Annotated in this window: 59 protein-coding genes; 54 read left to right on the forward strand and 5 right to left on the reverse strand. The window is 56.2% G+C overall.

Annotated elements, in window-relative coordinates; genetic code table 11:
* Positions 1-240 precede the first annotated feature (240 nt).
* The 28 genes from rpsJ (at position 241) to rplQ (ending at position 13870) form a co-directional block, all read left to right on the forward strand.
* Positions 241-552, forward strand: coding sequence for a 30S ribosomal protein S10 (gene rpsJ / locus IBX51_RS05490; RefSeq protein ID WP_007350503.1), 312 nt, complete (start codon positions 241-243; stop codon positions 550-552).
* A gap of 76 nt (positions 553-628) precedes the next feature.
* Positions 629-1267 carry a 50S ribosomal protein L3 gene (gene rplC, locus IBX51_RS05495; RefSeq protein WP_291829515.1) on the forward strand — a complete coding sequence of 213 codons (639 nt, stop codon included), beginning with the start codon at positions 629-631 and terminating at the stop codon, positions 1265-1267.
* 11 nt (positions 1268-1278) lie between these two features.
* Positions 1279-1884, forward strand: coding sequence for a 50S ribosomal protein L4 (gene rplD / locus IBX51_RS05500; RefSeq protein WP_291829516.1), 606 nt, complete (start codon positions 1279-1281; stop codon positions 1882-1884).
* Positions 1881-2174, forward strand: a complete 294-nt coding sequence (rplW, locus tag IBX51_RS05505; RefSeq protein WP_044387664.1) for a 50S ribosomal protein L23 — start codon at positions 1881-1883, stop codon at positions 2172-2174. Before rplD ends, rplW begins: the two co-directional genes overlap by 4 nt.
* 17 nt (positions 2175-2191) lie before the next feature.
* Positions 2192-3019, forward strand: coding sequence for a 50S ribosomal protein L2 (rplB, locus tag IBX51_RS05510; protein ID WP_291829520.1), 828 nt, complete (start codon positions 2192-2194; stop codon positions 3017-3019).
* Between the two features lie 23 nt (positions 3020-3042).
* Positions 3043-3318 carry a 30S ribosomal protein S19 gene (rpsS, locus tag IBX51_RS05515; RefSeq protein WP_291829522.1) on the forward strand — a complete coding sequence of 92 codons (276 nt, stop codon included), beginning with the start codon at positions 3043-3045 and terminating at the stop codon, positions 3316-3318.
* A 16-nt stretch (positions 3319-3334) separates the two neighbouring features.
* The gene (gene rplV / locus IBX51_RS05520) at positions 3335-3667 is read left to right on the forward strand and encodes a 50S ribosomal protein L22 (protein ID WP_092016112.1); all 333 of its coding nucleotides are present in this window, start codon (positions 3335-3337) and stop codon (positions 3665-3667) included.
* Between the two features lie 11 nt (positions 3668-3678).
* Positions 3679-4362 (forward strand): 30S ribosomal protein S3, encoded by a 684-nt coding sequence (gene rpsC, locus IBX51_RS05525; protein WP_291829527.1) that lies wholly within the window; start codon positions 3679-3681, stop codon positions 4360-4362.
* 12 nt (positions 4363-4374) lie between these two features.
* A complete protein-coding gene (rplP, locus tag IBX51_RS05530) occupies positions 4375-4788 on the forward strand; it encodes a 50S ribosomal protein L16 (RefSeq protein WP_044387654.1) in 414 nt (137 codons plus the stop codon).
* Positions 4788-4979, forward strand: coding sequence for a 50S ribosomal protein L29 (gene rpmC / locus IBX51_RS05535; RefSeq protein WP_044387652.1), 192 nt, complete (start codon positions 4788-4790; stop codon positions 4977-4979). Before rplP ends, rpmC begins: the two co-directional genes overlap by 1 nt.
* Position 4980: 1 nt before the next feature.
* Entirely contained in the window at positions 4981-5247 is a 267-nt protein-coding gene (gene rpsQ, locus IBX51_RS05540; RefSeq protein ID WP_044387650.1) for a 30S ribosomal protein S17, read from the forward strand.
* Between the two features lie 18 nt (positions 5248-5265).
* Entirely contained in the window at positions 5266-5634 is a 369-nt protein-coding gene (gene rplN / locus IBX51_RS05545; protein ID WP_007154005.1) for a 50S ribosomal protein L14, read from the forward strand.
* 17 nt (positions 5635-5651) lie between these two features.
* Entirely contained in the window at positions 5652-5972 is a 321-nt protein-coding gene (gene rplX, locus IBX51_RS05550; protein ID WP_044387647.1) for a 50S ribosomal protein L24, read from the forward strand.
* A gap of 15 nt (positions 5973-5987) precedes the next feature.
* Positions 5988-6527: a 50S ribosomal protein L5 gene (gene rplE, locus IBX51_RS05555; protein WP_044387645.1), complete on the forward strand. Its 540-nt coding sequence runs from the start codon at positions 5988-5990 to the stop codon at positions 6525-6527.
* 12 nt (positions 6528-6539) lie between these two features.
* Positions 6540-6845, forward strand: coding sequence for a 30S ribosomal protein S14 (gene rpsN / locus IBX51_RS05560; RefSeq protein ID WP_291829539.1), 306 nt, complete (start codon positions 6540-6542; stop codon positions 6843-6845).
* Positions 6846-6933: 88 nt separating this feature from the next.
* Entirely contained in the window at positions 6934-7326 is a 393-nt protein-coding gene (gene rpsH / locus IBX51_RS05565) for a 30S ribosomal protein S8 (RefSeq protein ID WP_044387641.1), read from the forward strand.
* A gap of 9 nt (positions 7327-7335) precedes the next feature.
* Positions 7336-7869, forward strand: a complete 534-nt coding sequence (gene rplF / locus IBX51_RS05570) for a 50S ribosomal protein L6 (protein ID WP_044387638.1) — start codon at positions 7336-7338, stop codon at positions 7867-7869.
* Positions 7870-7878: 9 nt separating this feature from the next.
* Positions 7879-8226: a 50S ribosomal protein L18 gene (gene rplR, locus IBX51_RS05575; protein ID WP_106670755.1), complete on the forward strand. Its 348-nt coding sequence runs from the start codon at positions 7879-7881 to the stop codon at positions 8224-8226.
* A gap of 12 nt (positions 8227-8238) precedes the next feature.
* Positions 8239-8739 (forward strand): 30S ribosomal protein S5, encoded by a 501-nt coding sequence (rpsE, locus tag IBX51_RS05580; protein ID WP_044387634.1) that lies wholly within the window; start codon positions 8239-8241, stop codon positions 8737-8739.
* A gap of 4 nt (positions 8740-8743) precedes the next feature.
* Positions 8744-8932 carry a 50S ribosomal protein L30 gene (gene rpmD / locus IBX51_RS05585; RefSeq protein WP_007153997.1) on the forward strand — a complete coding sequence of 63 codons (189 nt, stop codon included), beginning with the start codon at positions 8744-8746 and terminating at the stop codon, positions 8930-8932.
* A gap of 1 nt (position 8933) precedes the next feature.
* On the forward strand, positions 8934-9368 hold the full coding sequence (gene rplO, locus IBX51_RS05590; RefSeq protein WP_106670756.1) for a 50S ribosomal protein L15: 435 nt from the start codon (positions 8934-8936) through the stop codon (positions 9366-9368).
* A 17-nt stretch (positions 9369-9385) separates the two neighbouring features.
* A complete protein-coding gene (secY, locus tag IBX51_RS05595; RefSeq protein WP_291829551.1) occupies positions 9386-10708 on the forward strand; it encodes a preprotein translocase subunit SecY in 1323 nt (440 codons plus the stop codon).
* Positions 10709-10741: 33 nt separating this feature from the next.
* Positions 10742-10855: a 50S ribosomal protein L36 gene (gene rpmJ, locus IBX51_RS05600; protein ID WP_004580765.1), complete on the forward strand. Its 114-nt coding sequence runs from the start codon at positions 10742-10744 to the stop codon at positions 10853-10855.
* A gap of 144 nt (positions 10856-10999) precedes the next feature.
* Positions 11000-11356, forward strand: a complete 357-nt coding sequence (gene rpsM / locus IBX51_RS05605) for a 30S ribosomal protein S13 (RefSeq protein WP_044387625.1) — start codon at positions 11000-11002, stop codon at positions 11354-11356.
* Between the two features lie 13 nt (positions 11357-11369).
* Positions 11370-11759, forward strand: a complete 390-nt coding sequence (gene rpsK / locus IBX51_RS05610; RefSeq protein WP_044387623.1) for a 30S ribosomal protein S11 — start codon at positions 11370-11372, stop codon at positions 11757-11759.
* An 18-nt stretch (positions 11760-11777) separates the two neighbouring features.
* Positions 11778-12398 (forward strand): 30S ribosomal protein S4, encoded by a 621-nt coding sequence (gene rpsD / locus IBX51_RS05615; protein ID WP_291829560.1) that lies wholly within the window; start codon positions 11778-11780, stop codon positions 12396-12398.
* A gap of 35 nt (positions 12399-12433) precedes the next feature.
* Positions 12434-13438, forward strand: coding sequence for a DNA-directed RNA polymerase subunit alpha (rpoA, locus tag IBX51_RS05620; RefSeq protein WP_291829562.1), 1005 nt, complete (start codon positions 12434-12436; stop codon positions 13436-13438).
* A gap of 33 nt (positions 13439-13471) precedes the next feature.
* Positions 13472-13870 carry a 50S ribosomal protein L17 gene (rplQ, locus tag IBX51_RS05625; RefSeq protein WP_291829563.1) on the forward strand — a complete coding sequence of 133 codons (399 nt, stop codon included), beginning with the start codon at positions 13472-13474 and terminating at the stop codon, positions 13868-13870.
* 83 nt (positions 13871-13953) lie between these two features.
* On the opposite strand, the gene uvrA is transcribed toward rplQ, so the two are convergent.
* The gene (uvrA, locus tag IBX51_RS05630) at positions 13954-16785 is read right to left on the reverse strand and encodes an excinuclease ABC subunit UvrA (RefSeq protein WP_291829565.1); all 2832 of its coding nucleotides are present in this window, start codon (positions 16783-16785) and stop codon (positions 13954-13956) included.
* Positions 16786-16965: 180 nt separating this feature from the next.
* Between uvrA and IBX51_RS05635 the strand changes: the two genes are divergently transcribed.
* From IBX51_RS05635 to IBX51_RS05755, 25 genes are all read left to right on the forward strand, one after another.
* Positions 16966-18336, forward strand: a complete 1371-nt coding sequence (locus tag IBX51_RS05635; protein WP_291829566.1) for an MFS transporter — start codon at positions 16966-16968, stop codon at positions 18334-18336.
* 56 nt (positions 18337-18392) lie between these two features.
* Positions 18393-18941, forward strand: coding sequence for a single-stranded DNA-binding protein (gene ssb / locus IBX51_RS05640; RefSeq protein ID WP_291829568.1), 549 nt, complete (start codon positions 18393-18395; stop codon positions 18939-18941).
* Positions 18942-19152: 211 nt separating this feature from the next.
* Entirely contained in the window at positions 19153-20079 is a 927-nt protein-coding gene (locus IBX51_RS05645) for a biogenesis protein MshI (RefSeq protein WP_291829569.1), read from the forward strand.
* Positions 20079-20696, forward strand: coding sequence for a PilN domain-containing protein (locus IBX51_RS05650; RefSeq protein ID WP_291829619.1), 618 nt, complete (start codon positions 20079-20081; stop codon positions 20694-20696). The genes IBX51_RS05645 and IBX51_RS05650 overlap by 1 nt, the downstream gene beginning before the upstream one ends.
* Entirely contained in the window at positions 20693-21367 is a 675-nt protein-coding gene (locus tag IBX51_RS05655) for an MSHA biogenesis protein MshJ (RefSeq protein ID WP_291829571.1), read from the forward strand. The genes IBX51_RS05650 and IBX51_RS05655 overlap by 4 nt, the downstream gene beginning before the upstream one ends.
* A gap of 1 nt (position 21368) precedes the next feature.
* Positions 21369-21698, forward strand: a complete 330-nt coding sequence (locus tag IBX51_RS05660; protein WP_291829572.1) for a hypothetical protein — start codon at positions 21369-21371, stop codon at positions 21696-21698.
* Positions 21699-21715: 17 nt separating this feature from the next.
* Complete coding sequence (gene mshL / locus IBX51_RS05665) at positions 21716-23389, forward strand: pilus (MSHA type) biogenesis protein MshL (protein ID WP_291829573.1); 1674 nt, start codon at positions 21716-21718, stop codon at positions 23387-23389.
* On the forward strand, positions 23389-24228 hold the full coding sequence (locus tag IBX51_RS05670; protein WP_291829575.1) for an AAA family ATPase: 840 nt from the start codon (positions 23389-23391) through the stop codon (positions 24226-24228). The genes mshL and IBX51_RS05670 overlap by 1 nt, the downstream gene beginning before the upstream one ends.
* Complete coding sequence (locus IBX51_RS05675; protein WP_291829576.1) at positions 24225-25277, forward strand: tetratricopeptide repeat protein; 1053 nt, start codon at positions 24225-24227, stop codon at positions 25275-25277. The genes IBX51_RS05670 and IBX51_RS05675 overlap by 4 nt, the downstream gene beginning before the upstream one ends.
* Entirely contained in the window at positions 25274-27043 is a 1770-nt protein-coding gene (locus IBX51_RS05680) for a GspE/PulE family protein (protein ID WP_291829578.1), read from the forward strand. The genes IBX51_RS05675 and IBX51_RS05680 overlap by 4 nt, the downstream gene beginning before the upstream one ends.
* Positions 27043-28272, forward strand: coding sequence for a type II secretion system F family protein (locus IBX51_RS05685; RefSeq protein ID WP_291829580.1), 1230 nt, complete (start codon positions 27043-27045; stop codon positions 28270-28272). Before IBX51_RS05680 ends, IBX51_RS05685 begins: the two co-directional genes overlap by 1 nt.
* On the forward strand, positions 28272-28853 hold the full coding sequence (locus tag IBX51_RS05690) for a hypothetical protein (protein ID WP_291829581.1): 582 nt from the start codon (positions 28272-28274) through the stop codon (positions 28851-28853). Before IBX51_RS05685 ends, IBX51_RS05690 begins: the two co-directional genes overlap by 1 nt.
* A gap of 45 nt (positions 28854-28898) precedes the next feature.
* On the forward strand, positions 28899-29399 hold the full coding sequence (locus tag IBX51_RS05695) for a type II secretion system protein (RefSeq protein WP_291829583.1): 501 nt from the start codon (positions 28899-28901) through the stop codon (positions 29397-29399).
* 27 nt (positions 29400-29426) lie between these two features.
* Complete coding sequence (locus tag IBX51_RS05700) at positions 29427-29879, forward strand: type II secretion system protein (protein WP_291829585.1); 453 nt, start codon at positions 29427-29429, stop codon at positions 29877-29879.
* Positions 29880-29933: 54 nt separating this feature from the next.
* Positions 29934-30416 (forward strand): Tfp pilus assembly protein FimT/FimU, encoded by a 483-nt coding sequence (locus IBX51_RS05705; RefSeq protein ID WP_291829587.1) that lies wholly within the window; start codon positions 29934-29936, stop codon positions 30414-30416.
* Positions 30416-30931: a type II secretion system protein gene (locus IBX51_RS05710; RefSeq protein ID WP_291829622.1), complete on the forward strand. Its 516-nt coding sequence runs from the start codon at positions 30416-30418 to the stop codon at positions 30929-30931. The genes IBX51_RS05705 and IBX51_RS05710 overlap by 1 nt, the downstream gene beginning before the upstream one ends.
* Positions 30931-31716, forward strand: a complete 786-nt coding sequence (locus IBX51_RS05715) for a type II secretion system protein (protein WP_291829589.1) — start codon at positions 30931-30933, stop codon at positions 31714-31716. The genes IBX51_RS05710 and IBX51_RS05715 overlap by 1 nt, the downstream gene beginning before the upstream one ends.
* An 865-nt stretch (positions 31717-32581) precedes the next feature.
* Positions 32582-32791: a hypothetical protein gene (locus tag IBX51_RS05720; protein WP_291829591.1), complete on the forward strand. Its 210-nt coding sequence runs from the start codon at positions 32582-32584 to the stop codon at positions 32789-32791.
* A 173-nt stretch (positions 32792-32964) separates the two neighbouring features.
* Positions 32965-35628, forward strand: a complete 2664-nt coding sequence (locus IBX51_RS05725; RefSeq protein WP_291829594.1) for a DUF6701 domain-containing protein — start codon at positions 32965-32967, stop codon at positions 35626-35628.
* Positions 35629-35844: 216 nt separating this feature from the next.
* A complete protein-coding gene (locus IBX51_RS05730) occupies positions 35845-36591 on the forward strand; it encodes a MotA/TolQ/ExbB proton channel family protein (protein WP_291829596.1) in 747 nt (248 codons plus the stop codon).
* Positions 36581-36979, forward strand: coding sequence for a biopolymer transporter ExbD (locus IBX51_RS05735; protein WP_291829597.1), 399 nt, complete (start codon positions 36581-36583; stop codon positions 36977-36979). Before IBX51_RS05730 ends, IBX51_RS05735 begins: the two co-directional genes overlap by 11 nt.
* Positions 36976-37398 carry a biopolymer transporter ExbD gene (locus tag IBX51_RS05740; RefSeq protein WP_291829600.1) on the forward strand — a complete coding sequence of 141 codons (423 nt, stop codon included), beginning with the start codon at positions 36976-36978 and terminating at the stop codon, positions 37396-37398. The genes IBX51_RS05735 and IBX51_RS05740 overlap by 4 nt, the downstream gene beginning before the upstream one ends.
* The gene (locus tag IBX51_RS05745) at positions 37395-38189 is read left to right on the forward strand and encodes an energy transducer TonB (protein ID WP_291829602.1); all 795 of its coding nucleotides are present in this window, start codon (positions 37395-37397) and stop codon (positions 38187-38189) included. Before IBX51_RS05740 ends, IBX51_RS05745 begins: the two co-directional genes overlap by 4 nt.
* 131 nt (positions 38190-38320) lie before the next feature.
* Complete coding sequence (locus tag IBX51_RS05750; RefSeq protein ID WP_291829604.1) at positions 38321-40444, forward strand: TonB-dependent receptor plug domain-containing protein; 2124 nt, start codon at positions 38321-38323, stop codon at positions 40442-40444.
* A 184-nt stretch (positions 40445-40628) separates the two neighbouring features.
* Positions 40629-41270, forward strand: a complete 642-nt coding sequence (locus tag IBX51_RS05755) for a response regulator transcription factor (protein WP_291829606.1) — start codon at positions 40629-40631, stop codon at positions 41268-41270.
* Positions 41271-41288: 18 nt separating this feature from the next.
* Here the strand turns inward: IBX51_RS05755 and ntrC are convergent, their stop codons facing one another.
* The 4 genes from ntrC to glnA all read right to left on the reverse strand — a co-directional run bounded on the left by ntrC (position 41289) and on the right by glnA (position 46196).
* Positions 41289-42722 (reverse strand): nitrogen regulation protein NR(I), encoded by a 1434-nt coding sequence (gene ntrC / locus IBX51_RS05760; protein ID WP_291829608.1) that lies wholly within the window; start codon positions 42720-42722, stop codon positions 41289-41291.
* On the reverse strand, positions 42719-43819 hold the full coding sequence (glnL, locus tag IBX51_RS05765; RefSeq protein WP_291829610.1) for a nitrogen regulation protein NR(II): 1101 nt from the start codon (positions 43817-43819) through the stop codon (positions 42719-42721). Before glnL ends, ntrC begins: the two co-directional genes overlap by 4 nt.
* Before the next feature lie 251 nt (positions 43820-44070).
* Positions 44071-44595 (reverse strand): DUF4124 domain-containing protein, encoded by a 525-nt coding sequence (locus IBX51_RS05770; protein ID WP_291829613.1) that lies wholly within the window; start codon positions 44593-44595, stop codon positions 44071-44073.
* 197 nt (positions 44596-44792) lie between these two features.
* Positions 44793-46196 (reverse strand): glutamate--ammonia ligase, encoded by a 1404-nt coding sequence (gene glnA, locus IBX51_RS05775; protein WP_291829615.1) that lies wholly within the window; start codon positions 46194-46196, stop codon positions 44793-44795.
* A 393-nt stretch (positions 46197-46589) separates the two neighbouring features.
* On the opposite strand from glnA, the gene typA reads away from it, so the two are divergent.
* Positions 46590-48401 (forward strand): translational GTPase TypA, encoded by a 1812-nt coding sequence (gene typA, locus IBX51_RS05780; RefSeq protein ID WP_291829617.1) that lies wholly within the window; start codon positions 46590-46592, stop codon positions 48399-48401.
* Positions 48402-48422 lie beyond the last annotated feature (21 nt).

Here is a 48422-nt window from a genome sequence, read left to right on the forward strand (position 1 = left end):
TCGCGAAGGCGGCCGTACCGTTGGTGCCGGCGTGGTTTCAAAGATCATCGAGTAAGTCGCTCGTTTGATCAGGAAAAAGGGGCTGATACGTTCAGCCCCTTTTTCTATTTTGGTCGCAAAGTCATCTCAACCCTGTCAGCGTCATGCGTGTTGACAGGGTTGAGTATTATGCATACAATGCGGCTCCTTTTTTTGAAGGTCGGCTAACGATTAGCTGCTACGAGTGGAGTTTGGTGCATCATGCAAAGCCAAAAGATTCGGATTCGGTTGAAGGCGTTTGATTATCGCCTGATCGACCAGTCCACGCAGGAGATTGTCGATACCGCTAAGCGGACCGGCGCTCAGGTGCGTGGACCTATTCCTCTGCCAACGCGCAAGGAAAAGTTCACCATTCTGGTCTCTCCGCACGTCAACAAAGACGCGCGCGACCAGTATGAAATTCGTACCCACAAGCGTTTGCTCGACATTGTTGAGCCGACGGAAAAGACAGTGGATGCTTTGATGAAGTTAGACCTGGCAGCAGGTGTAGACGTTCAGATCAGCCTCGGCTAATACCGCCCGGTATCAGTCTGTGTAACTGTCATAAGGCCATAGAGGGTGCGAGCCCCGTACACTTAAGAGGTGAAACATGGCAATTGGTGTTGTCGGTCGTAAGGCCGGTATGACCCGTATTTTTACGGAAGATGGGCAGGCGCTGCCCGTAACGGTAATTGAGGTTGAGCCCAACCGAATTACCCAACTTAAAACTCTCGAAAACGACGGCTACCGTGCTGTGCAGGTAACTGTGGGTTCTCGTCGTGCCTCCCGTGTGAGCAAGGCTGCAGCCGGTCACTATGCGAAAGCTGGTGTCGAGGCGGGTCGTGGTATATGGGAATTCCGTCTTGCAGACGGCGAAGGCGATGAGTTGGCCGCTGGTGGTGAGTTGACAGTCTCTGTTTTTGAAGACGGTCAGGCGGTTGATGCCACTGGTCAGTCCAAAGGTAAGGGATTCCAGGGTGGTGTTAAGCGGTGGAACTTCTCCATGCAAGACGCAACTCACGGTAACTCCCTGTCTCATCGTGCTCCGGGTTCTATTGGTCAGAACCAGACTCCGGGTAAGGTGTTCAAGGGCAAAAAGATGGCCGGTCAGATGGGTAACGCTCAGGTAACTGTGCAGAACCTGCATATTGTCCGTGTCGATGCCGAGCGCAACCTGCTGCTGGTGAGTGGTGCCGTACCTGGCGCAACTGGCGGCGATGTTGTCATCAAGCCTGCAGTCAAAGCCTGAGGAGCGGTGCGATGGAATTGACAATTAATGGTAGCGGCAAGGGGATTTCTGTTTCCGACGCTGCATTCGCCAAAGATTTTAATGAAGCTCTGGTTCACCAGGTGGTAACTGCCTATTTGGCAGCTGGCCGTCAGGGCACCAAGGCTCAAAAGACACGTTCTGAAGTCCGGGGTGGTGGTAAAAAGCCTTGGCGCCAGAAGGGTACTGGTCGCGCTCGTGCGGGCACCATTCGTAGTCCGATCTGGCGTTCAGGTGGCGTAACATTTGCTGCCAAGCCACGTGATTTCGAGCAGAAAGTGAACCGCAAGATGTACCGTGCGGCCATGTGCTCCATTCTTTCCGAGCTGGTTCGTCAAGAGCGTCTGGTGGTGGTTGACGAAATTAACGTCGACAGTCCGAAGACCAAGGCGTTCACCGCAAAGCTGAAAGATCTGGGTGTTTCCAATGCGCTGATTCTTGCTGACAACGTCGAGCAAAATCTGCATCTGGCTTCTCGCAACATCCCGCACGTGGATGTTCGGGATGTTGCCGGCCTGGATCCGTACAGCCTGGTTGCTTACGAAAACGTCGTGGTAACTGTTCCCGCTCTGAAGAAGATCGAGGAGATGCTGGGATGAATCAGGAACGCATTTATAAGGTCCTGCTGGGGCCGCACGTATCAGAAAAAACATCTCTCGCAGCTGAGCGTGGTCAAGTGGTGTTCCGTGTAGCACCTGATGCCACCAAGCCAGAGATCAAGAAAGCCGTTGAACAGCTGTTCAACGTCACCGTCGAAGGTGTTCAGGTTTCGAACCGTAAGGGTAAGCTCAAGCGTACCGTCCGCGGGTTCGGCAAGCGTAATGACATTCGCAAGGCTTATGTAAAGCTGGCAGAAGGTCAGGACATCGATTTTCTGGATGTGGAATAAGGTAAAGGGGTCGTAATATGCCGATCGTCAAAACCAAGCCAACATCAGCCGGACGCCGTCACGTTGTAAAGCTTTACAACCCGGACCTGCACAAAGGGCGCCCTTACGAGCCGTTGGTAGAAACAAAGAGTAAGTCTGGTGGCCGTAACAATGCTGGCCGCATTACTACTCGTCACATTGGTGGTGGCCACAAGCAGCACTACCGCGTTATTGACTTTAAGCGGAGCAAAGATGGTATTCCGGCGGTTATTGAACGCCTTGAATATGATCCTAACCGCTCAGCGCACATTGCATTGCTGAAGTATGCCGATGGCGAGCGCCGTTACATTATTGCTCCCAAAGGTATGACCGCCGGCGATCCAGTGCGATCCGGCGTCGACGCGCCGATTAAGGTGGGCTCTACTTTGCCGCTCCGGAACATTCCGGTCGGTTCTGTGATCCATTGCGTCGAACTCAAGCCTGGCAAAGGTGCCCAGCTGGCTCGCTCCGCGGGCGCATCCGTACAGCTGGTAGCTCGGGAAGGGGCGTATGCCACTATCCGCCTGCGTTCAGGTGAAATGCGTAAGGTGCTTGTTGATTGCCGTGCAACGTTGGGCGAAGTGTCCAACAGCGAACACAGTCTCAAGCAGCTTGGTAAAGCGGGTGCATCACGTTGGCGCGGTAAACGTCCAACAGTACGTGGTGTTGCTATGAACCCAGTTGACCACCCACATGGTGGTGGTGAAGGGCGTACCTCTGGCGGGCGTCACCCGGTTACTCCGTGGGGTGTTCCGACCAAAGGGCATAAGACTCGTAAGAACAAACGTACTGACAAGATGATAGTACGTCGTCGTTCGGCCAAGTAAACGACTACATAGAGGTAATTGCTGTGCCACGTTCTTTAAAGAAAGGTCCTTTTATAGACCTGCATCTGTTGAAGAAGGTCGAGGCAGCTCTGGAAGGAAATGACAAGCGGCCCATTAAAACCTGGTCCCGCCGGTCAACAATCTTTCCAGAGATGGTAGGCCTGACCATTGCAGTCCACAACGGCAAGCAGCACGTGCCGGTTTATGTCACCGAAGATATGGTCGGACATAAACTGGGTGAGTTCGCGGCAACGCGTACTTATCGTGGTCATGCAGCCGACAAGAAAGCTAAACGCTGATTGTGAGGTAATAGAAATGGAAGTAGCAGCCAAGTATAAGGGCGCTCGCCTCTCAGCTCAGAAAGCACGTCTTGTTGCCGACCAAGTACGCGGCAAGGCTGTTGAGGACGCCCTGAATATTCTGACTTTCAGCCCTAAAAAGGCGGCGGTCGTGATCAAGAAAGCTCTTGAATCCGCCATCGCTAATGCTGAGCACAACGAAGGTCTGGACGTAGATGATCTGCGGGTTTCCACCGTAATGGTGGATGAGGGCCCAACGCTCAAGCGAATCAAGGCTCGAGCCAAGGGGCGCGCTGATAGAATCATGAAGCGCACCTGTCATATCACCGTCAAGGTCGCCGACAAGTAGGAGATGCTCAGATGGGTCATAAAGTAAATCCAACCGGCATGCGCCTGGGTGTGATCAAAGAGCACAACTCAGTGTGGTACGCCGATAAAAAGGACTACGCGAAAAACCTGTTGAATGATATTCAGGTCCGCGAATTCCTGGACAAGCGCCTGGTAAAGGCGTCTGTCAGCAAGATCGTGATCGAGCGCCCTGCTCAGAACGCCCGGATCACGATCCATACCGCCCGTCCCGGTATTGTTATCGGTAAGAAGGGTGAAGATGTTGATCGTCTGCGTCGTGAAGTCGGCGAGATGATGGGTGTGCCCGTGCACATCAACATCGAAGAAGTCCGCAAGCCGGACCTGGATGCCCGCCTGGTAGCGCAAAACGTTGCCGGACAGCTGGAGCGTCGTGTGATGTTCCGTCGCGCTATGAAGCGTGCGGTACAGAATGCCATGCGCCAGGGAGCCAAGGGTATCAAGATTCAGGTTGGCGGTCGTCTTGGGGGTGCTGAAATCGCACGTTCCGAGTGGTATCGCGAAGGTCGTGTACCTCTGCACACACTGCGTGCAGATATTGATTACGCAACCTACGAAGCGCATACCACTTACGGCGTAATCGGCGTCAAGGTATGGATCTTCAAAGGTGAGATTCTTGGTGGTATGGAACAGGTCCGTGCTGACAAGAAAGCCTCTGGGAAGAAAGGTTCTAAGTAAAGGGGCACTCTTATGCTGCAACCAAAACGCACCAAATTTCGCAAGGTAATGAAAGGCCGTAACACCGGTCTTGCTCACCGCGCTAACAAGGTGAGCTTCGGTGAATACGGATTGAAAGCGACGAGCCGCGGGCGTATAACAGCGCGTCAGATTGAAGCAGCGCGTCGGACTATGACACGTCGTATCAAGCGGGGCGGTAAGATCTGGATTCGGGTTTTCCCGGATAAGCCGATCACCGGCAAGCCGCTGGAAGTACGGATGGGTAAAGGTAAAGGTTCTGTCGAGTATTGGGTGGCTGAAATTCAGCCAGGCCGCATGCTTTATGAGATGGAAGGTGTATCCGAGGAAATCGCTCGCGAAGCCTTCACTCTGGCAGCGGCTAAACTGCCGGTACAGACCACCTTTGTAACGAGGACGGTGATGTGATGAAAGCAACAGAGCTGCGTGACAAGTCAGTCGAGGAGCTGAACAAAGAGCTGATCGACCTCCTGAAGGAGCAGTTCAACCTGCGCATGCGTAAGGCGACAGGTCAGCTGAATCAGTCTCACCTCCTCGGCAAGGTGAAACGTGACATTGCGCGCGTTAAAACGGTAATGAATGAAAAGGCAGGACAGTGACATGACCGAAGCTACCCAAACTGCCAGAACTCTGAGCGGCAAGGTCGTGAGCAACAAGATGGACAAGTCCATCGTGGTCCTGGTAGAGCGTCAGGTGAAACACCCTCTGTACGGTAAGTACATGAAGCGCTCCACCAAGATCCATGCGCACGATGAAAGCAATCAGTGCAACATCGGCGACATCGTAACCATTCAGGAAACCCGTCCGGTCTCTAAGACCAAGAGCTGGGCCCTGGTGGAAGTCACCGAACGCGCGTCTAAGGTGTAATTCGCCCGGAGAACAACCATGATTCAGACTCAAACAATGCTTGAAGTCGCGGATAACAGTGGTGCACGGCAAGTGATGTGCATTAAGGTCCTGGGCGGATCTCACCGGCGTTACGCGAGCGTTGGGGACATTATCAAGGTAACCGTAAAGGAAGCCATCCCCCGCGGTAAGGTGAAGAAAGGCCAGGTCCTGAAGGCTGTTGTAGTTCGTACCCGTAAGGGTGTGCGTCGTCCAGACGGGTCACTGATCCGTTTTGACGGTAACGCGGCGGTACTTCTGAACAATCAGGACGCGCCCATTGGTACCCGTATCTTCGGACCGGTTACCCGTGAGCTGCGCAATGAAAAGTTCATGAAGATTATCTCACTGGCACCCGAAGTACTTTAAAGGACCAGAGGCCGGTTATGAAAAAGATCAAACGAGATGACGAAGTAATCGTCACTACGGGGAAAGACAAAGGCAAACGTGGTAAAGTTCTGAAGGTTCAGGACGATGGCCGTGTGATTGTTTCTGGCATCAACATGATGAAGAAACACACCAAGCCGAACCCGATGCTGGGCACCCCAGGTGGCATCGTCGAAAAAGAAGCGCCTATCCAGGCTTCCAACGTGGCTATTTTTAATCCGCAGACCGGCAAAGCCGATCGTGTTGGCATCCAGATTAAGGATGACGGCACCAAGTCGCGGATCTTCAAGTCCACGAAAGAAGCTGTCGATAACCAGTAAGCGGTGGTGGTTACGATGCTTAACATGAAAGAGCAGTATTCAAAGGAAGTGGTACCCGCCCTGCAGCAGGAGTTCGGCTACAAGAACGTGATGCAGGTGCCGCGTATCGAGAAGATCACCCTGAACATGGGTGTTGGTGAAGCAGTTGGTGATAAAAAGCTGATTGAAAATGCCGTCGCAGATCTTGAGCGCCTGGCAGGACAGAAAGCGGTTGTCACCAAGGCTAAAAAATCGGTAGCGGGCTTTAAAATCCGTGAAGGTTGGCCAATTGGTTGTAAAGTGACCCTGCGCGGTGAGCGCATGTGGGATTTCTTTGATCGCCTGGTTCACATTGCGGTTCCCCGCATTCGTGACTTCCGTGGTCTCAATCCGAAATCCTTCGACGGTCGCGGTAATTACAGCATGGGTGTTCGTGAGCAGATCATCTTTCCTGAGATCGAGTACGACAAAGTCGACAAGATCCGCGGGTTGGATATCACCATCACCACCACTGCCGGTACCGACGACGAAGGTCGCGAACTGTTGAAAGCCTTTGGCTTTCCGTTCAAGAAATAAGGAACGAGTGACATGGCGAAGGTTTCCATGAAAAACCGTGAGCTCAAGCGCGAAAAGACGGTAGCAAAATTTGCAGCCAAGCGTGCCGAGCTCAAGGCGATTATCAAAAACACGAATGCCAGCGAAGAAGATCGTTGGAATGCTCAGATGAAGCTCCAGCAGCTTCCTCGCGATGCAAGTCCTTCACGTCTTCGGAATCGTTGCCAGGTAACTGGTCGGCCCCACGGTGTTCTGCGCAAGTTCGAGCTTTCACGGATTAAACTCCGCGAATACGGCATGCGTGGTGACGTACCGGGCCTGACTAAAGCAAGCTGGTAAGATAGGTCACCTGGCTTCGGTCAGGGGCCTGTTGGTAAGCGGTGCGGCGCGCCGCTGCACAACTAAAAAGATCAGGAGCCTCATACCAATGAGTATGCAAGATACGCTTGCGGATATGTTTACCCGTATCCGTAACGCACAGATGGCACAAAAGGCCGATGTGGCCATGCCGTCTTCAAAGATGAAGATCTCCGTTGCCCAGGTCCTCAAGGACGAAGGCTACGTAGCAGATTTTTCTGTTTCAGCTGACGCGAAACCAGAGCTGACCATCACGCTGAAATATTTTGGTGGCAAGCCGGTTATCGAACAGATCAAGCGGGTTAGTCGCCCGAGTCTGCGCCAGTACAAAGGTGCAGGGGAGCTACCGAAAGTTTCCGGTGGTCTGGGAGTCGCGATTGTCTCAACGTCCAAGGGCGTTATGACAGACCGTGCCGCACGTGCTGCAGGCGTGGGTGGCGAAGTCATCTGCACCGTATTCTAGGAGAATCACATGTCCAGGGTTGCCAATAATCCTGTCGTGCTGCCTTCCGGTGTTGAGGTTAAGCTGAACGGACAGGAAATTAATGTGAAGGGTTCCAAGGGAGCGCTTCAATTCACCATTCACCAAGCGGTTGAAGTAAAGCAGGAAGAGGGTACTCTTCGCTTTGCTGCTCGCGATGGTGCCAAACAGTCCCGTGCTCTTGCTGGTACTACTCGTGCGCTGATTAACAATATGGTTTCCGGCGTAACCACAGGCTGGGAGCGCAAGCTTCAGCTGACGGGCGTAGGTTATCGTGCGCAGGCGCAAGGTAAGAAGCTCAATCTGACGCTGGGTTTTTCCCACCCGGTTGAATATGAGCTGCCCGAGGGTGTTACCGCTGAAACTCCGTCCAATACGGAAGTTGTGATTCGCGGTATCGACAAGCAACAGGTTGGCCAGGTCGCTGCAGAAATCCGCGCGTTCCGTCCGCCCGAGCCTTATAAGGGCAAGGGTGTTCGTTATGCGGATGAGCAGGTAAGACGCAAAGAAGCCAAGAAGAAATAAGGCGGGACTATGAGCGCGAATAACGAAAGATTGCGTCGCGCACGCAAAGTGCGCATGAAGATCCGTGAACTGGGTACTGACCGTCTGTGCGTTCACCGCACACCGCGTCACATGTACGCTCAGGTCACGTCTGCAGATGGCAGCAAAGTGCTGGCAACTGCCTCCACGTTGGATAAGGAACTGCGCCAGGGTGCAACCGGTAACGTGGACGCTGCCAAAAAGGTCGGTCAGCTGATTGCTGAGCGTGCCAAGGCAGCAGGCATTGAGAAGGTCGCTTTTGACCGCTCAGGTTACCGTTATCACGGTCGCGTACAGGCTTTGGCCGATGCGGCTCGTGAAGCTGGCTTGCAATTCTAAGAGGTGGAGAAGATGAGCGTTAACGATCAGAAGGCGCCTGAGCTCCAGGAAAAGCTGGTTCAGGTCAATCGAGTCGCCAAGGTAGTAAAAGGTGGCCGTATTTTCGCCTTCACCGCACTGACTGTAGTGGGTGATGGTAAAGGACGTGTTGGTTTCGGCCGTGGTAAGGCCCGGGAAGTCCCGGTAGCTATCCAGAAGGCAATGGAAGCAGCTCGCAAAAACATGGTAGATGTGGCTCTGGATGGTACGACTCTCCAGTATGCGGTCAGAGCACAGCATGGCGGCTCCAAAGTTTATATGCAGCCAGCATCAGACGGTACCGGTATCATTGCCGGCGGTGCGATGCGTGCAGTGCTTGAAGTGGCTGGCGTGCACAACGTGCTGTCCAAGTGCTACGGATCTACCAACCCGGTAAACGTGGTACGTTCTACCATCAAGGGTCTGCAGGCAATGAAAGCGCCTGAAGATATTGCAGCCAAGCGCGGCAAATCCGTCGACGATATTCTGGGTTGAAGTCATGGCGAACGCAAAAACGATCAAAGTAACATTGACCCGCAGCCCAATCGGCTGTCAGCCCAAGCACAAATTGTGCGTCAAGGGTCTGGGTCTTCGCAAAATCGGTCATACCGTTGAAGTGGAAGATACGCCTTCGATTCGCGGCATGATCAACCGGGTTAACTACCTGGTTCAGGTTGAGGAGAACTAAGATGCGTCTGAACGAACTTGCTCCGGAACCTGGTTCACGTCCTGCTGCACGTCGCGTAGGTCGTGGTATCGGTAGCGGTCTGGGTAAAACTGGTGGTCGCGGTCATAAAGGTCTGAAGGCTCGTTCTGGTGGCTCTGTTGCCCCCGGTTTCGAGGGTGGTCAGCAGCCTTTGGCCCGTCGTCTGCCGAAGTTTGGTTTCACCTCCCGCCAGCAGCGTTATGTTGCCGAAATTCGCCTGAATGAACTGGCGAAAGTAGATGGCGATGTGGTTGATCTGGCTGCACTGAAAAAGGCTGACATCATTCGCGAAGAAATTCGCGAAGCCAAGGTTATGTTGTCCGGCGAATTGGACCGTGCGGTAACCGTGAAAGGGCTACGTGTCACCAAAGGCGCACGCGAGGCAATTATTGCCGCGGGCGGGAAAGTCGAAGACTAAGACGAGTCGAGGACTAAATGGCCAAGACAGCATCAATGCCTGCGGGCGCCGGAAAAGGATTTGCAGAGCTGCGTTCGCGCCTCTGGTTCGTATTTCTGGCGTTGCTGGTGTACCGAGTCGGTGCCCACATTCCCGTACCCGGCATCAACCCGGATCGTTTGGCGGCACTGTTTGATCAGAATCAGGGAACCATTCTGAGTCTGTTCAACATGTTTTCCGGTGGTGCGCTTGAGCGCATGAGTATCTTCGCACTCGGTATCATGCCGTATATTTCGGCTTCTATTATCATGCAGCTCATGACCGCGGTTAACCCGCATCTTGAGCAGCTGAAAAAGGAAGGTGAAGCTGGTCGTCGCAAGATTAGCCAGTACACGCGGTATGGTACGGTTGTCCTGGCCCTGGTTCAGGGCTTTGGTATTTCTGTGGGGCTGGCCTCTCAGGGTGTCACCTTCAACGATAGCTTCAGCTTCCACTTTGTGGCGGTTGTGTCCTTCGTTTGTGGTGCTGTCTTCATGATGTGGCTTGGTGAGCAGATCACTGAGCGTGGCGTCGGTAACGGTATATCCCTGCTGATTTTTGCAGGGATTGTGGCCGGATTGCCAGGTGCCATTGGTCAGACTCTGGAGCAGGCTCGTAGCGGTGAGATGAGCTTGCTGGTGGTGCTCGGTATTGGGGTTCTTGCGATTGCGGTCGTGGGCTTCGTGGTGTTCATGGAGCGTGGTCAGCGTCGCTTGACCATTAACTACGCCAAGCGTCAGCAAGGGCGTCAGGTGTTCGCTCAGCAGTCCAGCCATCTGCCGCTGAAGGTCAATATGGCAGGTGTGATACCGCCGATCTTTGCGTCGTCCATTCTGTTGTTCCCGGCTTCTTTGGGGCAGTGGTTTGGTCAGGGCGAGGGTATGGAATGGTTGAGTGACATCTCCCAGGCATTGGCTCCGAGTCAGCCGTTGTATATCATCCTGTTCGCAGCAGCAGTCGTTTTCTTCTGCTTCTTCTATACAGCGCTGATGTACAACCCGAAAGAAGTTGCGGATAACCTCAAGCGTTCCGGTGCGTTTATTCCGGGCATTCGCCCTGGAGAGCAGACGGCCAAGTACATCGATGGTGTACTGACCCGCCTAACGTTATTCGGGGCTATGTATATTGCAGCGGTGTCTCTGTTCCCTCAGTTCCTGATGGTGGCAGGTAATGTGCCCTTCTATTTGGGTGGTACGTCACTGCTGATTGTTGTAGTCGTGGTGATGGATTTCATGGCCCAGGTTCAGTCGCACCTGATGTCACATCAGTATGAATCACTGATGAAGAAATCCAATCTCAAGGGCTATGGACGGAACGGCTGATTAAGCCGTTCCCCTTGAAAACTGGAGTCGACAATGAAAGTACGCGCTTCGGTAAAGAAAATTTGCCGTAACTGCAAAGTAATTCGTCGCAATGGCTCAGTAAGAGTTATTTGCACGGAGCCTCGTCACAAACAGCGTCAGGGCTGATATCCATACGGGATTCGGAACTGGCATTGTAGAGGGTACGAATAATAGCGCTTGACCTCGGTTGGGGTCAGGCGCTATTATTTCGCGCCCTTTTATAGTGGCGGAAAATTCACACAGCAAAGCTTTGAACGCGGAGTAATTTGGATGGCACGTATAGCCGGTGTCAATATACCCGATCACAAACATGCTGTTATCTCGCTCACCTACATTTTTGGTGTTGGCAAGACAACAGCCCAGAAGCTTTGCGATGCAACCGGCGTTAAGCCGGACGTCAAGGTCAAAGACCTTAGCGACGAGCAACTTGAAGCACTTCGTTCAGAAGTGGGCAAGTTTACCGTTGAAGGCGATCTGCGTCGTGAAGTACAGATGAACATCAAGCGTTTGAAGGATCTCGGTTGCTTCCGTGGTCTGCGTCATCGTCACGGCCTTCCGGTCCGTGGCCAGCGCACCAAGACCAACGCCCGCACCCGTAAAGGTCCACGCAAACCTATTCGTAAGTAACAGGTAGGCAAACATGGCAAAGCCAGGTACACGTACCCGTAAAAAGGTGAAAAAGACGGTTGTTGATGGCGTCGCGCACATTCACGCGTCCTTCAACAACACCATCGTGACCATTTCGGACCGTCAGGGCAACGTCCTGTCCTGGGCCACCTCTGGTGGTTCCGGTTTCCGCGGCTCACGTAAGAGTACACCTTTTGCTGCGCAGGTAGCAGCTGAAAGAGCCGGTAATGCGGCTGCTGAATACGGCCTTAAAAACCTGGACGTAGAGGTTAAGGGTCCTGGGCCCGGACGTGAATCTGCAGTTCGTGCGTTGAATTCGTGCGGCTACAAGATCACCAACATCACTGATGTGACGCCGATTCCCCATAACGGCTGTCGTCCGCCCAAGAAGCGCCGCGTCTAACACAGGAGACAGTGAAATATGGCTCGTTATATAGGCCCGAAGTGCAAGCTGTCTCGTCGTGAAGGGACAGATCTTTTTCTGAAGAGCGGCGTTCGCGCGCTCGATACTAAGTGCAACATCGAGACACCGCCGGGTATGCACGGCGCGCGTCGCGGTCGTCTGTCCGAGTACGGCGTTCAGCTTCGTGAAAAACAGAAAGTCCGTCGTATCTACGGCGTGCTTGAGAAGCAATTCCGCAGTTATTACAAAGAGGCTGCCCGACTGAAGGGTGCGACTGGTGAAAACCTGCTGCAACTTCTGGAAGGTCGTCTGGATAACGTTGTGTATCGCATGGGCTTTGGTTCTACCCGTGCAGAGTCCCGTCAGCTCGTCTCTCACAAGGCGATCCTGGTTAACGATAAGCCGGTGAACATTCCGTCTTACCAGGTGAAGCCGGGTGACGTTGTGAGTGTGCGTGAAAAAGCCAAAAACCAGTTGCGTGTTAAAGGCGCTCTGGATCTGGCGAGCAGTCGCGCGCCGGTAAGCTGGGTAGAGGTTGACGCCAACAAGATGGCCGGCGTTTACAAGTCAGTACCTGAGCGTATTGAACTGCCTGCCGACATCAACGAGAACCTCATCGTCGAGCTTTACTCCAAGTAAAGCCCAGTTAGCAACGATAGTAGATAGGGGCGTCTATGCAGCGTTCAGTACATGAGTTATTGACACCTCGTACCATTGACGTGAAGGAATCTGGTGCTACGCGTGCCAAGGTGACGCTGGAACCGCTTGAGCGCGGTTTTGGTCACACCCTGGGCAGCGCACTGCGTCGAATTCTCTTGTCTTCGATGCCGGGCTGCGCCGTTACTGAAGCACAGATCGACGGTGTCCTGCACGAGTACAGCGCCATTGAGGGTGTCCAGGAAGACGTTATCGAGATTCTGTTGAATCTCAAAGGCGTCGCCGTGAAGATGAACAGCCGTGACGATGCTGAGTTAACTCTCAGCAAGAAAGGCCCAGGGTTGGTGACTGCCGGCGATATCAAGCTGGACCACGATGTGGAAATTGCCAATCCTGAGCACGTTATCTGTCACCTGAGCGAAAATGGCGAAGTGAACATGCGTCTGCGTGTTGCCCGTGGTCGCGGCTATGAGCCGGCAGATCAGCGTGGTCTTGACGAAGACGAGACTCGTGCCATCGGACGTTTGCAGCTCGACGCTACGTTCAGCCCGGTTCGCCGAGTGGCTTATGCCGTCGAAAGCGCGCGGATTGAGCAGCGTACAGATCTGGACAAGCTGGTTATTGATCTGGAGACCAATGGCACGATCGATCCCGAAGAAGCGATTCGCCGGGCCGCGACCATCCTCCAGCAGCAATTGGCGGTGTTCGTCGATTTTGATCATGAGAAAGAGCCTGAGCGGGTAGAAGAAGAGGAAGAAATTGATCCGATTCTGCTGCGCCCGGTTGATGATCTTGAATTGACTGTTCGTTCGGCTAACTGCTTGAAGGCAGAAAACATTTACTATATCGGCGATCTAATTCAGCGCACGGAAGTGGAGCTGCTGAAGACGCCTAACCTTGGCAAAAAGTCGCTGACTGAGATCAAGGACGTTTTGGCGTCTCGTGGTTTGTCTCTGGGAATGCGTCTTGATAACTGGCCGCCGGCAAGCCTTCGTGGCGATGACCGGGTTCTGGGCGGTTAATCGCCGATTAGTTTAAGGTAAGGAATCAGAGCAATGCGTCATCGTAAGAGTGGTCGTAAGTTCAACAGGACCAGTGCGCATCGCAAGGCCATGTTCCGTAACATGGCGGCGTCACTGGTTGAGCACGAGCTGATTAAAACGACGCTCCCGAAAGCGAAAGAATTGCGTCGGGTAGCAGAGCCGTTGATCACGCTCGCAAAGAATGATTCGGTAGCAAATCGTCGTCTGGCGTTCGCACGCCTGCGCAACGATGCTGTGGTTGCCAAGCTCTTTAATGAGATTGGTCCTCGCTACAGCGAGCGCCCGGGTGGATACCTTCGTGTCCTTAAGTGTGGTTTCCGTGCTGGTGACAATGCCCCTATGGCATTTGTAGAGCTGGTCGGTCGCCCTCTGGATATCGAAGCGGAAGAAGTGGACGATAACGAAGAGTAAAATCTTCGGGTTCGCCCATAAAAAAACCGGGTTCCGAAAGGTCCCCGGTTTTTTTGTGTCTGGCGTTTATACCAGGCTGATGTTTATGCGTCTTTCTTACCTAACATGGGTTTCAGATATCTCCCTGTGTGCGAAAGTGCGTTATTTGCGACGTCTTCCGGAGTGCCCTCTGCAATGATCTGGCCGCCGCCAGAGCCGCCTTCCGGGCCAAGATCGACGATCCAGTCGGCGGTTTTGATAACGTCCAGGTTATGCTCGATCACAACAATGGTATTGCCGTGATCGCGCAGTCGTTGCAATACGTTCAGTAATTGCTGGATGTCGTAGAAGTGCAGCCCGGTTGTTGGTTCGTCCAGGATGTATAGTGTCTTTCCGGTATCGCGTTTGGACAGTTCCTTTGCCAGTTTGACTCGCTGAGCCTCGCCGCCGGAGAGAGTGACCGCACTTTGGCCCAGGCGGATGTAAGACAAGCCAACGTCGATCAGGGTTTGGAGTTTGCGTGCCAGGAACGGCACCGCATCAAAAAACTCGCGGCCTTCTTCGACCGTCATGTCGAGCACTTCGTGAATGTTCTTGCCCTTGTAGCGGACTTCCAGTGTTTCCCTGTTGTAGCGCTTGCCCTTGCAGATATCGCAGGGCACATAAACGTCGGGCAGGAAGTGCATTTCAACTTTTATGACGCCATCGCCTTGGCACGCTTCACAGCGACCGCCTTTTACGTTGAACGAGAAACGACCGGGCTTATAGCCTCTTGAGCGCGCTTCCTGAGTGCCGGCAAACAGTTCGCGGATCGGCGTGAACAAACCGGTGTAGGTGGCCGGATTGGATCTCGGCGTACGACCGATGGGGCTTTGGTCGATGTCGATCACCTTGTCCAGTTGGTCCAGGCCTTTGAGGCTATGATATGGGGCATGGGCCAGGGTCGAGGCTTTGTTCAACTTGGTAGCAGCAACCGGGTAAAGGGTGGCGTTTATCAGTGTCGACTTACCCGACCCGGATACGCCGGTGACGCAGGTCATGACGCCAAGTGGCAGGGTCAGGGTGACATCCTGAAGGTTGTTGCCGTTGGCGCCGGTGAGTACCAGTGATTTACCGTTGCCTTTGTTACGGGTTGCAGGGATGGCAATTTCTTTGTCGCCACAAAGGTACTGGCCGGTCAGAGAGTCTTTATTGGCAATGATGTCAGCTGGTGTGCCTCTGGCGACGATTTCGCCGCCGTGCACGCCGGCACCGGGGCCGATATCGATCACGTAATCTGCGGCCCGTATGGCGTCCTCGTCGTGTTCAACCACAATGACGGTGTTGCCCAGATCCCGGAGGTGGGTGAGGGTGGTGAGCAGCCGGTCGTTGTCCCGTTGGTGCAAACCAATGGAGGGTTCGTCCAGGATATACATAACGCCGACCAGGCCTGCACCGATCTGGCTGGCCAGGCGAATGCGCTGGGCTTCGCCGCCCGACAGTGTGTCTGCACTGCGCTCCAGGGTGAGGTACTCAAGCCCGACATTCACCAAAAATTGCAGGCGTTCACGCACTTCCTTAAGAATCTTCTCGGCAATTTCGCCTTTGCGACCAGGCAGCGCCAACTCGCTGAAGTAGCGATGGGCATCCCCTACGGGAAGATGGGTGATATTTGAGATGTTACGTTCTTCGATGAAGACGTTGCGGGCGCTCTGGCGCAGACGTGAGCCGTTGCAGTCTTTACAGGGTTGCGTGCTCAGGTTGCGAGCCAGTTCTTCGCGCATGCTTTGGGAGTCGGTTTCCCGATAGCGGCGCTCAAGATTGGGCAGAATACCTTCAAACGGGTGCGCCTTCTCCATAATCTGGCCGCGGGAATTGACGTAGCGGAAAGGAATGTCTTCACCCCCTGAGCCGTTCAGCAAAATGGACTGGAACGCTTTTGGCAGGTCTTCCCAGGGAGTCTCAAGGTCAATGCCATAGTGATCGGCAACGCTCGAAAGCATCTGGAAGTAATACACTGCCCGCCGGTCCCAGCCCTTGATCGCACCAGAGGCCAGGGTTGCTTCCGGGTTCTGGATCATTTTCTCCTGGTCAAAAAACTGTTTTACGCCAAGACCGTCACAGGTTGGGCAGGCGCCGGCGGGATTGTTGAAGGAGAACAGTTTGGGCTCAAGCTCGCTGAGCGCGTAACCGCACTGGGTGCAGGCGTAACGGGCAGAGAACGTATGCTGCTCGCCAGTGCCGGACATTGGGGCTACGAGTGCGATACCGTCGGCCAGTTCAAGTGCCGTTTCAAAACTTTCTGCCAGGCGCTGTTCCAGGCCAGCTTTGACTTTGAAACGGTCGACCACAACATCAATCTGGTGTTTGCGTTTTTTATCCAGTGGCGGCACGTCGTCAATGTCATAGACGGTGCCGTCCACCCGTAGCCGGATGAAGCCCTGGCTGCGCATGGTGTCAATCACCTGAAGGTGCTCACCTTTGCGGTCCCGAATGATCGGCGCCAGGATCATCAGTTTGCTGTCTTCGGGCATTGCCAGAACCAGGTCGACCATCTGGCTGACGGTCTGGGCTTCCAGGGGTTGGCCGTGATCCGGGCAGCGAGGCTCGCCGGCGCGGGCGAACAGAAGTCGCAGATAGTCGTAAATCTCGGTGATGGTTCCGACGGTCGAGCGGGGATTGTGCGAGGTTGACTTTTGCTCGATGGAAATGGCCGGGGACAAGCCTTCAATGTGATCGACGTCGGGCTTTTCCATCATCGACAGGAATTGCCGGGCGTACGTGGACAAAGATTCGACATAGCGCCGCTGGCCTTCGGCATAAAGTGTATCGAAAGCCAGCGAAGACTTTCCTGAACCTGAGAGACCGGTAATGACAATAAGCTTGTCTCTCGGGATATCCAGGTCAATGTTCTTCAGGTTGTGAGTGCGTGCGCCTTTGATCTGGATATGGTCCATAACACCTCGCTTGGTAAAACCACCAGTATATCGTGTTCGGCCTCCCCCGGGGAAACCGCGGATGAATGCCTCGGGGTCTCGTGGTGGGAGTAGTCCCGTCGCCCGAGTGCATCTGGTACAATGCGCCGCCAGCGGTCACCGGCCGTATACTCACACTTCTTCAATCCAGCATGAGTAAGCATGAACGCGCTTGAAAAACGCTCTGTAACGGCTCTTGCCTCGGTATACGCCATGCGTATGCTGGGTTTGTTCATGGTTATGCCGGTATTTGTCCTGCTGGGCAGTGAGTTGCAAGGCGCGACACCTGCTCTGATTGGCCTGGCTATTGGCGCTTACGGCCTGAGTCAGGCCTTGCTTCAGATTCCTTTCGGTTTGTTGTCTGACCGTGTTGGCCGCAAGCGCATGATCTATATCGGGCTCGTGCTGTTTGCTGTCGGTAGTCTGCTCGCCGCTGCTACGGATTCGATATACGTTGTAATCGCCGGTCGGATTCTTCAGGGTGCTGGTGCCATCGCCAGTGTGCTGATGGCATTACTGAGTGACCTCACCCGCGAGGAAGAGCGCACCAAGGCCATGGCCATGGTGGGCATCACCATCGGTTTGTCTTTTTCGGTCTCGCTGGTGGCTGGGCCATTATTGGGTGCGGTGTGGGGGCTGTCTGGCATATTCTACGCGACTGCCATGTTGGCGGTTGTGGCGCTCGTTATCGTGGCAAAGGTGGTGCCGACGCCCCATGGGCATAAAGTCAGCGCAGATACGCACCCGGCGCGTGAGATGGTAGGGCGAGTGCTTAGTGATGGCCGGTTACTGCGCCTGGATTTCGGTATTTTTGTCCTGCATTTTGTTTTAACGGCGCTGTTTCTGGTGTTTCCTACCATGCTCCAGGATGATCTGGGGTTGCCCGGCCGTTCCCATTGGTGGTTTTACCTCACGATCATGCTGACGTCGTTCTTTGCCATGGTGCCGTTTATCATCGTTGGTGAAAAAAAGCGTAAGATGAAACCGGTGTTTTGCGGTGCCGTTGCGTTGCTGGCGCTGGCAACCGCGGGGTTGACGGCCATCGGTCAAAGCCTTTGGGCCGCATGGGCTGTATTATTCTTCTTCTTTATGGCGTTCAATCTGCTGGAGGCGAGCCTGCCCTCTTTGATCAGCAAGGAGGCGCCGGCGGCCAGTAAGGGTACCGCCATGGGGGTCTATTCCACGTCGCAGTTTTTTGGTGCCTTTCTGGGTGGCGCCCTCGGTGGTTATTTGCTGCAGATCGTGGGCATCGACGGCGTTCTCTGGTTGATGGTCGGTGGCCTGGGGATTTGGTGGTTAGTGGCGTTGACCATGCCAACGCCGAGTTACACCGCCAGTTTTGTGGTGCAGTTAAAAGAAGGGGTGCCTTACGGCTTTGATGAAATCGATCAAGGTCTGCGCCGTTTACCGGGCGTTCAGGACGTGGTGGTTGTGGAAGAAGCAGGCACCGCGTACCTGAAAGTCGACAAGCAATACTTTCACGAAGATCAGCTTGCGCACTTTGAATTTGTGCGGCAGGGTAAGGGTTCTTAAACACAGAATGCGTGCAAGGAAGGCACGTATTGAGCAAACACGATCAGGAGCAGAAGATGGCACGAGGCATAAATAAGGTCATTCTTATCGGTAATCTGGGCCAGGATCCAGACACCCGTTATACCCCGAACGGCAACGCGGTTGTTAACCTCAACCTGGCTACCGATGAAAGTTACAAAGATCGCCAGACCGGGCAGATGGTGCCAAGAACGGAATGGCATCGGATTGTGCTCTTCGGCAAAGTGGCCGAAGTGGCCGGCCAGTATCTGCGCAAAGGCTCCAAGGTGTATATCGAAGGTCGCCTGCAAACCCGCAAATGGCAGAATAAAGAAGGGCAGGATGTGTACACCACTGAGATTGTGGTCGACATCAATGGTCAGATGCAGATGCTGGATAGTCGTGGTGGCGAAGGTGGCATGAATCAGGGCGCGCCACAGGGGCGACCACAACAGCAAAACCAGCCTCAGGGTCAGTACAGCGCACCCGCCCAGCAGCAGAATAATCAGCCGGCTCAGTCGGGTGGTTACGGCCAGCAGGGGCAGCCGCAAAGTGGCAGCGGCATGCCTGAGCCGATTGACGATTTTGATGACGACATCCCGTTCTAGCGGATGTCTCGGTTGATGTAACAAAAAAGCCTGCGATTTCTGCAGGCTTTTTTGTTACCGACTTGCAAAATCTCGGTGAAATCAATCAAGAAAACGTAGAGTTACGTTCACTTTCTCAACTACTATGTAAGCTGCTGACAATTTGAACACCTTGCGCTCTTCAGTTGACGCTTCAACTGAGCACAAGAGCCTTGGAGACACTTGGGAATTCATGATCCTGAACTCTGTTTTTAACAGCCTGAAAAAGATGATGGGGCTTGGGCCTTCCGGGCATCCGGTGTGCCTTGAGGTGCGCCCCGATGGCATTGCCTGGGCAAGAGCGGCTGGCTTGGCAGGGCAGGCCACCGGGTTTGTTGATTGTTTGCCCGCCCGGCGGCAGGAGGCTCTTGGCCAATTGGTGGCTGATCAGAACTGGGCAGGCGCTCCCGCTGTTCTCGTGTTGCCGATCGATCAGTATCAGGTGTTTCAGGTGGAGCGTCCGGAGGGGGTTGACGACGTCGAGTTGGCCGATGCCCTGAAATGGAAGCTCAAGGATTTTCTCGATTTTAGCCCGTCTGACGCGGTGTCAGATGTGTTCGTGTTTCCCGAAGATGCCTCTCGTGGTCGTGGCCCGCTGGTCAATGTTGTGGCGGCTCGAAAGTCGTTGGTGCAGGAGCTGATTAATCTGGTGTCTGCCTCAGGCCTTGAGTTGCAGAAAATTGATATTGCAGAACTGGCGCTAAGAAACCTGGCGGCCCGGCTAGACACCGCAAAACGCGGTGTGGCCCTGGTTCATTTGCGCGACCGTTACGGGCAAATGGTTATTTGCCAGGGCGAGACCTTGTACCTGTCGAGACGACTGGAATTGTCTTATGACGATCTTCGCGATGCGTCCAGTCAGGAGAATGCCGTTCAGTCCCTGGCATTGGAGATTCAACGCTCCATGGATTACTTTGAAAGCCAGCTTGGCCAGTCGCCCCCATCGACCATTCGTCTGGTCGCCCGAGATTCCGTGTTGCCGCTCAATTCCATGTTGTCTTCTTATATGGCCTCCGGGTTGGAAGTGCCGGACTGGACGGAGTTCGGTTTGAAAGAGGATCTCGATAGTCGTTGCCTGCCCGCCTGGAGTGCGGCGCTTACTCTGGGGAATCGAGCTTGATGAAGCAACAGGTCAACCTTTACACCGCAGAACTCCGGCCGCAAAAGCTGATGCTGAATGCCGGTGCAGCTGTTGCGCTGGTGGTTCTGGTGGTCGCCATGCTGGTTGGGGTGATGGTAAACGGGCACTGGCAGAATCAACAGCGGGATCGGCAGCTGGCTCAGCTCCAACAGCAAACTCAGAACCTGGAGCAAGCGGTGGCAAGCATGTCGGCCCGGGTGCAGGCCCGCCAGCCAGATCCGGAACTTGAGGGTGCGCTGGAGCGGGTTAGTGACACCATTGCTCGCCGACAAAGACTGCTGGACCGGGTTGAAGGATTAACGGCCAACAACCATGGTGGGTTTTCGGGTCGGATGTCAGCGCTGGCCCGTCAGATCCCGGGCGATCTGTGGTTGACCTCGGTGCAGTTACAGTCAGCCCCGGCCAGCATGAGCCTTGAAGGTAGAACCCGAACGGCCGATCTGGTGCCGCATTACCTGGAACGCCTGGGCAACGAGCCGGCGTTTATTGGTGAAACATTCCGTGATTTTCGCCTGAGCCGGTCGGACGACGAGGCTTCTCGGCAGTGGGTAGAGTTTCGCGTAGCGACAGAGCAGCGCACAGGGGCGGGTTCATGACCAAGGTGACCGACGCTCTGGCGATGGGTGCTCAATGGTACAACGACCGACCCATTCGTGAGCGGGCGCTGATGCTGATAACCGCTTGTGTGTTGGTGTTTGTGGCTGGTTGGGAGCTTCTTGTGGCTCCGATCGAGGCTCGCCAGCAGCAACTCGATCATCGTGTGCAAGCGTTGTCTGCGGCTCGCGATAACTTGCTTAACCAACAGCAAACCCTCAACAATCAGCTTGCCAGTGATCCATCAGCAGAGCTACAGCAGCGCCTGACTGCCCGGCAAAACCGGTTGGCGCGTCTGGATCAGCAAATCTCTGAAACCGCCGGGCAGCTGATTGCTCCGCGAGACATGGTGGCCTTGTTAAGGACCATGCTCTCGGCTCAACAGCGGTTGGAGCTGGAATCGATGGTGTTGCTTGCACCCGTGCCCGTGTTTGATGGCCTGCAAGGCAGTGGTAGAGAAGAAACCGCCGAGCCCTTACTCTATGCTCACGACGTTGAGCTGAAGGTGCGGGGCGGATATCTGGAGGTGCTGGCCTACCTGCAAAGACTCGAAGCCATGGATGAGCGCCTTGGCTGGATGCAGTTGGAGTATCAGGCCGGTTCCTGGCCCAACGGTGAGGCCACCATTCGGGTGCGAACGCTAAGCCTTGAAGCCGCCTGGCTGGGAGTATGAGATGAGAATTCGATCAGCCCGGCCGCAGTGGTTGTTACTGGTGCTATTGCTCAGTCCGGTGGCCCATGGCTTGCAGGATCCGACCCAACCGCCAGGCAGCGCGGTCGAGCCTGTATCAGCCGCCCCTGCGCGGGACCTTCGGGTAGGTTCCATCCTGCTGGGCGCGGAGCGCCGAGTCGCCGTTATTAACGGAGTGGCACTGACCGAAGGCGATCGTCACGACGGTTTGCGCGTTCGCCGCATTCATAAAGATCGGGTTGAAGTAACAGACCGAGGCCAGCCAAGAGTGCTGTATCCGGAACCGCTGCCGCAGGTGCGAAAAACTCCATGACAGACATACGGACTACGATGACAACAATCAGACCTCTCGCCGCCGCACTGCTTGCATTAACTGTGGCGGCCTGTGCCAGTAATCCGATGATGCGAAGCTCTTCCGCAACGTCTTCAGACGTCGCTGATCAGATCGATAAGTCCATGGCTGAGGCGGAACAGCGGGCTATGGTGACCGAGCCAGAACCTGCCGGCGCTCGTCAGTCTTCGGCGGCAGATATCAGCAGCCAGTTACTGCCGCCGCTTGCCAGCACTCAGCAACAGGACGACCGGTTTGATGTGAATGCCCGGGGCATCCCTGCCGCCCGTTTTTTTGAGGCGCTGGTTGAGGGCACGCGCTTTAACGTAGTGGTTCATCCTGGCGTAACCGCTACGGTCGACCTGCGGCTGAATGACGTGACCGTTCCGGAAGTGATGGACATCGCCGCCGACCTCTACGGGTTGGATATTCAGCGCAACGGCCGGTTGTTTCGGGTAGCGGCAGACAGCGTGCAAACACGCCTGTTTCCCATTGATTACCTGCACTTCAAGCGCCGCGGTGGTTCTGAAACGCGTGTCAGCTCCGGTCAGGTCAGTAACACCCGTAGCAGTGAATCAGGTAATGACAACTCTGGCTCTGAAACCCGAAACCTCGTCGGAACCACCATTTCCACCGAGACCGAATCGGACTTCTGGCAAGACATCCGGCTAGCCCTGACCATGGTGGTGGGCGCTGACGGCCAGGTGGTGGTCAATCCCGGTGCCGGGCTGGTCATGGTGCGTGCCGGCTCTGATGATTTGCGTATGGTAGAGGATTACCTGCGCCGGACCGAACTGATCATGCAGCGACAGGTGGTGCTTGAGGCCCGAATCCTGGAAGTGACGCTGAACGAAGGCTACCAGCAGGGTATTAACTGGGCTGACATTCAAGGCTCGGCCGGAAGAGCTGATTATTTCACTGCGCAGTCGTTGACCGGTCAGGCCATTCGCAATCCCGACATCGGTGGTGTGTTCTCGGCGGCGGTCAGTGCCGGTGACTTCTCAGGAGTGATCCAGTTGTTGGGCGAGCAGGGCAATGTGCAGATCCTGTCCAGCCCGCGAATATCCACCATCAACAACCAGAAAGCCGTAATCAAGGTGGGAACCGACGAGTTCTTCGTTACCGACATCGATTTTGATAACAACAACTCTGCGGTGACGGCCACCGACCGCACCTCCACTTCGGTAGAGCTGACGCCATTCTTCTCGGGCATCTCGCTGGATGTAACGCCACAGATTTCCGAGAGCGGTGCCATTACCCTGCACGTTCACCCCTCGGTCAGCGAGGTGAACGATCAGGAAAAAGTCATCACCATTGGTGAGCGAGACGTCACTCTGCCACTGGCCAGAAGCACCGTGCGCGAAACCGACAGTGTGATCCGTGCCGAGAGCGGCCAGATTGTGGTGATTGGCGGTCTGATCCAGAACACCAGTGAAGACGTTACCTCGGCGGTTCCTTTCCTGAGCGACATTCCTCTGGTGGGCGAGCTGTTCAAACAGCGCCGGTTTGAAGCTCGTAAAAGCGAGCTGGTGATATTGCTGCGCCCGGTGGTTGCAGATGCGGGCTTGATGCAACAAGACATTCGCGCCAGCCGGGAGCGGATGAACGTGCTCAAAGACCTGCTGAATTCGGCAGAGTCTGTTAAGCCCCAGGCTGAGATTGCACCCCGCTGATGTACGAAAGCCATTTTGGACTGCAGGAAGCACCGTTCGCACTGACGCCCAACACCCGCTATTTCTTGCGGGCACCGAGCCATGCCGATGCCCTGGAGTTGTTGCTGGTGGCGTTACAGCAGCGGGAAGGTTTCATCAAGGTGACCGGTGAAGTCGGCACGGGTAAAACCTTGCTCTGCCGGTTGCTGCTGAACGAGCTCGACAAAAGTGCCTGCACTGCGTACATCCCCAATCCGCAACTGCCTCCTGACACTTTGTATGAAGCGGTGGCCGAGGAGCTGGGTGTTGATGTTACTCAATGCGATAACGTTCATCAGATACTCAAGGCCTTGAACCAGCGTTTGATTGAGCTGGCGATGGCACAAACGCCTGCGGTGTTGGTGATTGATGAAGCTCAGGCCATGCCAGAGGAAACCATTGAAGCGCTGCGCCTGTTGACCAACCTGGAGACTGAAAGCACCCGGTTGCTGCAGATTGTCCTGTTCGGCCAACCAGAGCTGGATGTCGTGTTGACTAAAGACAGCCTGCGCCAGTTGCGCCAACGCATTACGTTTCAGACCAGACTGCAGCCACTGGGGTATGACTCGGTGGGGCAATACCTGCGGCATCGCCTGGCACAGGCCGGCTACAACGGGAGCGATCTCTTCGCGCCGGCGGCCCTGAAAGTGATCTGGCGATCGTCTGGGGGCATTCCCCGGCTGGTGAACATACTGGCTCATAAATCCATGCTGGCGGCCTGGGGCCGGGGCGATCGCCTGGTCGCCCGGAAACACGTGTTGCAAGCGGTAAAAGATACCGAAAGCGCCAAGTCCGTCGGCTGGTTTCGGAGGTGGTTGTGAGCCTGTTGAACGATGCCCTGCGGCAGGCAGAACAGCGCCAGAACCGGGCCCAGGTGACCGGTGCCTACCTGGGCCAGCCGGTGGCACAGAATTCGGGACCTTGGAAGCCGCTGATGGCGGTGGGCTTTGTCATCGTCTTGCTTCTGATGGTGGGTGCGGGAGCCTGGTGGTTACCGTCGAATAATTTGGTTGAGCCTGTTGCCTCAGAACCTGTGGTGACTGCTGTAGAGTCCGAGCCCGAGCCCGAGTCTGTGACGGTTGTTACCCCGCCAACTGCAGAAGCACCAGCAGTGGAACCAACCGCTGAGCTGGTTGAACGCGGTGTTGAGCGCAGTAACGATGTTTCAGAAACTACGATCACCGAGCCTCCGGAGCCGGAACCTGCCGTGGTTGTGCAGGCCTCATCGCAAGAGACGACCGCTCCGGCGGCGGCCGTGAACCCGCCGTCAGAGCCCTCGATAAAACAATCGCGGGAAACCCCGGAGTCCATCGATTTGCGCACCAGCCGTGAGCTGCAGCGGTTATTGTCTGCTGGCCAGAACGGTGAAGCCGAGCGACGGCTCACCGAACTGACCAATCAGCAGGCGGCCCCGCACAGCCGCGAAGTGTTCGCCAGAGAAATGCTGGTGCAGGGCATGGCTGCCCGAGCCCTGAACTGGTTGCCGGATACACTGACCCAGGATCACCCTGACTTACGGCTGCTCAAGGCCCGAGCCTTGCTGGAACAGGGTGAACTGACCCTGGCGGTCGCTATGCTCGCAGCTCGGGTACCGCCGGTTGCGGAGCAGGTGGAATACCGAATAACGTTGGCGACGCTGCAACAGCAAGCAGGCCAGCCCGACGAAGCAGCCGGGCACTGGTCAGAACTCATCGCCTATGACGACAACCGGCCGGCCTGGTGGCTGGGTTTGGCGATTGCGTTGGAGACCGGCGGGCGTCATCGCAGCGCCGTTCAGGCTTATGCTCAGGCAGCATCGATGCCGGGGTTAGCGCCCTCGCTGGCAGATTATGCCCGGGAACGTTTAAATGCATTGCAGGCGGGATCATGAGTACGGAACCGAAAAAGAAAGTCCGGTTAGGCGATCTGCTGGTTCAGAACGAGGTCATCACTGAGCAGCAGTTGATGACGGCCCTGCGCGAACAGAAAAACACCGGTCGCAAGCTCGGGCGAACCCTGATTGACTTAGGGTACGTGGACGAAGATAACCTGCTCAACATCCTGTCACGGCAGCTGCAGGTGCCGTTTGTTCAGCTGCGCCATTACCAGTTCAACAACGAACTGGTTAAAAAACTGCCAGAAGCCATGGCTCGCCGGTTCCGGGCCATTGTCTTGGCGGAGCAGAGTGGTGAGCTGTTGGTGGGCATGGCCGACCCGCTGGATATTTTTGCCTACGACGAACTGGTCCGGGTGCTTAAGCAGTCCATCAAGCAGGCGGTGGTGCGTGAAAGCGAACTGCTGAATACCCTGGACTTGGTGTACCGCCGAACGGATGAAATCGCCTCGCTGGCGGAAGAGCTGGAAGACGAACTGGGCGACGACGCCTTCGATCTGGCGGATCTGTCCGCCGAATCTGAAAGTGCCGATGCCCCGGTAGTCAAACTCCTGCAAACCCTGTTTGAAGATGCGGTGCAGGCCAGAAGCTCCGACATTCACATCGAGCCGGATGAAACCGTGGTGCGCATCCGCCAACGGGTGGATGGGGTATTGCAAGAGCAGGTGATGAAAGAGAAGCGGGTCAACGCCGCTCTGGTGCTGCGCCTGAAACTGATGGCCGGCCTCAACATCTCCGAGAAACGCCTGCCCCAGGATGGCCGTTTCAACGTGCGGGTTAAAGGCCGCAGTATCGACGTGCGGGTGTCGACGATGCCGGTGCAGTACGGTGAATCTGTGGTCATGCGCTTGCTCGATCAGAGCCAGGGCACGCTGGATCTTGGTGGCACGGGAATGCCGCCGCAACTGCTGGAGCGTTTCCGAAAACTGATCAAGAAACCCTATGGCATGATTCTGGTTACCGGCCCCACGGGCAGTGGTAAAACCACCACCCTTTACGGTGCGCTGACCGAGCTGAACCAGCCTGAAGTAAAAATCATCACCGCCGAAGACCCGGTGGAATACCGCCTGCCGCGCATCACTCAGGTGCAGGTAAACCCGAAAATCGGCCTGGAATTTGCCACCGTGCTGCGCTCGGCCCTGCGCCAGGACCCAGACATTATTCTGGTGGGCGAGATGCGGGATCACGAAACCGCCGAAATCGGCCTGCGCGCGGCCATGACCGGCCACCTGGTGCTGTCGACCTTACACACCAACGATTCCATCAGCAGTGCCATGCGCCTGATTGACATGGGCGCAGAGCCCTTCCTGGTGGCCAGCTCATTGCTTGGCGTCGTCGCCCAGCGCCTGGTGCGCAGGGTCTGTGACAACTGTAAGGAAACCTATCAGCCCACCGAGCAGGAGCTGGTATGGTTACGATCGTTCGATCTGGAGCCGCTCGATATTGAAGCCGGTTTTGTGCACGGCCGGGGCTGCTACCAGTGCAGCAATACCGGCTATAAGGGCCGGGTGGGCGTGTACGAAATGCTGGAAATGAACGAAGACATGCTGGACGCTTTGCGCCGCAGAGATGTCTCTGACTTTACCCGATCCGCTCGCAAAAGCCCGCTGTTCAGGCCGCTGGAGCAGTGCGCCATGGATTACGCATTACAGGGTGTGACGACACTGCAGGAAGTGGCGCGGGTAGCGGCAACCTCAGACTCCGGCATTTCTCTTGAAGAGAACAGGCTGGCGGGTGACAGTGCCATGGGGGTGGATGACTGATGCAATTCAGTTATCGGGGTAAAGACAACCGTGGAGTGGCCCAGCAGGGTTCACTGAACGCGGCCAACGTGGACGCCGCCGCCAGCGAGCTGGCACGCCGTGGTATTACCCCGCTGACGATCAAAGAGCACCAGCCCAAACAATCCGGCCTGGACAAGGTGAACAACCTGCCCATCTTCCGGAAAAAAGTCTCGCTGGATGAACTGATCGTGTTCTGCCGGCAGATGCACGCACTCACCAAGGCGGGCATTCCGCTGATTCGTACCATGCGTGGGCTGGCAGAAACCTCCCGATCGCCGGTGCTGGCGGAGGTGCTTGACGATATTACCAATCGGCTGGAAGGCGGCAACACCATGGCCACGGCCATGCAGGCGCACCCGAGAGTGTTCTCCGAGCTGTTTGTCGCCATGATCCACGTGGGCGAGAACACTGGCATGTTGGACGACTCCTTCAAACGGCTTTCAGAAATCCTGGAGCTGGAAAGAGACACCAAACGCCGGGTAAAACAGGCCCTTCGCTACCCGACCTTTGTGATCATCGCTTTGCTGGCGGCGCTGATGGTGGTGAATTTTTTGGTGATCCCCCGGTTTGCTTCGGTGTTCAGCCGTATGGGGGCAGACCTGCCGTTTTTGACCCAGGTCCTGGTAGGTACCTCCAACTTCCTGCTGAATTACTGGTACCTCATGCTGTTTGCCATAGCAGCCAGCGGCTTGTTGTTGCGGCAGTGGAAAAAGACCGAAAACGGTCGCGAGCTCTGGGATCGCTACAAACTGAAAATGCCCATTATCGGCCCGCTGCTGGAGCTGATCATGCTGAGCCGGTTTGCCCGTAACTTTGCCACCATGCTCACTGCCGGTATGCCAGTCACCCACGCGTTGACCGTGGTGGCCGACGCCACCGACAACGCCTGGATTGCCCGGCATATCAAGGAAATGCGGCACGGCATAGAGCGGGGCGAAAGCCTGCTGCGCACCGCCAGGAACAGCAAGATGTTTACCCCGTTGATCCTGCAGATGATCGCTGTGGGCGAAGAGACCGGCTCAGTCGACGATATGCTCAACAACGTCGCCGATTTTTACGACGAAGACGTGGACTACGGCCTTAAACGGCTGGCGGAATCCATTGAGCCGATCTTGATTGTCGCCATGGGCGTACTGGTGCTGATTCTGGCGCTGGGCGTGTTCCTGCCCATCTGGGACCTGGGGGCTGCCGCCATGGGTCGGGGCTAGTGCGCGAACAGGCCTGGTCCTCGGCCAGCGGTCTGGCAAACGCCAGAAGGGTGCGCTTTCTGGTTGCATTGGTGGTGCTCTTCACCCTCTGGTGGGTGTTAACGGGCAAGTTGGCAAGCGAACTCGAGCGCGCGGAGCAACAAAGCGTGAACATGGTGCTGAGCCAATTGCGATCGGCGCTGGTGATCAAAGGGGCCGAGGCCATGCTGAGCCGGGAACAAAGCCTGGAACGGCTGGTCGGAGAGAACCCGTTTGAGTGGCTGGACCACCAATGGCCCATGTACCAGGGCCAGTGTAGCGAGGGAGCGCCAAAACACAGACACTGGTGCTTTGCGCCGAGGCGACAAAAAGAAACAGGCGAAACCGGCAAAGGGTGGTTAATTTATAACCCAAGGCAGCCGATAACCATTGATGGCAAGGTTGCAGAACCCGATCAGCCGTTAGCCTGGACAGTAACCACCGAATTTGCGAACCGCAACGGGAAGAGTCTGCGGGAGCAAGACGGACGGCCGACCGGCCTCAAGCTGGCGCCGTTGCCGTTCGCAGAAACCACAGTGAACCGGCAGGACGCCCAGCGCTGAGTGCTTAATACTTAATACGATTTATCACAGGCAAGAGGCTGACGAATGATGCAGTACAACAGCAAGCAAAAACAAAAGGGTTTCACCCTGATCGAGCTGGTGGTGGTGATTGCCATCCTCGGCATTCTGGCGGCGTTTGCGCTGCCACGTTTTGCGCAGCTTTCGGAGCAGGCGCATCAGGCGAGTATTAAGGGTACCGCTGGGGCGTTGAGTGCGGGTGTGGCTTTGGTTAAGGCGCAGTGGACCGTTAACGGCCTGACTACTGCCGTCGCCGCAGTCGAAGGATTTGGCAATGACGACGTCGCCGCTACCGACGATGGTTGGCCAGACCCTGCGGCCAGTGGTGGTTGTGCTGCACTCTGGAACAGGCTTCTGCAGTCTAACGCTCCCCGTGTAGCTGCAGCAGGTGCTTCGGACAACACCACCGAATACCAGGCAACGGCACCGTCAGCTGGTGTCTGCAATTATGAGTATTTGCCAGATGGGCAGGGAAGTTTCATTGAGTACAATTCGAATACCGGTGAAGTTATCACCGACATTAACTAAGAAAACCGAGCTCCAGGAGAAGTGACTATGATGACTATGCAGAAATTCACACCGAAGCGTGAGCAAGGTTTCACTCTGATCGAACTGGTTATGGTGATCGTGATTTTGGGTATTCTGGCGGCGTTTGCGTTGCCGCGGTTTGCGGATTTGAGTGGGGATGCTGAGCAGGCATCCGTAAGTGGTGCCAGAGGCGCAGTGCAGTCTGCCTCTGCAATAGTGCGATCTGCATATCTTGCGAGACAGCCTTCGGACGGCGTCGTTGTACTTGAAGGTGAGGACATCGGTACCGTAGGAGGCTACGCTGCAGCAACTTCAATTGGATTGGCAGCTCAACTTTCGTCGGAGTTTGATGTTGATACTGACACGGCTGGTGTTGCAACGATATCCCAAGGCAGTTGTAGTTTCAGTTATACCCAAGCGGAAGTGGATGGCGATGGCAATGCAACTACCGCGCCGGTGATTAGCCCCGTGTCCTGTTGATCAGTGTTACTGTAAAGCAGGAGCTGAGAAAAAGTTGTTGTTTGAGGGCTGGGCATGGAGAAAGGTGTATCATCAGGAGCGCGAGGGTTCACGGTGATCGAGCTCATTACGGTGCTTGTGTTGATCGGAGTCTTATCAGCCTTGGGTGTTGGGCTTTTCGCAAGAAGCGCTATTTTTTCACCTCTCTTAGCCACCCAACAACTAGCCTCCGCCTCGCTGCTTGCCCAACAAGCAGCGCTGGCGGGCAACCCCTCCGATTCCGTAACCATCCGCCAAACCTCGAATGCTTTTGAGTTCGAGGCGGCGAATTCCTTGTTTTCCATCCGCCGTGAAGGCGCCAGTATGGCGTATCAGGTAGCCGGTCAGTCCGGGCTCACTTCGATTCCTGGCAGTGGCTTTAGTATCAACTTTGACCCGATGGGCCGCTTGGCGGCACCGTTCAGTGGTCAAAGTCTCCAATTTCAGATCTCCGGCGACAGTGACTTTACCCTGTGCCTGAGCTCCCTTGGCGCCGTGTATCAGGGGCCATGCTCGTGATGGTTCGCCGGCGACTTGGTGGTAACCAGCAGGGTGCGACCCTGGTGGAGCTGGTGATGACCATTGTCATTATCAGTATTGCCATCGCTGGTGTGATTGGCGCGTTTGCTTTGATCACCGGCCGCAGTGCCGACCCGCTGAACCAGACCCGCGCGGTGGCATTGTCGCAACTCTACATGGACGAAATCCTTGCCAAATCCTTTGCTCACCGCTCTCCCGTGGGTGGCGGAGCGGTGGATGCCGGCAACGCGGATTGCAACAACCTTGGGCCAGATGGCGAAACACGGCGCACCTTCAACGATGTGGATGATTATCACAACCTGAATAACGCGCCGCCCGAGAACAGCGAGGAAGAACCGCTGCCGGGTTACAACAATTTCCAGGTGTCTGTTTCGGTGGCCTGTGCCGGTAGCGAGGTGGGCTTGAGCAATCATGAAGCCAAGCGCATCGACATCACCATTACGGACCCCTCCGGCAATACCTATCTGTTCAGCACCTATCGGGGGAATTTCTGATGCGCCGGCAACAGGGGTTCACCCTGGTTGAACTGGTGATGGTCATCGTGCTGCTGGGGATTGTGGCCACCATTTCAGTTCAGTTTGTTGCTCTTTCCACTCGTGGCGCTCTGGATGTCAGCGAACGGCAACAGCGCGCGCTGCAGGGCGTGGTGATCAGTGAGCAGATCACCCGCGAGGTGCGGGAAGCGTTTCCCCTGTCCGTTCGCGAGAACGGCGAATGCCTGGAGTGGCTACCGGTGATCGCCGGGACCACTTATGAATCCCTCACAACCGGCCCTGATTTTGATGAAGTGAGCATAGTACCCTTCGGTCGTGAAGTGCCTGAGAATGCTCGGCTGGTGGTTTACGGCTATGGCTCGGCTCAGGCTGATCTGTACGGCATGTCCGATCCGGGGCCGGTTTCATCAGCTATCAATTCGGTTGCCGATAGCGACACAACCATTAAGTTGTCTGCCACTCACCGCTTTCGCGAACGCTCCCCGCAACAACGCCTGTATGCTATTGCCTCGCCTGTCAGCATCTGCCAGATCGGGCCATGGCTTTATCGATTCAGTAGCTATACGCGAAACGGTTCCCAGCCTTCGGCAGCTGCGTTAAACGGAGGCAGCGGAACCCGGCAAGTGATGAGTGCCAATTTGGTCGATGGCTCGTTCAATCTGCGAGTAACACCACCATCACTGCGCCGGGCCGCCGTCGTGAACTTTGAATTTGAGCTGGCAGACCGGGACGGCGACGAAACCACCCGAGTTAGCCAGGAGGTGCAAATCCGAAATGTACCGTGAACAATCCCTTTACAAGCAAAGTGGCGCGGGCCTTCCTGTTGCCATTTTTATGATCACCGTGTTGGCCCTGCTGGTGATTGGTATGGCGCAACTTCAGGAAAGCTCGGGTAAAAGCGTGAGTCTTCAGATTCAGTCCCAGAGGGCGTTTTTTGCGGCTGAGAGTGGGGCACAGCTTGGCGCTGGCAGGGCGCTCCAATCGATTAACGGCCCTCAGTGCTTCTCAGGTACATTCTCCTTTGCGGCAGAAGGGTTGAGGGAGTGTAGTGCTCTAGTGAACTGTTTGGCCAACGCACCGGGCCAGGGCATCGTGATACGCAGTGAGGGCCGATGCGGTATTGCGACACTCAGTGAAGGGAAAAGAACGGTTGAGGTGAGGCTGCTTTGAACTTCCGATCAAGTAAGAAAGAGAGTTCAGTGATGCGCGGGATGATGCTGCTTTTCAGTCTTGCTCTTTTCACGGCTCGCGCAATAGCACAGGAGGTAGTAGAGGCAGATGCGCCTGGGACTTACCAGTTTGTGGTTCCGGATAATGTCACGAGCATCACCGTCGAGGTCTGGGGTGGTGGTGGTGGTGGCGGTTCTGTGACCCGTGGTTTCCTTGGGGCCGCAGTTGCAGCGGGTGGCGGTGGCGGTGGCGCCTATGCTTCCCGGTCATTTCAGGTAACGACTGGCCAGACATTTGGCCTCAGGATTGGTTCCGGCGGCGGAATCAATAGTGCTGGTGCCAGCACCTGGTTTGATAGTCCGTCAGTATTGCTCGCTCAGGGTGGTGTCGGAGGTAGCCAAAATAATCTCACAGGTGGTGCCGGTGGAAGTGCGGCTGACAGTGTTGGCGATGTGACATTCAGTGGTGGGCGTGGCGCGAATGCATCCGCAAGTGGCGGTGGTGGTGGTGGCGGAGGTTCTGCAGGCTCTAACTCTTCTGGGAATAGCGGCTCGGGAAGCATCGGCGGAATGGCCGTTACCGGAGGCGGTGCTGGTGGAAATGGTGGCTCAAACTCTTCAGGTACACAGGGAGCTTCACCCGGTGGAGGTGGCGGAGGCGCTGACTGTGGTTTTATTTCTTTTTGCTTAAATGCAGGTGGTGGCTCTGGCGCGTCAGGTAAGGTTCGCATCACTTACGTCGTGGAGGAACCAGACCAGTGTTTTGCTGATAGTTTCACCGATTCGGCGCTAAATCCAGGTGACTGGGTAACAGCAGTATCCTCGGGAAACTTCACCCCGAGTATCGTAGGCGGCCGACTTCGTATGACAGAAGCCGTTAGTAACCAGTCAACGGCGGCCACACTGCAGCGGGAAATTCCCGGTGCCAATAACCTTGTGGTGCTGGAGTTTGATTACTATGCCTACGGTGGTTCCGGGGCGGATGGCATTGCCGTGGTGCTCTCCGACGCTGCGATTACGCCACAACCGGGAAGCTTTGGGGGCTCTCTTGGTTATGCCCAGCGCAGTAACGGCGATGCCGGTTTTGCTGGTGGTTGGCTGGGTATCGGTATCGATGAGTTTGGTAACTTTTCCTCCCCGACCGAGGGCCGGCAAGGAGGCCCCGGCCGGGTCACCAATTCGGTTTCGATTCGTGGTTCTGGCTCTGGCATCACGGGGTATCGTTATCTGGCTGGCACGGGAACGCTGAGCCCTGGCATAGATGCCACTGGCGCCAATAGCCCACACCGATATCGGATAACCGTGGACTCGAGGGTTGCTGGCCAGGCTATAGTGTCTGTCGAGCGCAACGTCGGCAGTGGGTTTAACGAATTAATCGCACCTTTTAATGCGTTGAGTGCGACCGGGCAGGCGGCAGTACCGGATAACTTTCTATTTTCTCTGACTGGATCCACCGGTGGTTCAACAAATATCCATGAACTTGACGAGTTGCAGTTGTGTGCGCTGAGGCTGAACCCTGTTGGGGCGCAGGTTGATCATTTTGAGATTGATCACGACGGTGTTGCACTTACCTGCCAGCCGGAAACGGTGACGATCAGAGCCTGCGCCGATGCTGATTGCAACGAACTATTTACTGATCCAGTAGCGGCAACACTGGCTCCGGAAGATGGATGGGTCAGTGGTAACATTGTCAACATAACTGGAGGTGTTGGATCGGCGACCCTGCAAAATACGGTGGCGGGTCAAGTCACTCTGAATATTATTGGCTCTCAACCTTCCACCCGACCGCAATCGCAAACGCTTTGTCGGATTGGGAACGGCCCCCTTGCACCAGGCAACTGTACCCTGAACTTTGTTGATTCGGGATTGGCCTTCGAATTACCGGATCTCATATCCCATCGGCCATCGGGGCCTATTCAGATTCGCGCCGTGCGTCGTGATGACCAGAGCCAGGCCTGTGTTCCCGCATTTGAAAATGTCAGCAAAACGGTGCAGTTCTGGTCTACCTACGTCTCGCCGGACGAAGCTGGAAGATCCGCCAGCAGGATGGTTGAGATCGATGAGATTGCTATTGGTAACAACGCAGCCTCTCCCACCAACCTGGAACTGAATTTTGGTGCGGGTGGTATAGCGGAGATCGATATCGTCTACCCGGACGCCGGTCAGATGCAGCTCAATGCGCTATATAGCGGCAGCGAAGCAACCGAAGATGCTGGTCTGCTTATGCCTGGCGCGGACAGCTTTGTGAGCGTGCCCGCCGGCTTTTGTGTTTCGGCGGTATCGTCCTGTTCCCAAGGTGATGAGACTTGCCCGTTGTTCCGCAAGGCAGGCGAACCCTTTGACCTGACCATTACCGCAGCAGGTTGGCAGAGTGACGCCGATGTGGATTTCTGTGCCGGTAATCCGGTCACGCCAAACTTCGAACTGCCGGGCATTCCTTTACAGGCGGAGTTGGTGGCCCCTGCCGGTGGCGAGACCGGTATTGTCTCTCCGGGTAGTTACGATCATGCCCGAGCCGTTGATGCCGAAACCACGGTGGCTTTAGATCAGTCTGAAGTGGGTGTATTCCGCTTCCTTACAAGCCCGGCGCCCGGCGCTTATCTGGGGCGGGATCTGCCACAGGGCCGGAGTGCTCCGGTCGGGCGCTTCTATCCTGATCGCTTCCGGGTTACGGTGGACCCTGGCGTTTTTGAGGCGGCGTGCGGAGTTGGGCAGTTCACTTACTCCGGGCAACCCTTTGGTTGGTTGATGACTCCCACCGCGATGCTTGAGCCGTTGTCTGTTCAAGGAGCCAGAACCCGAAACTACACATCTGACGGTTTCAGGAGGCTATCGGTGGCCGGCGTCTCAACACTTGCTCCCACCGAAGACGCTGCTGCCACTGATATCAACGGCGATCCGATAGTTTTTTCTGTCACGCAGGAAGCGGCAGAACTTACCGTACAAGAGCCTGGACTTATGTTGTTCTCATTCAGCCTGAATGATCAGTTCCAATATCTGAAGAGCCCGGTAACGCGGATTGAGCCATTCTTGCCTGAATTGGTGTTTGCAATCTTATCCGTTCAGGATGCCGACGGTGTTGAGGCGGAGGCAGCTCCCTATAACTTTGAACCAGAGGCCTCTTTTGAGATCCGCTATGGCCGGTTGGTCATGGACAATGTTTTCGGTCCAGAAACCGTGGAGGCCTTGTTTATGCCGTTCCGGATCGAGTCTTTTGAGGGCGGACGGTTTGTTACCCATGATGCGGACAGTTGCACCACATGGACGACCACCGATATTGATTCGGCCGAAATTCACCATGCTCTGCTCGCAGACTCCGGGGTTTTCGAAAAGGGCGCAGCCGGGCCGTTGCGCCTGGAACCTGTTGGTACCCAAGGCACCGACCTGCTGATCTGGGATGTGCCGGATTGGTTGAAAGACGATTGGGGCAATGATGGGGCGTTAACAGACCCCTCTGCTACCGCCACCTTCGGTGTCTACCGCGGCAATGACCGCATCATCTACTGGCGCGAAGTGCCTGTAAACTGAATATCAAAGGTGCCGTCGAAAGTTGCTGATGGTGCCTGGATACCCCCAAAGAAATGCCTCTTACACGCCTGGATGACATCCGGGATACCTGCCGTCTTTCGGTAGTACGACCAAAGTCCTGAAGGTGGCGACTAAAAGCCGGTTCAGGGGGCTTTGGTGTTGTGTCAGTCTCGAATCAACATTGAATGAATCTTTACCCGATGAGTAGGTGGTGCGATGTCTGATTGGATGAGTCCGCTGGTCGAGATGGGGCTGCTTTCACAAGCCGTGGCTGACCTGCTGGGCGTTGGCGGGCCGGTAGTGGCGATCCTGTTGGTGTTTTCCGGTGTCGCGGTCAGCCTGATTGTCGCCAAATGGTTGCAGCTGGTGCAGGCGACCTGGCGCTCGAAGGCGCGGGTTGCCGGCAGCTTGTCACTGTGGCGGGCCGGTGAGGCTGAGCAGGCACAATCCGCGCTCGAAGGCAGTCGCCAGCCGGTTCCGTCGTTGGTTGCCAGCGCCATGCATTCGGTCATGGTGCATGGTGATGGGCCGTTGGTCCGGGAGGAGCTGGCTCGCCAGGCCGCCCATCGCGTGGCATCCCTCAAAAGCTACCTGAAACCCCTGGAAGTGATCGCGACGCTGAGCCCGTTGTTAGGCCTGTTAGGAACCGTGATGGGGATGATCCTGGCGTTTCAGCAGATGGAGGCAGCCGGCAATCAGGTGGACCCCTCGGTGTTGTCTGGCGGTATCTGGCAGGCGCTGTTAACCACCGCTGCAGGCCTGATTGTGGCAATTCCGGTGGTGATGCTGCACAGCTACCTGGAACGCAAAAGCGATCATATCGTAGACGAGATGGAAGACGCGTTGACCGGCGTGTTCACCGGGCCTCTGGTGGGGAATTCGCCGGTGGGCTCTCAGGTTGAAATGCCGTTGCCAGAGCACCCGCCCGCGCATGCTGATGAGCGTCAGGGTCATGCAGCTTGATCGCCCGTTGTCATCGTCGAAAAAGCTGATCGGGCTGACGCCACTGATCGATGTGGTGTTTATCCTGTTGCTGTTCTTCATGCTGACGTCATCGTTTATCCAGTGGCAAAGTATGGATCTGATGGTCAGTACCGGCGAAAGCGCCGGAACCACCGGAGAGCCGCCAATCATGCTGGGAATGAATGACGCTGGCCGCCCGTTTCTGGTGAGCGAGCCGCAGCGAGTGGTGGAGGTTGAGCACTTACGTGAGTTGCTGGCGACGGGTGACCGTGACGTGATGGTGACCCCGGCAGACGTAAGCTCAATACAGCAAGTCGTTTTGCTGCTTGAGCAGGTCGAAGCGCTGGGTGCTCGCAGTGTCTCGGTGAACACGCGGGCCGCGCCATGAAGCTCAAGCGCCCGGCCACGTCGTCCGATCGCGGTGATGACCACTTGATTCCACTGATCAACGTGGTGTTTCTGATGCTCATCTTTTTTATGCTGGCTGGCCAGATTAGAGCGTCTGACGGGCGGCCTTTCATGCCTCCTGCGATGGAGTCGAAGCAGCCGGAGGTGAGCACGCGCTTCGTGCTGTTGCTCACCGAAGACAACCGCATGTTCCTGAACGATGAGCCGGTGACCGAAGATCAGCTTATGACGGTCTTTAAGGCACAGGTGGCTCGCCAGGCGTATGAGGTGTCCCAGTCTTCACTGCTGATCAAGATTGACCAATCATTAACCGCCGCGCAGTGGCGACCTGTGCTGGCGTGGGCGTCGGAGGCTGGCTTGGAATCGGTGCACCTGTCAACCCGGCGGGGTGTCCGGTGAGGCTCAAGCGTCGTTTTTTGCTGGCTGGGGTGTTGTGCGCCGTGCTGTTTCACGTCTGGGCGTTCAGTGCGTTACAGAATGCCCTGATGCAAAGGCAGACACAGGAGCTGGCGGCCGATGAGGGCGAGGGCGGGATCTTTGTCAGCCTGGCGGCCGCAGACTTTGCCGTGCCGGGCAACCCGGCCGATGCGGAGGAGCCTGAGCCGGTTCCCGAGCCTGACCCTGTGCCTGCTCCCGAACCGGAGACACCGGTACCAGAGCCCGAGGTTCAACCCGAGCCGGAGCCGGCGACCTTGCCAGAACCGGTGCCAACGCCTGAGCCAGAACCAGCTCCTGAACCGGAACCAACACCTGAGCCAGAACCGGCTCCCCCCTCAAACCCCGAGTTGACGCAGTCTCCGGTGTCCGATCCGTCGCCATCTCAAGCCACTGAGACTGTCCAGGCCGAAGCGGCCAATGAAGCGTCCGCCCGGGAGTCCGATACCGGGGGCTCGGTAGCGGAGGAAAATCGCTACTTGCAGGATTTGCTGGGGCATTTGAACCGGTACAAACGCTACCCGGATTCAGCCCGGCGTATGCGGCGCGAGGGAGTGGTTACGGTTACCTTCACGGTCAGCGAAGGTGGGCGGGTGAACGGTGTCCAGATTACCGACAGCAGTGGTTTTCGCCCCCTGGACGATGAGGTCCGGCAGATGCTTGCGCGAGCAGCGCCGCTACCGGTCATTCCCGCCCATCTGGGCCAAAGTTCCCTGACGGTAACACTACCCGTGGCCTTCACTCTGCAGCGATAGCGGCGCCATCCGGGAAAATGTCCTGACCCAAAGTAGCCCTCTTCAGCGCCCATGGTTCAGTTCAAGGCCGAGCGTCAGGCCTCTAAGGTTAATGCAACAGTAATAAGAACCCGTGTTGCGAGGAAAACCTGATGAGCTTGACGTTGAAACCTATTATCCGTGCTGTTCGCTACACGCTGCTGGCTTCCCTGCCGGGTATCGTTGCAGCCCAGCAGGCCGACGACATGGTGTATTTGCCGGCATTGGATGTGCGAAGCCTGGTGCCCACATCGGTTGAAGGCATGCCCGGTGCGGCCAGTGTCCTGAATCGCGATCAGATTGATATCTACAAACCCTACAGCCTTCACGATGCCCTGGACTTTGTGCCCGGTGTCCGGACCATCGATGATGATGCCTTGGGCCTGCGCTCGGGCATCGGTGTTCGCGGCGCACCGCCTCGGCGCTCACGGAAGGTGCTGTTGCTTGAAGACGGCACGCCTATCAACAACAGCGCTTACCTCGATTCCGGTGCCCACTACACGCCGCCGCTTGAGCGTCTGGAGCAAGTGGAAGTATACAAAGGTGCGGGTCAGATCGTGCATGGTCCGCTGAACAATCACGGCATTATCAACTTCCGTAACCTGAAACCCACGCTAGTGCCGGAAACCGTGATTGAAGTGGGCGTCGGCAACCAGGACACCGTGCAACAGCACATCCATCACCGCCGCACCGAAGGCGCGGTGGGCATGGTGTTTTCCTACACTGGCAAGCGAGCGGATGGCACCTTCGATGTGGAGGAGCATCAGTACGATGACTTCTACACCGGGCTGGAATGGCAGGTGAATGAACGCAACCAGTTGGCGGCGTCGGTCACCTATCTACGCGAACGTAGCGATGGCTATGATGAGAACAACCTGTCGCTGCAGGAGTACCGTGAAGCTCCGCGCAACAAAAGCCGTTTTGATGAAGGGCGTGAAGACAACAATATTTCTGTCAATTACCTCAAATACGACCTTACCCATAACCTGAAGGTTACCGAGGACGTTAGCGTCTCCAGTAAAGTGTTCTTTACAGACCTGGATCGCCCGCGCTTCCAGACCCGGGGCACGGCGCCGGCGGATGGCGGTGTGATGGAAGGCCGTGACCGCCGCTACGAAAACCTCGGTGTTGAGAGCCGGTTGGAGTGGGCCAATATTGAGGCGCTGGGGCTGGAACACCGTATTCAGGCCGGCGTACGTTATGAAAACCACAACTTTGAGGATCGCCGGCCGGTGGGGCTGCCAGGCGAAAAGCTTGATGAGGGTAACCGTGGCCGCCTGTTCGCCGTTTCTGGCGAGGATGGCTATACCCGTGACGGCCGACTGGTTGAATACGATGCCGAGGCCGTTTCCGGGTATGTGCAGAACAGCATGAGCTGGGGTGACTGGACCGTTACCCCGGGCCTGCGCTATGAAACCTTCAATCAATACAAAGATACCGTGTTCCGGCCCGGTAGCGGTGACGAGGGCGTCCGCGAAAAGGACTCTAATACGTTATGGCTGCCAGGTGTCAGCGTGTTGTACTCAGGTCTTGAGAGCTCCGAAGTTTACGCCGGCATCCATCGCGGTTATGCGCCGGCGTCGGCCCGCTCGGATGACTTCCCGCTGACGCCAGAAACGGGGGTTAACAGTCAACTCGGAGTACGAACCACGGCCATTAAAGGCGTGAGTCTGGATGCGGCCCTTTTCCATAACCGCATCAAAAATACTCTGATCCGGGATGATGTTGACGACTTTGGCGATGCACTGTTCGTCAACGCAGCCGACTCGCGGATCACCGGCGTAGACCTGGGGGCAAGAATTGACTCTACGGCCTTCTACCTGGCGGATTACAACCTGTTCGCCGAGGCGGCTCTCAACTACACCGATGCCCGTTTCACCACCGGTCCTCTGGACGATAACCGAGTGCCGGAGATTCCGACCCGTGCAGGCAGCTTTACCGTCGGTGTGGATCACATTGCCGGGTGGCATCTGAGCGGCACGGTCAGTCATTTGGGGTCGTTCTACAGCGACATCGAGAATACCCGCGAGCTGACGGCAGGCGGCGATGCCGGCAAGGTGTCCAGCAGGACACTGTTCTCGGCGCGGGCAAGCTACCGGTTGCCGACCACAACGAATGCTACGCTGTGGGTGCAAGGGCGCAATCTGTCCGACAAGCTGTACATTTCCGATGTTCAGGATGGTATTCGCCCGGGTGCAGCCCGCACCGTGGTTGCCGGTGCCACTGTGAAGTTTTGATGTGACCCTCGGTTAGTCATGTCTCTTGGCCGGGGTTTCTTCCTTCCCCGGCATTTTTCATTGCGTTACGCTTCGGTTGCCTGGCAGCCGGAGTTTTTTTGCGTCTGTGACGATGTCGCTCTGCCATCAGTGCAATGTGATAATCTGGCACGGCTCGGTCCGCAATAACCTAATAGAGTCTTACATGAAAATTCTCATTACTGATGATCACGCTGTGGTGCGCCAGGGATATGTAAGCCTGTTGTCGATGGCGCTGGACCCCTGTGAGGTGATCGAAGCCACCTCCGGTGAAGAGGCGGTCGAGCACTCTCGAACGCACCAGCCGGACCTGATCATCATGGACGTGGGTTTGCCGGGGATCAGTGGTATCGAGGCGGCGGCCCGCATCCTGGAGGGCCAGGAAGACGCCAAAATACTGTTTTTCAGCATGCACAACGAGGTACCCGTGGTGAAAAGGGCGCTTCAGGTCGGTGCCATGGGCTATATCACCAAGTCCTGTGATACCGATACCTTGATTAAAGCGGTCAAACGGGTGGCAGAAGGGCAGGTGTTCGTGGAGTACGATCTGATTATGCGGACCTCTTTCAACGATCGGAGTTCGGAATTCTCACGATTGCAGAATCTGACCCGTCGCCAGTTCGAGGTGTTTTCCATGCTTGCCCGGGGCTTCAGTAACGATGAGATTGCCCAGGCATTGGCTATTGAAAAGAAGACCGTGGCCAACACCGTCACCGCCATCAAGAACAGTCTCGGCATTGAGTCGATGGCCAAACTGGTGTTTTTTGCCATCGACGCCGGACTGGTGCAGATTCGCTCCCGGCAATAGACGCCGGTGGGGTGAGGCTCAGTCGTCCAGGTCTTCTTCCGAGTCAATCTTCAACTCATTGATTTTCCGCGTTAAGGTGTTCCGGCCCCAGCCCAACAAAATAGAGGCATCCCGTCGGCGGCCGCCGGTGTGTTTCAGGGCCGTCTCGATCATGATTTTCTCGAACTCCGGTATGGCGGTGTCGAGTATGCCTTTCTTGCCCCGTTTCAGCTCTTGTTCGGTCCAGTTTTTCAAGCCTTCCTGCCAGGTGTGTCCGGTGCTGGCGTTTTCGGTTTCAGCCTGGTGCAGCAGCTCCGGCGGCAGATCGTCTACATGAATTTCGCGGCCACTGGCCATCACTGTCAGCCAGCGGCAGGTGTTTTCCAGCTGGCGTACGTTGCCTGGCCAGGACAGGGTGGTGAGGTATTCCTCGGCATCATCGCGCAGCAGTTTTGGCTCGACGGACAGCTCTTTAGCCGCCCGCTTCAGGAAGTGCTGCATCAGGCGGGGAATGTCTTCCCGGCGTTCGGCCAACTTGGGCAGGTGCACACGGATAACGTTCAGGCGGTGGAAAAGGTCTTCCCGAAAGTTGCCGGCTAGCACCAGTTTTTCGAGATCCTGGTGCGTGGCGGCGATGATCCGGACGTCCACTTTAATGGGCGTGGTGCCGCCTACGCGATAGAATTCGCCATCTGCCAGCACCCGCAACAGCCGGGTTTGGGTGTCGGCGGGCATGTCGCCGATCTCATCCAGAAACAGGGTGCCGCTGTTGGCTTGCTCAAACCGACCCTGGCGGGCAGCGCCGGCACCGGTGAAGGAGCCTTTCTCGTGGCCGAACAGTTCGGATTCAATCAGGTCTTTCGGAATCGCCGCCATGTTCAAAGCAATGAACGGGTTGCGGGCCCGCGGGCTGTGGTTGTGCAGGGCCTGGGCCACCAGCTCTTTGCCGGTGCCGCTTTCACCGTTGATCAGCACGGTGATGTTGGAGTGTGACAACCGGCCGATGGCCCGGAACACCTCCTGCATGGCCGGCGCCTCACCGATGATCTCGGTGTTGCGCTGGGTGCTGTCGGGCTGGGGCTCGCTGGCGGCGCGTTTCTCGTGGCTGTGGGCGACCGCTCGTTTGACCAGAGCCACGGCATCGTCTACATCAAAGGGTTTGGGCAGGTATTCGAAGGCGCCGGTCTGGTAACTGGTAACGGCGCTTTCCAGATCGGAATGGGCGGTCATGATGATCACCGGCACATCCGGATGCTTATCTACAATCTGGGCCAGCAACGTAATGCCATCCACACCTGGCATACGAATGTCGCTGACAATGGCATCGGGCTGTTCGTGCTCCAGCCGCATCATGATGCTTTCACCGCTGTCGAACACCCGTGGTTGCATGCCGGCCTGGTTCAGAGCCCGTTCGAGCACCCATCGGATGCTTTTGTCGTCGTCAATTATCCAGACATTCGCCGGTTGGGTCATTTGCTGTCCTCCAGAGGCAGGAAGATGATGAAGTCGGTTCTTCCTGGCTCGCTGTCACATTCAACCAGCCCGCGGTGCTGGCCGATGATGCTTTGAGTAATGGAAAGGCCAAGGCCGGTGCCAGAGGCCCGGCCACTGATCATGGGGTAGAAAATATTCTGCAGCAGATCCGCCGGTATGCCGGGGCCGTTGTCGATGATGTCTACGCGGCAGGCCAGGCGGTGACGCCGGTGGCCGATGGTAAATTGTCGCAAGGCCCGGGTGCGGAAGGTAATCGTAGGTGTTACACCGGAACTCTGACTGCTTTCGTTCTCGAAGGCGGCTTCCATGGCGTTGCGGGCAATGTTCAAAAAGGCCTGAATCAGCTGTTCTTTGTCGCCTGGAAATTCCGGAATACTGGGGTCGTAGTCTCTGCGCAGACGCACTCGGCCCCTGCTTTCTGCCTCAACCAGCGTGCGAACCCGCTCCAGGATTTCGTGAATGTTGGTGGTCGCAATTTTGGGTGCTTTGTTCGGCCCCAGCATACGATCAACCAGGCTGCGCAGGCGGTCTGCTTCATCAATGATCACGCGGGTGTATTCGCGCTGATCCTCGGTACTCAGTTCCCGGTCCAGAAGTTGGGCTGCGCCACGAATGCCGCCAAGGGGATTCTTGATTTCATGGGCCATGCCCCGCACCAGAATACGAGTGGTTTCCTGCTGGGAGATGATGTCTTCTTCACGGCTGATGCGAATAAGCCGGTCTCTGGGCTGGATTTCGATCAACAGCTCGGCGGGGGGCTGGCTGATGGGGGTGACAGAATAATCCACGGTCAGGCGAGAGCCACTCAACAGCGCAAACTCGGCTTCCCGTCGGGTATACGACTGACCATTGCCGGCGGCAGCGTAAAGTGTCTTCAGGGCGTCTTCAGAGTCGATCAGCATATCGTTCAGCAGCACTCCCTGACTTCGGGTCAGGCTGGTTTCAAACAGGCTCTCAGCTGCGGGATTCAGGTAACGTATGGTGAGGTCATTTCCCAGCACCAGTACCGCCGTGGTCAGGCTGTCCAGAATGCTTTTATAACCGCTTCCCAGAGTACTGGATGGTTGAAACGACATGCTTGGCTTCCGTGTTGAGCTCATGGTTGTTACCTCGTTTCTGCAAAAAACGAACCAATTTTGCTGACGAATACAAAACGATGAGCAAGGTGTGGGCACAGAGCGCCTGACAGGGCGATCCGCTGCTGTAGGTTGGTGCAGGGGGAGGTGAAAGGGCTACAGGCAGCCGGAGATTTGCCCCTTTGCTGCCCAGAGTATGGCTTTATCGTGGTGCGTGCGCACTAAAATAGTGCGATTTGTTCATTTGTTGATTAGTTGAGACGTGACGGGCGGTGAAGGGTAAAGGTGACCGGTTGGCCGCTTTTCACCTGTATGCCTTCGTTGTCGACGATATGAACTCCGGCGCTATGGGTGCCGCGGTCAATATTATTGACGGTGATCGAGCTGGACGTGCTCTGACCAACAGGTTGGCCGTCGAGCGTGACTTCGTATCGATGGCCCCGGCGTAACCCCGGCGTACTGCGTACCTGGAAGGTGACGTCACCGTTGCCGCTATGGAAGGCCTGATCGTTCTCCGGATAGACCAGAGCAACGCTTTCATAAGCAGCGCCTTCCCGCTCGACCTCTTCCAGCAGTCGGTCGGTTTGCATGACGGCTTCGGGTTTGGGCAGGGTAACCGTGGTCACAGGCTTTACCTGAATCTCTTCGCCACCCTGCATCGGCTCATCGGAAAACGTCACGTTTCCCTGGGCATCCACATGGCGGTATACCTCCGCATGAGCGGCGGCAGACACCAGCAGTAACAATCCGGTAGCGAGAGTGAGTGGTGCTTTCATGGCAATGACCTGAGGTAATGGACTGTCTCGATTATCGGTGGCCGCCTCTGGCATTTCAACGGTCAGGGGCGATCCCTTGGTTACATATCGTTAAGAGCGTGGGGTAGAGATTCCGTTTTGAGATGATGACCACAAAAAACCCCGCACAAGGCGGGGCTTTCAGTCTGCGGCATTTTGCACCTATTTGGTGCGTCAGCTTAGCAGGAGTAGTACAGTTCGAACTCAACCGGGTGCGTGGTCATGTTCAGGCGCTCTACTTCGCCACGCTTCAGGTCAATATAACCGCCGATCATGTCTTCCGTGAATACGCCGCCACGGGTCAGGAACTCGTGGTCTGCCTGCAGGCAATCCAGAGCCTCAGACAGAGTGGTTGCAACCTGAGGAATCTGCATGGCTTCTTCTTTTGGCAGGTCGTAAAGATCTTTGTCCATGGCGTCGCCAGGGTGGATCTTGTTCTGAATGCCGTCCAGGCCGGCCATCATCAGTGCAGAGAAGGCCAGGTACGGGTTGGCTGCCGGATCAGGGAAGCGTGCTTCGATACGACGCGCCTTAGGGCTGTTCACGTAAGGAATACGGATAGACGCGGAGCGGTTACGGGCAGAGTAAGCCAGCATAACCGGTGCTTCAAAACCCGGTACCAGACGCTTATAGCTGTTGGTGGACGGGTTGGTGAAAGCATTGACGGCTTTTGCGTGCTTGATGATGCCGCCGATGAAGTAAATGGCTTCTTCGCTCAGGCCAGCATAGCTGTCTCCTGCGAACAGGTTTTTGCCATCTTTGCTCAAAGACATGTGCACGTGCATACCAGAGCCGTTGTCACCCACGACCGGCTTGGGCATAAAGGTGGCTGTCTTGCCGTAGGCATGAGCCACATTGTGTACACAGTACTTGAGGATCTGTACTTCGTCCGCCTTGCGGGTCAGGGTGTTGGCGCCAACGCCGATTTCACACTGGCCAGCGGTGCCCACTTCGTGATGGTGTACTTCGATGACCAGGCCCATAGACTCCATGGCCGCACACATGGCACCACGCAGGTCGTGCAGGCTGTCTACCGGTGGAACCGGGAAGTAGCCGCCTTTAACGCCCGGGCGGTGGCCGATATTGTTGCGATCGAAGTCTTCGCCGGATACCCAGGCAGCTTCTTCAGAGTGGATGTGGTAAGAAGAGCCTTGCATGTCGACATTCCATTTAACGGAATCGAACACAAAGAACTCAGGCTCCGGGCCAAACAGGGCGCCGTCGGCGATGCCGGTCGACTTCAGGTATTCTTCTGCGCGACGGGCGACAGAGCGGGGGTCACGCTCATAACCTTGCATGGTAGAAGGCTCTACGATGTCGCAGGTGATGTTAACGGTGGTTTCTTCAGTGAACGGATCCAGAACCACGGTTTCGTCATCGGGCATCAGGATCATGTCGGATTCGTTGATGCCTTTCCAGCCGGAAATAGAGGAGCCGTCGAACATTTTGCCGTCAGCGAAAAAGTCTTCGTCCACCTCGGTGGCTGGCAGTGTCACGTGCTGCTCTTTACCACGGCTGTCGGTGAAGCGCAGGTCTACCCATTTGACTTCGTGTTCTTTGATCAAATCAACTGTCTTGGACATTGTGCGTGCTCCGTAGTGATTACATGTTCGTTATGCCGGATCGTTCAGTGTACCGAGGCCCGATCTTTTTGCAGGTCAGGGCAGCTTAGCAGAAGCTGATGTCCCTTACCTTTCAATTACGGCTGCAAACAACTAAGCAAACAGCTTGCCAGTTTTCTTGCTTTGCGCCAGAACAGCGCAGCCGTGGGGCTTTCGGGCAACTCTGGCGCACCGTGGTGCAGCTTGACGCCCATCAGCGGCCGTCATTTACGCACTGCTTTGGTGCATTGTTTGTCTGGCTGCCTGATAACGGTGCATTGTTGGAGTTGGTTACATATTAGGCACTATTCTTCATATTATCGTCATGGACTTTTCGATATACTGCGCCCCGCCAAATTTTTCAGGATACCTTTTGTGATTGATAAGCTAAGAAACGTCGCCATCATTGCCCACGTAGACCACGGTAAGACTACCCTGGTAGACCAGTTGCTGCGCCAGTCCGGTACCTTGGACCGTAAAGAGCTCGAGAGCGAGCGCGTTATGGACTCCAACGATCAGGAAAAAGAGCGTGGCATTACCATTCTGGCCAAGAACACGGCGCTGAAATGGAAAGACTACGACATCAACATCGTAGACACCCCGGGGCACGCCGATTTCGGTGGCGAAGTCGAGCGAGTCATGAGCATGGTAGACAGTGTGCTGCTGGTGGTTGATTCCATCGACGGCCCGATGCCGCAAACCCGCTTTGTGACCCAGAAAGCCTTCGCAGCCGGCTTGCGCCCGATCGTTGTGGTCAACAAGATTGACCGGCCGGGTGCTCGCCCGGACTGGGTCGTGGATCAGGTGTTTGATCTGTTCGACAACCTGGGTGCCACCGACGAGCAGCTGGATTTTCCGATTGTGTTCGCCAGTGCCCTGAACGGCATTGCCGGCATGGACCATGAAGACCTGCAAGACAACATGGATGCCGTGTTCCAGGCCATCGTGGATCACGTGCCAGCGCCGGACGTGGATATGGACGGCCCGTTCCAGATGCAGATTTCCCAGCTCGACTACAACAGCTTTCTGGGTGTAATCGGTATTGGCCGTATCGCTCGCGGCAAGGTAAAGACCAACACTCCGGTCGCCGCCATCGGCGCCGACGGCAAGAAGCGCAACGGCCGTATCCTGAAGATCATGGGCCACTCCGGGCTGCAGCGTGTGGAAGTGGAAGAAGCCCAGGCGGGCGACATTGTGTGCGTGAGTGGTCTGGACCAGCTGTTCATCTCTGACACCCTGTGTGATCCGGGTAATGTTGAAGCACTGCCGCCGCTGACCGTAGACGAGCCGACCGTTTCCATGACCTTCCAGGTCAACGATTCGCCGTTCGCCGGTAAAGAAGGCAAGTATGTCACGAGCCGCAATATCAAAGAACGCCTGGAAAAAGAACTGCTGCACAACGTGGCACTGCGTGTTGAAGAAGGCGAGTCTGCCGATAAGTTCAAGGTCTCCGGCCGGGGCGAGCTGCACCTGTCGGTATTGATCGAGAACATGCGGCGCGAAAACTTCGAGCTGGCTGTAGGCCGTCCGGTAGTGGTGATCAAGGAAGTTGACGGCGTCAAACAAGAGCCGTACGAGAACGTGATCGTAGACATCGAAGAGCAGCACCAGGGCCCGATCATGGAACAAATGGGTCTGCGCCGCGGCGACATGACCAACATGATCCCCGATGGCAAGGGCCGTATGCGCCTGGAATACACCATACCGGCCCGTGGTCTGATCGGTTTCCGTAATACCTTCCTGACCATGACTTCCGGTACCGGCATCCTGACCTCGACCTTCAGCCATTACGGCCCGATCAAGCTCGGTGATGTCACCAGCCGCCAGAATGGTGTCATTGTCTCCATGGCCACCGGCACCGCACTGACCTACTCGCTGGAAACCCTGCAGAGCCGGGGCAAGCTGTTCCTGGATCCGGGTCAGGAAATCTACGAAGGCCAGTTGTGCGGTATTCACAGCCGCGACAACGATCTGGTGGTTAACCCGACCAAGGGCAAGAAGCTGGACAACATGCGCGCCTCCGGTAAAGACGAAGTGATCGCTCTGGTGCCGCCTATCAAGTTCACGCTGGAGCAGGCCCTTGAGTTTATTGATGACGACGAGCTGGTAGAGGTGACGCCCAAGTCGATCCGTCTGCGCAAGAAGCTGCTGACCGAGAACGAGCGTAAGCGCGCCGGTAAGAAGTAAGCATCAATAGCCACGGACAAC

The organism is Marinobacter sp., assembly GCF_014859525.1.
Classification (GTDB): Bacteria; Pseudomonadota; Gammaproteobacteria; order Pseudomonadales; family Oleiphilaceae; genus Marinobacter.

Bases quoted from the DNA above. Each gene is read 5' to 3' on its own strand.
- rpsJ (WP_007350503.1), top strand. From the start codon at position 241: ATGCAAAGCCAAAAGATTCGGATTCGGTTGAAGGCGTTTGATTATCGC.
- rplC (WP_291829515.1), top strand. From the start codon at position 629: ATGGCAATTGGTGTTGTCGGTCGTAAGGCCGGTATGACCCGTATTTTT.
- rplD (WP_291829516.1), top strand. From the start codon at position 1,279: ATGGAATTGACAATTAATGGTAGCGGCAAGGGGATTTCTGTTTCCGAC.
- rplW (WP_044387664.1), top strand. From the start codon at position 1,881: ATGAATCAGGAACGCATTTATAAGGTCCTGCTGGGGCCGCACGTATCA.
- rplB (WP_291829520.1), top strand. From the start codon at position 2,192: ATGCCGATCGTCAAAACCAAGCCAACATCAGCCGGACGCCGTCACGTT.
- rplV (WP_092016112.1), top strand. From the start codon at position 3,335: ATGGAAGTAGCAGCCAAGTATAAGGGCGCTCGCCTCTCAGCTCAGAAA.
- rpsC (WP_291829527.1), top strand. From the start codon at position 3,679: ATGGGTCATAAAGTAAATCCAACCGGCATGCGCCTGGGTGTGATCAAA.
- rplP (WP_044387654.1), top strand. From the start codon at position 4,375: ATGCTGCAACCAAAACGCACCAAATTTCGCAAGGTAATGAAAGGCCGT.
- rpmC (WP_044387652.1), top strand. From the start codon at position 4,788: ATGAAAGCAACAGAGCTGCGTGACAAGTCAGTCGAGGAGCTGAACAAA.
- rpsQ (WP_044387650.1), top strand. From the start codon at position 4,981: ATGACCGAAGCTACCCAAACTGCCAGAACTCTGAGCGGCAAGGTCGTG.
- rplN (WP_007154005.1), top strand. From the start codon at position 5,266: ATGATTCAGACTCAAACAATGCTTGAAGTCGCGGATAACAGTGGTGCA.
- rplX (WP_044387647.1), top strand. From the start codon at position 5,652: ATGAAAAAGATCAAACGAGATGACGAAGTAATCGTCACTACGGGGAAA.
- rplE (WP_044387645.1), top strand. From the start codon at position 5,988: ATGCTTAACATGAAAGAGCAGTATTCAAAGGAAGTGGTACCCGCCCTG.
- rpsN (WP_291829539.1), top strand. From the start codon at position 6,540: ATGGCGAAGGTTTCCATGAAAAACCGTGAGCTCAAGCGCGAAAAGACG.
- rpsH (WP_044387641.1), top strand. From the start codon at position 6,934: ATGAGTATGCAAGATACGCTTGCGGATATGTTTACCCGTATCCGTAAC.
- rplF (WP_044387638.1), top strand. From the start codon at position 7,336: ATGTCCAGGGTTGCCAATAATCCTGTCGTGCTGCCTTCCGGTGTTGAG.
- rplR (WP_106670755.1), top strand. From the start codon at position 7,879: ATGAGCGCGAATAACGAAAGATTGCGTCGCGCACGCAAAGTGCGCATG.
- rpsE (WP_044387634.1), top strand. From the start codon at position 8,239: ATGAGCGTTAACGATCAGAAGGCGCCTGAGCTCCAGGAAAAGCTGGTT.
- rpmD (WP_007153997.1), top strand. From the start codon at position 8,744: ATGGCGAACGCAAAAACGATCAAAGTAACATTGACCCGCAGCCCAATC.
- rplO (WP_106670756.1), top strand. From the start codon at position 8,934: ATGCGTCTGAACGAACTTGCTCCGGAACCTGGTTCACGTCCTGCTGCA.
- secY (WP_291829551.1), top strand. From the start codon at position 9,386: ATGGCCAAGACAGCATCAATGCCTGCGGGCGCCGGAAAAGGATTTGCA.
- rpmJ (WP_004580765.1), top strand. From the start codon at position 10,742: ATGAAAGTACGCGCTTCGGTAAAGAAAATTTGCCGTAACTGCAAAGTA.
- rpsM (WP_044387625.1), top strand. From the start codon at position 11,000: ATGGCACGTATAGCCGGTGTCAATATACCCGATCACAAACATGCTGTT.
- rpsK (WP_044387623.1), top strand. From the start codon at position 11,370: ATGGCAAAGCCAGGTACACGTACCCGTAAAAAGGTGAAAAAGACGGTT.
- rpsD (WP_291829560.1), top strand. From the start codon at position 11,778: ATGGCTCGTTATATAGGCCCGAAGTGCAAGCTGTCTCGTCGTGAAGGG.
- rpoA (WP_291829562.1), top strand. From the start codon at position 12,434: ATGCAGCGTTCAGTACATGAGTTATTGACACCTCGTACCATTGACGTG.
- rplQ (WP_291829563.1), top strand. From the start codon at position 13,472: ATGCGTCATCGTAAGAGTGGTCGTAAGTTCAACAGGACCAGTGCGCAT.
- uvrA (WP_291829565.1), bottom strand. From the start codon at position 16,785: ATGGACCATATCCAGATCAAAGGCGCACGCACTCACAACCTGAAGAAC.
- IBX51_RS05635 (WP_291829566.1), top strand. From the start codon at position 16,966: ATGAACGCGCTTGAAAAACGCTCTGTAACGGCTCTTGCCTCGGTATAC.
- ssb (WP_291829568.1), top strand. From the start codon at position 18,393: ATGGCACGAGGCATAAATAAGGTCATTCTTATCGGTAATCTGGGCCAG.
- IBX51_RS05645 (WP_291829569.1), top strand. From the start codon at position 19,153: ATGATCCTGAACTCTGTTTTTAACAGCCTGAAAAAGATGATGGGGCTT.
- IBX51_RS05650 (WP_291829619.1), top strand. From the start codon at position 20,079: ATGAAGCAACAGGTCAACCTTTACACCGCAGAACTCCGGCCGCAAAAG.
- IBX51_RS05655 (WP_291829571.1), top strand. From the start codon at position 20,693: ATGACCAAGGTGACCGACGCTCTGGCGATGGGTGCTCAATGGTACAAC.
- IBX51_RS05660 (WP_291829572.1), top strand. From the start codon at position 21,369: ATGAGAATTCGATCAGCCCGGCCGCAGTGGTTGTTACTGGTGCTATTG.
- mshL (WP_291829573.1), top strand. From the start codon at position 21,716: ATGACAACAATCAGACCTCTCGCCGCCGCACTGCTTGCATTAACTGTG.
- IBX51_RS05670 (WP_291829575.1), top strand. From the start codon at position 23,389: ATGTACGAAAGCCATTTTGGACTGCAGGAAGCACCGTTCGCACTGACG.
- IBX51_RS05680 (WP_291829578.1), top strand. From the start codon at position 25,274: ATGAGTACGGAACCGAAAAAGAAAGTCCGGTTAGGCGATCTGCTGGTT.
- IBX51_RS05685 (WP_291829580.1), top strand. From the start codon at position 27,043: ATGCAATTCAGTTATCGGGGTAAAGACAACCGTGGAGTGGCCCAGCAG.
- IBX51_RS05695 (WP_291829583.1), top strand. From the start codon at position 28,899: ATGATGCAGTACAACAGCAAGCAAAAACAAAAGGGTTTCACCCTGATC.
- IBX51_RS05700 (WP_291829585.1), top strand. From the start codon at position 29,427: ATGATGACTATGCAGAAATTCACACCGAAGCGTGAGCAAGGTTTCACT.
- IBX51_RS05705 (WP_291829587.1), top strand. From the start codon at position 29,934: ATGGAGAAAGGTGTATCATCAGGAGCGCGAGGGTTCACGGTGATCGAG.
- IBX51_RS05710 (WP_291829622.1), top strand. From the start codon at position 30,416: ATGGTTCGCCGGCGACTTGGTGGTAACCAGCAGGGTGCGACCCTGGTG.
- IBX51_RS05715 (WP_291829589.1), top strand. From the start codon at position 30,931: ATGCGCCGGCAACAGGGGTTCACCCTGGTTGAACTGGTGATGGTCATC.
- IBX51_RS05720 (WP_291829591.1), top strand. From the start codon at position 32,582: ATGCATCCGCAAGTGGCGGTGGTGGTGGTGGCGGAGGTTCTGCAGGCT.
- IBX51_RS05725 (WP_291829594.1), top strand. From the start codon at position 32,965: ATGACAGAAGCCGTTAGTAACCAGTCAACGGCGGCCACACTGCAGCGG.
- IBX51_RS05730 (WP_291829596.1), top strand. From the start codon at position 35,845: ATGTCTGATTGGATGAGTCCGCTGGTCGAGATGGGGCTGCTTTCACAA.
- IBX51_RS05735 (WP_291829597.1), top strand. From the start codon at position 36,581: ATGCAGCTTGATCGCCCGTTGTCATCGTCGAAAAAGCTGATCGGGCTG.
- IBX51_RS05740 (WP_291829600.1), top strand. From the start codon at position 36,976: ATGAAGCTCAAGCGCCCGGCCACGTCGTCCGATCGCGGTGATGACCAC.
- IBX51_RS05750 (WP_291829604.1), top strand. From the start codon at position 38,321: ATGAGCTTGACGTTGAAACCTATTATCCGTGCTGTTCGCTACACGCTG.
- IBX51_RS05755 (WP_291829606.1), top strand. From the start codon at position 40,629: ATGAAAATTCTCATTACTGATGATCACGCTGTGGTGCGCCAGGGATAT.
- ntrC (WP_291829608.1), bottom strand. From the start codon at position 42,722: ATGACCCAACCGGCGAATGTCTGGATAATTGACGACGACAAAAGCATC.
- glnL (WP_291829610.1), bottom strand. From the start codon at position 43,819: ATGTCGTTTCAACCATCCAGTACTCTGGGAAGCGGTTATAAAAGCATT.
- IBX51_RS05770 (WP_291829613.1), bottom strand. From the start codon at position 44,595: ATGAAAGCACCACTCACTCTCGCTACCGGATTGTTACTGCTGGTGTCT.
- glnA (WP_291829615.1), bottom strand. From the start codon at position 46,196: ATGTCCAAGACAGTTGATTTGATCAAAGAACACGAAGTCAAATGGGTA.